Annotated in this window: 58 protein-coding genes (2 of these 58 cut by a window edge); 34 read left to right on the top strand and 24 right to left on the bottom strand. The window is 49.3% G+C overall.

Annotated elements, in window-relative coordinates:
- Positions 1-1,207: the 3' portion of a cryptochrome/photolyase family protein gene (locus tag ACJ2PR_RS05740; protein WP_446876308.1), read on the top strand. The gene continues 338 nt to the left of window position 1, outside the view; the window shows 1,207 of its 1,545 coding nt (coding positions 339-1,545); its start codon lies beyond the left edge, outside the window; the stop codon is at positions 1,205-1,207.
- Between the two features lie 3 nt (positions 1,208-1,210).
- On the top strand, positions 1,211-1,552 hold the full coding sequence (locus tag ACJ2PR_RS05735; RefSeq protein WP_446876307.1) for a hypothetical protein: 342 nt from the start codon (positions 1,211-1,213) through the stop codon (positions 1,550-1,552).
- 163 nt (positions 1,553-1,715) lie between these two features.
- Here the strand turns inward: ACJ2PR_RS05735 and ACJ2PR_RS05730 are convergent, their stop codons facing one another.
- Both ACJ2PR_RS05730 and ACJ2PR_RS05725 read right to left on the bottom strand, forming a co-directional pair.
- Positions 1,716-2,093: an S-layer homology domain-containing protein gene (locus tag ACJ2PR_RS05730; protein ID WP_446876306.1), complete on the bottom strand. Its 378-nt coding sequence runs from the start codon at positions 2,091-2,093 to the stop codon at positions 1,716-1,718.
- 28 nt (positions 2,094-2,121) lie between these two features.
- Positions 2,122-2,346, bottom strand: a complete 225-nt coding sequence (locus ACJ2PR_RS05725) for a hypothetical protein (RefSeq protein WP_446876305.1) — start codon at positions 2,344-2,346, stop codon at positions 2,122-2,124.
- A 111-nt stretch (positions 2,347-2,457) separates the two neighbouring features.
- Between ACJ2PR_RS05725 and ACJ2PR_RS05720 the strand changes: the two genes are divergently transcribed.
- Positions 2,458-2,697, top strand: a complete 240-nt coding sequence (locus ACJ2PR_RS05720; RefSeq protein WP_446876304.1) for a helix-turn-helix domain-containing protein — start codon at positions 2,458-2,460, stop codon at positions 2,695-2,697.
- 246 nt (positions 2,698-2,943) lie between these two features.
- On the opposite strand, the gene ACJ2PR_RS05715 is transcribed toward ACJ2PR_RS05720, so the two are convergent.
- Positions 2,944-3,300: a hypothetical protein gene (locus ACJ2PR_RS05715; RefSeq protein ID WP_446876303.1), complete on the bottom strand. Its 357-nt coding sequence runs from the start codon at positions 3,298-3,300 to the stop codon at positions 2,944-2,946.
- A 236-nt stretch (positions 3,301-3,536) separates the two neighbouring features.
- Here ACJ2PR_RS05715 and ACJ2PR_RS05710 point away from each other — a divergent pair, with 236 nt between their 5' ends.
- Positions 3,537-5,456: a protein kinase domain-containing protein gene (locus ACJ2PR_RS05710; RefSeq protein ID WP_446876302.1), complete on the top strand. Its 1,920-nt coding sequence runs from the start codon at positions 3,537-3,539 to the stop codon at positions 5,454-5,456.
- Between the two features lie 285 nt (positions 5,457-5,741).
- On the opposite strand, the gene ACJ2PR_RS05705 is transcribed toward ACJ2PR_RS05710, so the two are convergent.
- Entirely contained in the window at positions 5,742-9,143 is a 3,402-nt protein-coding gene (locus tag ACJ2PR_RS05705; RefSeq protein WP_446876301.1) for a phycobilisome rod-core linker polypeptide, read from the bottom strand.
- Positions 9,144-9,520: 377 nt separating this feature from the next.
- Between ACJ2PR_RS05705 and ACJ2PR_RS05700 the strand changes: the two genes are divergently transcribed.
- From ACJ2PR_RS05700 to ACJ2PR_RS05690, 3 genes are all read left to right on the top strand, one after another.
- A complete protein-coding gene (locus ACJ2PR_RS05700; RefSeq protein ID WP_446876300.1) occupies positions 9,521-9,697 on the top strand; it encodes a hypothetical protein in 177 nt (58 codons plus the stop codon).
- A gap of 4 nt (positions 9,698-9,701) precedes the next feature.
- Positions 9,702-10,592, top strand: coding sequence for a M4 family metallopeptidase (locus tag ACJ2PR_RS05695; protein WP_446876299.1), 891 nt, complete (start codon positions 9,702-9,704; stop codon positions 10,590-10,592).
- Between the two features lie 70 nt (positions 10,593-10,662).
- Positions 10,663-10,953, top strand: coding sequence for a protealysin inhibitor emfourin (locus ACJ2PR_RS05690; protein WP_446876298.1), 291 nt, complete (start codon positions 10,663-10,665; stop codon positions 10,951-10,953).
- Between the two features lie 185 nt (positions 10,954-11,138).
- Here ACJ2PR_RS05690 and ACJ2PR_RS05685 read toward each other — a convergent pair whose 3' ends face one another.
- The 4 genes from ACJ2PR_RS05685 to ACJ2PR_RS05670 form a co-directional block, all read right to left on the bottom strand.
- Positions 11,139-11,576 carry a type II toxin-antitoxin system VapC family toxin gene (locus ACJ2PR_RS05685; RefSeq protein ID WP_446876297.1) on the bottom strand — a complete coding sequence of 146 codons (438 nt, stop codon included), beginning with the start codon at positions 11,574-11,576 and terminating at the stop codon, positions 11,139-11,141.
- A 6-nt stretch (positions 11,577-11,582) separates the two neighbouring features.
- A complete protein-coding gene (locus tag ACJ2PR_RS05680; RefSeq protein WP_446876296.1) occupies positions 11,583-11,852 on the bottom strand; it encodes a DUF2281 domain-containing protein in 270 nt (89 codons plus the stop codon).
- Positions 11,853-11,941: 89 nt separating this feature from the next.
- On the bottom strand, positions 11,942-13,117 hold the full coding sequence (locus tag ACJ2PR_RS05675) for a DNA double-strand break repair nuclease NurA (protein WP_446876294.1): 1,176 nt from the start codon (positions 13,115-13,117) through the stop codon (positions 11,942-11,944).
- A 167-nt stretch (positions 13,118-13,284) separates the two neighbouring features.
- A complete protein-coding gene (locus ACJ2PR_RS05670; protein WP_446876293.1) occupies positions 13,285-13,935 on the bottom strand; it encodes an HAD-IA family hydrolase in 651 nt (216 codons plus the stop codon).
- A gap of 198 nt (positions 13,936-14,133) precedes the next feature.
- On the opposite strand from ACJ2PR_RS05670, the gene ACJ2PR_RS05665 reads away from it, so the two are divergent.
- The 6 genes from ACJ2PR_RS05665 to ACJ2PR_RS05640 all read left to right on the top strand — a co-directional run bounded on the left by ACJ2PR_RS05665 (position 14,134) and on the right by ACJ2PR_RS05640 (position 20,972).
- Complete coding sequence (locus tag ACJ2PR_RS05665) at positions 14,134-14,343, top strand: hypothetical protein (RefSeq protein ID WP_446876292.1); 210 nt, start codon at positions 14,134-14,136, stop codon at positions 14,341-14,343.
- A complete protein-coding gene (locus ACJ2PR_RS05660) occupies positions 14,330-15,490 on the top strand; it encodes a sensor histidine kinase (RefSeq protein ID WP_446876290.1) in 1,161 nt (386 codons plus the stop codon). The genes ACJ2PR_RS05665 and ACJ2PR_RS05660 overlap by 14 nt, the downstream gene beginning before the upstream one ends.
- Positions 15,491-15,776: 286 nt before the next feature.
- Positions 15,777-17,102 (top strand): response regulator, encoded by a 1,326-nt coding sequence (locus ACJ2PR_RS05655; protein WP_446876289.1) that lies wholly within the window; start codon positions 15,777-15,779, stop codon positions 17,100-17,102.
- 159 nt (positions 17,103-17,261) lie between these two features.
- Positions 17,262-19,610, top strand: a complete 2,349-nt coding sequence (locus ACJ2PR_RS05650) for a CHAT domain-containing protein (RefSeq protein ID WP_446876287.1) — start codon at positions 17,262-17,264, stop codon at positions 19,608-19,610.
- Positions 19,607-20,263 carry a hypothetical protein gene (locus tag ACJ2PR_RS05645; protein WP_446876285.1) on the top strand — a complete coding sequence of 219 codons (657 nt, stop codon included), beginning with the start codon at positions 19,607-19,609 and terminating at the stop codon, positions 20,261-20,263. The genes ACJ2PR_RS05650 and ACJ2PR_RS05645 overlap by 4 nt, the downstream gene beginning before the upstream one ends.
- A complete protein-coding gene (locus tag ACJ2PR_RS05640) occupies positions 20,256-20,972 on the top strand; it encodes a hypothetical protein (protein WP_446876284.1) in 717 nt (238 codons plus the stop codon). The genes ACJ2PR_RS05645 and ACJ2PR_RS05640 overlap by 8 nt, the downstream gene beginning before the upstream one ends.
- A 214-nt stretch (positions 20,973-21,186) precedes the next feature.
- Here ACJ2PR_RS05640 and ACJ2PR_RS05635 read toward each other — a convergent pair whose 3' ends face one another.
- On the bottom strand, positions 21,187-21,441 hold the full coding sequence (locus tag ACJ2PR_RS05635) for a DUF5615 family PIN-like protein (protein WP_446876282.1): 255 nt from the start codon (positions 21,439-21,441) through the stop codon (positions 21,187-21,189).
- 1 nt (position 21,442) lies between these two features.
- Entirely contained in the window at positions 21,443-21,661 is a 219-nt protein-coding gene (locus tag ACJ2PR_RS05630) for a DUF433 domain-containing protein (protein ID WP_446876281.1), read from the bottom strand.
- Positions 21,662-21,797: 136 nt separating this feature from the next.
- Here ACJ2PR_RS05630 and ACJ2PR_RS05625 point away from each other — a divergent pair, with 136 nt between their 5' ends.
- Both ACJ2PR_RS05625 and ACJ2PR_RS05620 read left to right on the top strand, forming a co-directional pair.
- A complete protein-coding gene (locus ACJ2PR_RS05625; protein WP_446876280.1) occupies positions 21,798-23,159 on the top strand; it encodes an 8-oxoguanine deaminase in 1,362 nt (453 codons plus the stop codon).
- 342 nt (positions 23,160-23,501) lie between these two features.
- A complete protein-coding gene (locus ACJ2PR_RS05620) occupies positions 23,502-23,918 on the top strand; it encodes a hypothetical protein (RefSeq protein WP_446876279.1) in 417 nt (138 codons plus the stop codon).
- A 208-nt stretch (positions 23,919-24,126) separates the two neighbouring features.
- Here the strand turns inward: ACJ2PR_RS05620 and ACJ2PR_RS05615 are convergent, their stop codons facing one another.
- Positions 24,127-24,990: a retropepsin-like aspartic protease family protein gene (locus tag ACJ2PR_RS05615; protein WP_446876278.1), complete on the bottom strand. Its 864-nt coding sequence runs from the start codon at positions 24,988-24,990 to the stop codon at positions 24,127-24,129.
- A 217-nt stretch (positions 24,991-25,207) separates the two neighbouring features.
- Here ACJ2PR_RS05615 and carA point away from each other — a divergent pair, with 217 nt between their 5' ends.
- From carA to ACJ2PR_RS05590, 5 genes are all read left to right on the top strand, one after another.
- The gene (gene carA, locus ACJ2PR_RS05610) at positions 25,208-26,353 is read left to right on the top strand and encodes a glutamine-hydrolyzing carbamoyl-phosphate synthase small subunit (RefSeq protein WP_446861388.1); all 1,146 of its coding nucleotides are present in this window, start codon (positions 25,208-25,210) and stop codon (positions 26,351-26,353) included.
- A 308-nt stretch (positions 26,354-26,661) separates the two neighbouring features.
- Positions 26,662-27,000 carry an STAS domain-containing protein gene (locus tag ACJ2PR_RS05605; protein ID WP_446861389.1) on the top strand — a complete coding sequence of 113 codons (339 nt, stop codon included), beginning with the start codon at positions 26,662-26,664 and terminating at the stop codon, positions 26,998-27,000.
- A gap of 132 nt (positions 27,001-27,132) precedes the next feature.
- Complete coding sequence (locus tag ACJ2PR_RS05600) at positions 27,133-27,597, top strand: Mini-ribonuclease 3 (protein WP_446861390.1); 465 nt, start codon at positions 27,133-27,135, stop codon at positions 27,595-27,597.
- 104 nt (positions 27,598-27,701) lie between these two features.
- The gene (gene rlmB / locus ACJ2PR_RS05595) at positions 27,702-29,300 is read left to right on the top strand and encodes a 23S rRNA (guanosine(2251)-2'-O)-methyltransferase RlmB (RefSeq protein WP_446876277.1); all 1,599 of its coding nucleotides are present in this window, start codon (positions 27,702-27,704) and stop codon (positions 29,298-29,300) included.
- 89 nt (positions 29,301-29,389) lie between these two features.
- Positions 29,390-29,671 (top strand): DUF1816 domain-containing protein, encoded by a 282-nt coding sequence (locus ACJ2PR_RS05590; RefSeq protein WP_446876276.1) that lies wholly within the window; start codon positions 29,390-29,392, stop codon positions 29,669-29,671.
- A gap of 23 nt (positions 29,672-29,694) precedes the next feature.
- Here ACJ2PR_RS05590 and ACJ2PR_RS05585 read toward each other — a convergent pair whose 3' ends face one another.
- Positions 29,695-30,519, bottom strand: a complete 825-nt coding sequence (locus tag ACJ2PR_RS05585; RefSeq protein WP_446876274.1) for an alpha/beta fold hydrolase — start codon at positions 30,517-30,519, stop codon at positions 29,695-29,697.
- A 207-nt stretch (positions 30,520-30,726) separates the two neighbouring features.
- On the opposite strand from ACJ2PR_RS05585, the gene ACJ2PR_RS05580 reads away from it, so the two are divergent.
- Positions 30,727-31,398: a DUF2996 domain-containing protein gene (locus ACJ2PR_RS05580; protein WP_446876273.1), complete on the top strand. Its 672-nt coding sequence runs from the start codon at positions 30,727-30,729 to the stop codon at positions 31,396-31,398.
- A 72-nt stretch (positions 31,399-31,470) separates the two neighbouring features.
- On the opposite strand, the gene ACJ2PR_RS05575 is transcribed toward ACJ2PR_RS05580, so the two are convergent.
- Positions 31,471-31,950: an NINE protein gene (locus ACJ2PR_RS05575; RefSeq protein WP_446861395.1), complete on the bottom strand. Its 480-nt coding sequence runs from the start codon at positions 31,948-31,950 to the stop codon at positions 31,471-31,473.
- Positions 31,951-32,314: 364 nt separating this feature from the next.
- Here ACJ2PR_RS05575 and acsF point away from each other — a divergent pair, with 364 nt between their 5' ends.
- Together acsF and ACJ2PR_RS05565 are read left to right on the top strand one after the other, a co-directional pair.
- The gene (gene acsF / locus ACJ2PR_RS05570; RefSeq protein WP_446876272.1) at positions 32,315-33,391 is read left to right on the top strand and encodes a magnesium-protoporphyrin IX monomethyl ester (oxidative) cyclase; all 1,077 of its coding nucleotides are present in this window, start codon (positions 32,315-32,317) and stop codon (positions 33,389-33,391) included.
- Between the two features lie 90 nt (positions 33,392-33,481).
- Positions 33,482-34,252 carry a hypothetical protein gene (locus tag ACJ2PR_RS05565; protein ID WP_446876271.1) on the top strand — a complete coding sequence of 257 codons (771 nt, stop codon included), beginning with the start codon at positions 33,482-33,484 and terminating at the stop codon, positions 34,250-34,252.
- A gap of 40 nt (positions 34,253-34,292) precedes the next feature.
- On the opposite strand, the gene ACJ2PR_RS05560 is transcribed toward ACJ2PR_RS05565, so the two are convergent.
- A complete protein-coding gene (locus ACJ2PR_RS05560; protein WP_446876270.1) occupies positions 34,293-34,697 on the bottom strand; it encodes a single-stranded DNA-binding protein in 405 nt (134 codons plus the stop codon).
- A 133-nt stretch (positions 34,698-34,830) separates the two neighbouring features.
- Positions 34,831-35,388 (bottom strand): Uma2 family endonuclease, encoded by a 558-nt coding sequence (locus tag ACJ2PR_RS05555; RefSeq protein WP_446876269.1) that lies wholly within the window; start codon positions 35,386-35,388, stop codon positions 34,831-34,833.
- A gap of 53 nt (positions 35,389-35,441) precedes the next feature.
- On the opposite strand from ACJ2PR_RS05555, the gene ACJ2PR_RS05550 reads away from it, so the two are divergent.
- On the top strand, positions 35,442-35,747 hold the full coding sequence (locus ACJ2PR_RS05550) for a YlxR family protein (protein ID WP_446876268.1): 306 nt from the start codon (positions 35,442-35,444) through the stop codon (positions 35,745-35,747).
- Positions 35,748-36,389: 642 nt separating this feature from the next.
- Entirely contained in the window at positions 36,390-39,599 is a 3,210-nt protein-coding gene (infB, locus tag ACJ2PR_RS05545) for a translation initiation factor IF-2 (protein WP_446876267.1), read from the top strand.
- 114 nt (positions 39,600-39,713) lie between these two features.
- Here infB and ACJ2PR_RS05540 read toward each other — a convergent pair whose 3' ends face one another.
- From ACJ2PR_RS05540 to ACJ2PR_RS05525, 4 genes are read right to left on the bottom strand one after another with little or no spacing between them, the layout of a single operon-like run.
- Entirely contained in the window at positions 39,714-40,793 is a 1,080-nt protein-coding gene (locus ACJ2PR_RS05540) for an acyl-CoA dehydrogenase family protein (RefSeq protein WP_446876265.1), read from the bottom strand.
- A gap of 43 nt (positions 40,794-40,836) precedes the next feature.
- Positions 40,837-41,073 (bottom strand): hypothetical protein, encoded by a 237-nt coding sequence (locus ACJ2PR_RS05535; RefSeq protein WP_446876264.1) that lies wholly within the window; start codon positions 41,071-41,073, stop codon positions 40,837-40,839.
- Between the two features lie 11 nt (positions 41,074-41,084).
- A complete protein-coding gene (gene gatC, locus ACJ2PR_RS05530; protein WP_446876263.1) occupies positions 41,085-41,378 on the bottom strand; it encodes an Asp-tRNA(Asn)/Glu-tRNA(Gln) amidotransferase subunit GatC in 294 nt (97 codons plus the stop codon).
- Positions 41,379-41,428: 50 nt separating this feature from the next.
- Complete coding sequence (locus ACJ2PR_RS05525) at positions 41,429-41,950, bottom strand: photosystem I assembly protein Ycf3 (RefSeq protein ID WP_446861406.1); 522 nt, start codon at positions 41,948-41,950, stop codon at positions 41,429-41,431.
- Between the two features lie 192 nt (positions 41,951-42,142).
- On the opposite strand from ACJ2PR_RS05525, the gene ACJ2PR_RS05520 reads away from it, so the two are divergent.
- Complete coding sequence (locus ACJ2PR_RS05520; RefSeq protein WP_446876262.1) at positions 42,143-43,450, top strand: hypothetical protein; 1,308 nt, start codon at positions 42,143-42,145, stop codon at positions 43,448-43,450.
- A 121-nt stretch (positions 43,451-43,571) separates the two neighbouring features.
- Here ACJ2PR_RS05520 and ACJ2PR_RS05515 read toward each other — a convergent pair whose 3' ends face one another.
- A complete protein-coding gene (locus ACJ2PR_RS05515) occupies positions 43,572-44,720 on the bottom strand; it encodes a SpoIID/LytB domain-containing protein (RefSeq protein WP_446876261.1) in 1,149 nt (382 codons plus the stop codon).
- A 483-nt stretch (positions 44,721-45,203) separates the two neighbouring features.
- On the opposite strand from ACJ2PR_RS05515, the gene ACJ2PR_RS05510 reads away from it, so the two are divergent.
- A complete protein-coding gene (locus ACJ2PR_RS05510) occupies positions 45,204-46,160 on the top strand; it encodes a ribonuclease Z (RefSeq protein ID WP_446861409.1) in 957 nt (318 codons plus the stop codon).
- Positions 46,161-46,234: 74 nt separating this feature from the next.
- On the opposite strand, the gene trpD is transcribed toward ACJ2PR_RS05510, so the two are convergent.
- Positions 46,235-47,320 carry an anthranilate phosphoribosyltransferase gene (trpD, locus tag ACJ2PR_RS05505; protein ID WP_446876260.1) on the bottom strand — a complete coding sequence of 362 codons (1,086 nt, stop codon included), beginning with the start codon at positions 47,318-47,320 and terminating at the stop codon, positions 46,235-46,237.
- 31 nt (positions 47,321-47,351) lie between these two features.
- On the opposite strand from trpD, the gene ACJ2PR_RS05500 reads away from it, so the two are divergent.
- The 3 genes from ACJ2PR_RS05500 to ACJ2PR_RS05490 all read left to right on the top strand — a co-directional run bounded on the left by ACJ2PR_RS05500 (position 47,352) and on the right by ACJ2PR_RS05490 (position 49,324).
- Positions 47,352-47,495: a hypothetical protein gene (locus ACJ2PR_RS05500; RefSeq protein WP_446876259.1), complete on the top strand. Its 144-nt coding sequence runs from the start codon at positions 47,352-47,354 to the stop codon at positions 47,493-47,495.
- A 203-nt stretch (positions 47,496-47,698) separates the two neighbouring features.
- Positions 47,699-48,817 (top strand): EAL domain-containing protein, encoded by a 1,119-nt coding sequence (locus tag ACJ2PR_RS05495; protein ID WP_446876258.1) that lies wholly within the window; start codon positions 47,699-47,701, stop codon positions 48,815-48,817.
- A 105-nt stretch (positions 48,818-48,922) separates the two neighbouring features.
- Positions 48,923-49,324: a hypothetical protein gene (locus ACJ2PR_RS05490; RefSeq protein WP_446876257.1), complete on the top strand. Its 402-nt coding sequence runs from the start codon at positions 48,923-48,925 to the stop codon at positions 49,322-49,324.
- Positions 49,325-49,332: 8 nt separating this feature from the next.
- Here ACJ2PR_RS05490 and ACJ2PR_RS05485 read toward each other — a convergent pair whose 3' ends face one another.
- Positions 49,333-49,650 (bottom strand): DUF3067 family protein, encoded by a 318-nt coding sequence (locus tag ACJ2PR_RS05485; RefSeq protein WP_446861414.1) that lies wholly within the window; start codon positions 49,648-49,650, stop codon positions 49,333-49,335.
- Between the two features lie 266 nt (positions 49,651-49,916).
- On the opposite strand from ACJ2PR_RS05485, the gene petC reads away from it, so the two are divergent.
- Together petC and petA are read left to right on the top strand one after the other, a co-directional pair.
- Entirely contained in the window at positions 49,917-50,459 is a 543-nt protein-coding gene (gene petC / locus ACJ2PR_RS05480; protein ID WP_446861415.1) for a cytochrome b6-f complex iron-sulfur subunit, read from the top strand.
- A gap of 153 nt (positions 50,460-50,612) precedes the next feature.
- Positions 50,613-51,596, top strand: a complete 984-nt coding sequence (gene petA, locus ACJ2PR_RS05475) for a cytochrome f (protein ID WP_446876256.1) — start codon at positions 50,613-50,615, stop codon at positions 51,594-51,596.
- Positions 51,597-51,628: 32 nt separating this feature from the next.
- On the opposite strand, the gene ACJ2PR_RS05470 is transcribed toward petA, so the two are convergent.
- Complete coding sequence (locus ACJ2PR_RS05470; protein WP_446861417.1) at positions 51,629-52,096, bottom strand: SRPBCC domain-containing protein; 468 nt, start codon at positions 52,094-52,096, stop codon at positions 51,629-51,631.
- Positions 52,097-52,240: 144 nt separating this feature from the next.
- Positions 52,241-52,984, bottom strand: a complete 744-nt coding sequence (locus tag ACJ2PR_RS05465; protein WP_446861418.1) for a response regulator transcription factor — start codon at positions 52,982-52,984, stop codon at positions 52,241-52,243.
- Between the two features lie 255 nt (positions 52,985-53,239).
- On the opposite strand from ACJ2PR_RS05465, the gene ACJ2PR_RS05460 reads away from it, so the two are divergent.
- Both ACJ2PR_RS05460 and ACJ2PR_RS05455 read left to right on the top strand, forming a co-directional pair.
- Entirely contained in the window at positions 53,240-54,421 is a 1,182-nt protein-coding gene (locus ACJ2PR_RS05460) for a glycosyltransferase (RefSeq protein ID WP_446876254.1), read from the top strand.
- 446 nt (positions 54,422-54,867) lie between these two features.
- Positions 54,868-55,922 carry the beginning of a cation:proton antiporter gene (locus ACJ2PR_RS05455; protein WP_446876253.1) on the top strand. The gene runs 1,114 nt beyond the window's last position, so 1,055 of the gene's 2,169 nt are visible here — the first part of the coding sequence; it begins with the start codon at positions 54,868-54,870; its stop codon lies off the right edge, out of view.

Below are 55,922 nucleotides of genomic sequence, written 5' to 3'. Positions count from 1 at the left end.
TGAAGTGACGCTGACCCCCAGCAATCGATTTATCTGGCAAGATCAGGACTTTCTCGATTGGGCAAAATCGCGCAAACGGCTAATTATGGAGGATTTTTATCGCGAGGGACGGCGCAGATTCAACGTATTGATGGAGGGGGATCAGCCGATCGGCGGTCGATGGAACTTTGACAAAGAAAACCGCAAGCCACCCAAAGGAAAACTCAATTTACCCGAAGCGATTTGGTTTGAGCCAGATGCCATCACGCAAGAAGTGATCGATTGGGTTAAGCAGTCTCCCCAGCTAAAAGAAAGTCAAAAATACTGGTCGATCGAGCCGTTTCGCTGGGGCGTGACTCGCAAACAGGCATTACAAGTGTTGGAGTTTTTTATTCAAACTCGCTTGTCGGCTTTTGGCCCTTATCAAGATGCAATGGTCACAGGAGAACAGACCATGTGGCACGCGATGCTGTCTCCTTATTTAAACATTGGATTGCTGCATCCTCTAGAAGTTTTGGAAGCCGCAGAAAAAGCATTTTATCAAAATCAAGATGTCTGGGAATTGAACAGCATCGAAGGATTTGTGAGACAAATTCTAGGCTGGCGAGAATACATGCATGGCATCTATCTGCACATGGGAGAAGATTACCCAAGCCGCAATTTCTTTAATCACAATCAGCCGTTACCTGCCTTTTATTGGACGGGTGAAACGAAGATGAATTGTCTCCATCAAGTCATCAATCAAGTCAAAGAAATTGGCTACGCTCATCATATTCAGCGATTAATGATATTAAGCAACTTTGCCATGATTGCCGGGATTTCACCTCAAGAAGTGCAGGATTGGTTTCACACTGCTTTTATCGATGGCTACGATTGGGTCATGCAGACCAATGTAATCGGAATGGGCCAGTTTGCCGATGGGGGAATGATGGCCTCTAAGCCTTACGCTGCTTCTGCAAACTACATTAATAATATGAGCGACTACTGTAAAAAATGCAGCTACGATCGCCGCGATCGCATCGGAGAAAATGCTTGCCCCTTCAACTTCTTTTACTGGGATTTTCTCGATCGTCACCACGACAAACTCAAACACAATAACCGTATGGGTCAAATTCTTTTTAATCTGACCAAGCTGTCTGATGAAGAACGAGAATTAATTCGTCAAAAAGCCGACCAATGGCGTAGAGAGCATCAACAAACTGAATATCGTCTGCCTTCCACACCTTAAGAGATGAATCTTGATCACCTGCGACATCGCTATCTACAATTAACCAATCAAACGCTTCCAGAACTCGCCAAAACTCGACAATTTCCCGTAAAGTTTAACCATTGTTTTCAGCGCATTGTGTTAGATAATCTGCTGGGTTGCTGTTGGTATGACGTTCTTAAGCAAGGTAAAGAGCCAGCCTACAAACAACTCACTCAAAAACAGTTGGAAGGAGCGATCGCTCTCGCTGAATCAATCATTTCTCAACCCGACGAATACCTTCAACAACTCAATCAAAACAGCTTAAAATGGCGAGGCAAAATTAAAAACCCCAAGTCATCACCACAAGACTCAGGGTTTAGCTAGACGCATTTTAGAAAGAGGAGATATCAAGAACGCCACCCGGACGCGCTTTGTATATTTATAAGTTAGCAATTACAAATCTTAGAGTCCTGTTCTGAGGAGTGAATTCCTGATAAGTCTGTCGATAGAGAACAATATTAGTTAAGTCTCTCTCAATGTAGACAGCTTATTGTTTTGCTGGCAGTTGTGGCTCTGAAACACGATCGCTCAACACTTTCAATTCATCATTGAGCTGTCGCTGACGTTGGATCAATGCCTCAAAATCTGCTCTCGTCGCCAAGCCTTCTCGATTGATTTGAATCAAACGATCGACGTGATCGAGACAAGCATTCATTCCAGCAGCAAACTCATTCCGAGTCAGGGGACGATCGCCCCGATAAGTGCTATCCGGGTAGCCGCTCAGACAGCCTGATTCGGGTTTGGGCAAGTTTTGTGCAGAGGCTCCCAACGGATTGAAAAGGGTGACGATCGCCACCAAAATCGAGCCATGCAGTAGATTCTTCATCTCAAATTCCTCCACCTGTTTTGCCATCTTGTTTGCCATTGTATCGAGGGATTTGAGCGATCGTCGTCTACTCCAGATGCAAATATCGAGTCATCACGCTCATCAGCTTGCCACTATTGATTTCAGGCTCCGGGTTGCTCCACTCATGAATCTGAGCAAACTCGTGAGCATACAGCGCGTGAATCACATTGGTAATGCCCCGACGAGACCCCACAATGATAATTCTCACCGTCTCCCGATCGCGCTGACGAATGGGGGCAGGAATGCGATCGTCAATAAATTCTTCAGCCATATGATTCACCTAATTTGAATGTCGCCAAAACTGTGACACCCATCATCATAGCTTAGTGTCGTCAAAAGTGTGACATTTACGAAGTGATTATTCTCTGACACGATCAGGCGCATGGGGAGGGCAAGTCAAGCGCTAAAACAAGTCTTAGAACGGTACGAAATTACCCAAAACAAGTTAGCCGTAGCGATGGGAATTAGTCGGGCTAATGTGGGTCGTTGGTTTCATGGACTCGATCCAAGTGCTGAAAATATCGTCGCTATCACACAAGCGCTTAAAGCGATCGACCTCAATGCTGCAAAAGAATTCGTCAGACTTTACTTAGGCGAAATTGTGGAAGATGAAGAAGCGTGATTGTTGTGAAGCGAGGGCGATTGCTTCTCACCTCCAAAGCATTTGACTTAACGGGACGATCGCTCAAGTTCACATGGTTGTACTGACCATTCAGAAAGCACAAACTCTCCCTTAAGTAACGAGGCTGTTTTGCTGGTGAGCGGGGTAATAATAATGTCTTGAGAAATATGTGGCGCACTCACCACAACCGCGGGTCTAACCTTTGAACTCGATAAGTCGGAAAAGGGATATTGAACCAAGATGACATCATTTTTGGAGTAACTGGGCATAGACCTCATCCTCAGCATTATCCCAAACTGCATCTAGTGAAGCTTGGCTTGATCGCATCCAAAAATCCGCTTCATCATCTGGGAGCAGAGTAACTAGTAACCTGGTGCCTTCTGGTAGCTCCGTCAAATCCAACAGTTCAATCTTTCCTTCGCGAACGGTAGCCCAAGGTGTTTTTAGCATGTCGCCTCTATCGATGAATTGTGTTTTGATCTTACGCCGTGACACCGAATTTTGCAGAATCATCCGATCTACCACACCCGATGATGGCTTAAGCGATCGCTTCCCAGCTTTGTTGTCACACTGCTTAAAGCGATCACTCCTCTGTAATCTCATTGCTGAATGTTTCGATGTGGTGATCTCTGATCTTATTCGGAAAACAGTTTTGAGATCGGGTTTGTGGAAGAGGAGCGATCAGAGGGTGTTGAGCGGTTCCGTCTAATCAAATTTCGTAGGTCATGATAGACCAGCTTAATGGCTGGGAATTGTAAACACGTTGACTAGCCTAACTTTTCTAGAGAAAGTTTAGTCGATTGTCTCAAGTAAATGCAGAAGTCTCGGAACCAGAAACAATGGCATGGTCAGCAGGGAAAAAGTTGCAGAGTGGTAGATACACTATTGAGCGAAAGCTTGGTGAGGGTGGCTTTGGAGTGACCTACCTTGCTAAAAGCCAAAGTGGAAAGCGGGTTGTTGTGAAAACCGTGAATGAGCAGGTACAGAATCAGCCTGACTTCGCAAAGTTTCAGCAAGATTTCTTGAATGAAGCACTACGGCTCGCCGGATGTAGCCATCAACATATTGTGCGGGTGGATGAAATTATACAAGAGGAAAGGCTGTGGTGCATGGTAATGGAATACATTGAGGGGGAAGATTTGGCAACGCGACTGAAGAAGAGAGGTGCTTTGTCTGAGCCTGAAGCACTTAATTACATTCAGCAAATTGGTGAGGCGCTAACAGTAGTTCACAATCAAGGTTTGCTACACCGAGATGTAAAGCCACAAAACATCATGGTGCGCTCTGGAAAATTTGAAGCAGTTTTGATTGACTTTGGCATCGCTCGTGAATTTACTCCAGACGTAACTCAGATTCACACAACATTTTTGACAGATTATTTTGCACCGCTCGAGCAGTACGAGGAGGAAGCAAAACGAGGAGCATACACAGATATCTATGCTTTAGCTGCAACACTCTATACCCTACTAACCAATCAAATACCTGCTTCTGCTATTGCTAGGGAGCGCAGTGTGCTGAAGCAAAATACCGATCTCCTAGAATCTCCTAAGCGGATTAGGGCAACTATCAGTGTTGAGACCGATCAAGCAATTCTTAATGGAATGCTGTTAAAGGCGGAGGATCGTCCACAGACTTTGCAAGAGTGGTTGAAGCTGCTTCCAAATGAATTTAAGAACGCTAGAGATTATTATAGATGTGGGCTAGAAGAAGGTAAGAGAGGGCGATATACAGAGGCGATTGAACACTTTAATAATGCGATTTGTATAAACCCAGAGTATGCTGAAGCATATAAATATAGAGGTATCGCCAGATCCAAGACTGGAAGTTATTCTGAAGCACTTGAAGACTTTATCAAGGCATCCGAGCTATATGGAAAACAAGGTGAAGTAGATGACAAAAACGCAGTATTAGAATTTATTCAAAGTCTGAACTTTAAAGGTTTTACAGATGAAGATTATTATAGATGCGGACTAGAAGAAGGTAAGAGAGGGCGATACACAGAGGCGATCGAACACTTTAATAATGCGATTTGTATAAATCCTAATTATGCCAAGGCATATAGGCACAGAGGCATTGCTAAGTCGAGGACTGGAAATTATTCTGAAGCGCTTGAAGACTTTCTTAGGGCAGCTAAACTATACGGTGATCAAGGCGAGGTTAATGACCAAAATGAAGTGTTAGAGCGTATTCAAAATTTGAATTTCATTCAGAGTTTTGCAGGTTCTACGAATACTTCTGAAGCCTCATCAATGAGCGAAATAAATTACCTGGAGCTAGAAAATTTACTAGCAGTTGGAAATTGGGGAGAAGCAGACAAGAAGACTTTATCTATTATGCTGAAGATTGCTGGTAGAGACTATTGGCTCAGGCGTAAGGACATAGAGATGTTTCCCTCCCAAGATTTACTTGTTATTGATCACCTTTGGATTAAATATAGTGATGGGCGATTTGGTTTCAGTGTACAGAAGCGGATTTGGCAGAAGGTTGGAGGTCATCTAGATGCTGACTATTGTATCAGAGAAAAATTTGATACTCGTGTTGGGTGGTCTACGGATGATCTTGTAGAGTACACTTTTCCTCCTCGATTTGAGACCTTAACTCTAGAAAAAGCACTTCCTGGGCAACTTCCTTTCCTAGTGACTAGAGGAGGCGATATCGCTAGAGATTGGTTTTTAAAGTACCTTCTGTTACATCCTGCGTTGAAGTCCTCAAACAAAAAACCTTTAATTCAGATACCGAAGTTTAATTTCTTCAAATAATTAGCTGACTACTGTTAACGTGAATTCGATGAGAGGTTTTTCGCTTCGTTGTTCACGGCTTCTGCCCCCAATTTTGGGTGACTTTAAGAGAGGAATTCTGGTTTAAAGCCCCTCACTCGTGGGGGATCTAGGGGGCGTTCCTAGATCTAAAAGCGAAGCGAAGCATTCATCTAACTGACGTTACTGTTAGCTAACTCGTCATTTAACTAGTAGCATGAACTTCAACAAAAAGCCCCCCGATCGCTCAATACGATCGAGGGGCCTTTTAATCAATCAACAAACGTTCTAGCTGCGACCCGTCAGATATGAGGGCGACAGATCAGACCACGACTGTTTCACCAGATCAGCCTCAGCCTGGACGCTCCCCAAATAGTTACCCGCAGGCAGCGAAGGGAAACGCTTGTAAGGCACCACATCTTCACCAAAGTAACGAGCATACTCCGCACTATCGACCATCGCCTCAACCGCAGCCTTGAGACCCTTATCAGCCAACAGCTTGTTGTATTGACGAATCTCAGCCTGAGTCGCCGGGGCACGACCTAACAGATGACGGAACAAGAACTCGATCGCCTTCGTATTCGGATACGGCGTGTAGAAGCGACGACGGTAAATCTCAGAACTCGCCAGCGTCTTGACAAACTCGCGCACCGAGATCTCGCTATTCCGCAGCTTACTTTCTAAGTCCGATCGCCGGAATTCGCGCGGCACCTGACCGCTAAACACATCCAGCACCTGACAGTAGATGGCGTTCATCACTAGTTCGATTTCGCCTTGACCCATGCCCAAATTCATTCGGAAGATGCGGGCAGGTTTGCGGCGAGACGTACCGACTCCCACTTCGACCGATTGACCGCTGCCGTTGGAGAACGATCGACCCAGTTCCATAAAGCGGGGCTTGCTCATATCCATCTGACGTGCTTGAGCGGCCATATCGGCGATCGCTTTGCCTGTCATTGGCATCTTGGCAGCATCCATGCGCGGCTTGAGGGTGGCAAAACTGGGAATTTCCACCTTCTTGTCTTGCTTGGTTAACTTGTTGTAAAGCGTTTGGCTGTTGGGGAAGTTAGCCGCCGGGAGCGTCAGGAAGCGATTGTAAGGAACGACATCCTCTCCAAAGGCTTCTCCATACTCAGCACTGCTCACCATCGCGTTGATAAAGCCTTTCAATCCTTGAGTCGCCAAGATCTGGTTGTACTTGCGGATTTCGGGCTGATCTAACGGCGCACGACCCAGGAAGTGCTTAGTTCCTAGCTCAATCACTTTGGTGTTGGGATAAGGCGTGTAGAACTCCTTGATGTAAAGGCTGGAAGTACCCAAGGCTTCAATGAATTCCTTGAGACTGATTTCACCGTTGCCGAGCTTGCTCTCCAAGACAGAAAACTCGTTTTTGACGATGTAGGGTGCAATATCCCGCTCAAAAATCTGGCGATAAGCAGCCCCTGTAATCACGTTCAAGTTTGACTTGTCGTTGAGGTTGGTGAGCTTAAAGACCTTGGTTTGCTCCCGCTTTTTGCTGACCCCTTGATTGATGCGGAACTGCACATCGGGTTCGGTACGCATATCTGTGACAGCGCCCAGTTCCACAAAGCGAGGCGTTTCTTCTTTGATGGGTTTTGCACCTGTATCGCCGATCGAGCCAACACGAGTCGATCGCAGTGACAACCCAGCCGGGGTCAAATAGCGCTCATAAGGAACGGTATCTTCGCCAAAGGTTTCGTTGTACTCAGGGCTATCTAGAATTGCATCAATCAGCGCATAGAAGCCTTTTTTGGAGCAAATGTCAAAGTACTTGTTGATCTCTTGACGACCATAAGTAGGACGACCCAACAGGCGACGGTGGATGTACTCAACCGACTTAGTAACGTAGAGACTCGTCCAGTACAAGCTGCGGAAGAGGTTCGATTTGGCCAGCCGACGAATAAACTCGCGCACTGGAATCTCGCCGTTTTCTAGCTTGATTTCGTCAACTTTGAGCCGCTGACCATCGTAAACCGCCCGTCCAAACACTTGCAGATAAGCCGCCCGAATCACTGCCTGAGTCGAGCTTTCTGAAAACTTAACGCTGATGCCTTTCGTCGGACTGCCCTTCTTGGCAAAGGTGCCTGTGTAGCTGGGCAATTGATCCAGCTTGAACACTTTGGGCCCCAAGGTACCGGGAGCCTCACCTCTGGCAGCAGGATTGCTGAGTTGATTATTGATACCCGCGCCACGATTGATCAAAATCCGCCGAGTGTCTTTGCCAAAAGGAGCCGGACGAGCGCTGGGATTGCGAGTTTCTTTGGGGAAGATAGCGCCAAACTGGATTTCTAGCGGATCGTTGCCAGAACCATAAACGTGCTGATCAGGCAGCGGTCTGTCGTAGGAGGCAAACGTCACCAAGAACTGAGGCACCTTGCGGAAGGGCGCACTGTAGTTAAACAGATCTTGTTGAGGGCCCCAGTTGCGGCATTCTTGCGCTTCTTGACCCAGACCCCGCAGATAAGGAACGGTTTCTTCGCCAAAGTAGTCGCTGTATTCTTTGGAGTCAACCAGCGCGTCTACCAACGCAGGCAAGCCACCTGTCGAGACGATCGAGAAGTATTTCTGCACTTCTTCCCGACTGCTCGGCCCCCGGCCCAGAATGTGACGGAATGCTAACTCCAGCGCCCGACTGTTGATAAAAGGATCGTAGAAGTTTTTGCGGTAGAGGGGAGACTTCGCCAAACGGCGCACAAACTCCTTCATGGAGATGTCGCCATTTTTGACCTTGGACTCTAGATCTGAGATAGAGAGTGAATAAGCGCGGGTGATGTCTCGCTCAAAAATCTGACGATAGGCCGCTTTAATTACATCGTTTTTCTCAGACGACCCCAACCCCGGCTTCATCGCATATTTGGGGCGACGCTCGGCAGCATTGGCGTAGATTTGAGGAAGCTGTAGACCTTGCTGATCGTTAGAAGAGCGCTGACGGAGCTTGGTCGAAGGGGTGGGCGCTTTGAATTCGCCAATCAGCACATCGAAGTATTGAGCGACGATTTCGGAAGCTTCGGCATCGTTGCGGAAGTAGTTGACCGAGGCGGCTTTCATCTCTTGCAGGGCGACGATCGTCGCTTCTCCAGAGCAAGCATTCTCGATGATTTCGCGCAAGCCTCGCACGTTGACCGAAATGATGTTGGGGTCGCCTGCGACGATCGCATAGGTGGTGTAGCGCAAAAACCAACTCAAGTCACGCAGCGATTTGGCCATATTGCTCGGGCCATATCGTGCAACGTTGATTGGTCGGAAGTTTGCCGGAATCGGGCCGCTACTCGGTGTCAAAAACAGGGCCCGTAGCCCGTCCAAAATACCGTTGCTGTTTCCACCCGCATAGGTTGCGGTTCCCAGCTTCATGTTTTCTGCGGTGTCCATGACGGTGCCAGCCAGGCTCATCACAGGCTCTTCGGCAGGCTTTTCTAAAAAGGCCATCGGAGAGCCACCTGTAAAGATGCGATTGGCGGCCCGAGACACTATCAGCTCTGAGCTACGGGTCAACAACTCGGCGATCTCCAAGCGTTTTGCTCCAGAGACAAAGTAGCGAGCCAATTCGTCTAGCTCACCTCGGCCCAAGAAGCGGTCTTGCTGCTCGGCTTGAGAAATTGTTGCGACTGGGACTGTTTGGTAAAGTTGCGGGCGTGCAACTGAGCTTCCACCACTTGCCTTAACACTCATCGGATACTAAAGCTCCCGTTTTACGGATCGTTACTGTATTAAATCTGACCAGAGTGTCACCTGGCACGGACTATTACCCGTTTATCGTAGAACTTTTGTTCTAGTTTGGGCAATAGAATCTATCGAATCAAACGACTACCCAGGGTCAACCACGCTCATTTTTAGATTAAAACGTTTCGGGTTCAAAGACTGATTTATTAAAAAGTGTGAAGAACCATTCTCTACGTTTATCAGAGCATCATAAAGCTATCTGGAAACTGTCTGAGAAGAGGTATAAGTTTTGTAACAAAGGAGGGAGGAGGGAGGAGGGAGGATAGAATACTTCCGGGTTCCTGAAGTTTTGGTGTTCTAAACATTAGGAGTGCATCTACATTATTATGCAGAGAAAGGATACGCAGAAGGAAACTAAGAACCTGCGGCACCCTTGCCGCTGCCCGATTTGCTGTATCTTGCCGCCCTATGTTACCGATCGTGTGATTCTCAATGGCACTCCAACTCAGCGCGAATGGGCTTTAGAAACTAAGAGCGTCAGAGCAGTTTCGGGGCAGGCGTGAAGCGGTGGGTGGCATTCAATTGATGGCTCCGGTAGGGGTAAAACGGCGGACGATTTTTGATGCCAAAAATTTAACAGATTTGCCCGGAACGTTGGTACGCAGTGAGGGCGATCCGGCGACGGGCGATTTGGCAGTGGATGAGGCTTACGATGGGTCAGGCGCGACTTATGACTTCTATGCCGAAGTGTTTCAGCGCAATTCGATCGACGGGCTGGGAATGCGTCTCGATTCGACGGTTCACTATGGTCAGAAGTACGACAACGCTTTTTGGAATGGGAGCCAGATGGTCTATGGCGATGGGGATGGGGAGTTATTCGATCGCTTCACCAAATCGATTGATGTGATTGGTCATGAGCTGACGCATGGTGTCACCCAAAATGAAGCAAATCTGACTTATCGAGGACAATCCGGAGCCTTAAACGAATCATTTTCAGATGTGTTTGGCATCTTGATCAAACAGCGAGTTCTCAACCAAACGGCCGATCAATCAAATTGGATCATTGGAGAAGGGTTGTTTACCTCCAAAGTTAATGGTGCAGGCATTCGATCGATGAAGGCTCCTGGTACGGCCTATGACGATCGGGTGATTGGTAAAGATCCTCAGCCTGCTGACTTCAGAAATATATATACCGGAACGGCTGACAATGGCGGTGTTCATATCAATTCGGGTATTCCTAATCGGGCGTTTTATCTGACGGCAACGGCGATCGGGGGCTATGCCTGGGAGAAAGCTGGAAGAATCTGGTACATTGCTCTGACCGAAAGACTAAGACCCAGAGCCACTTTTAGAACGGCAGCAGCCACGATGAGCGCGATCGCTGGCGAACTCTATGGCGCAAACAGCACCGAACAACAAGCCGTCCGAACTGCCTGGAGAACAGTTGGAGTCGTTTGACGTTTAGTCCAAATATAAGAAGTGAGGAGTTGCATTATGTTGACTCTTCACTTCAAATCCCACAACTCTTATGAAAATCTCTTTTGAGCGATCGGGCGGATTTGCAGGTCTAATCATGACCACTTCAATCGATACTGAAACTCTGTCACCGACTGAAGCCAATCAAGTCTGTCAAATGGTAGAAGCGGCAGATTTTTTTAATTTACCGACAACGATCGCAGCCCCGCAGCCCGATCGCTTTCACTACCAAATTACAATTGAGGAGAGAGATCGGCTTCACACCATACAAATTGACGAATCAGTGATGCCCGATCGGTTGTCTCCATTAATTGAATGGATGATAGAGACAGCACGAGGGTAGCAAAGGCCTCAAAATTTCGGGGATACCTTTTAACTGCCAACAATCTACGCAACGGCTAGAATAACAACGCCAGAATTAAGATCTAACGTCGTCGAGCTTTGCTGACCATCTTGTGAGACAAACGTAACTTTAGATCTTCTTGCTCGGCCCAATCTTGTAATAGACGATAAAAGACTTGTCGATCGTCATTCTGACTCAGTAGGCTCGATCGCTAGCAAATGAACTGAGTAACCTTGACCTATTGCATTTCGATAAAGCGGGCCATCCAATGTCCATAGTGCTGCATTCAGTCTTTGTGCTAACACTAAATAAACAGCATCATAAGCACTTTTTCGTCCTAGCGCTAATGCCATGTTGATCACTTCTGGATCAAATCCTAGCGAATGATATTGGATCGGCAACTCCGCCAATTGCTCACAAACAGCTTGTGCTTGCTCTCTCGCAAACAGCCCCGCTGTAACCATTCGTGTCAAAGCATTCGTGACCTCAGAATATGCCAAATCAGGCGCATGTAGCGCTGTATTCTGATCGACCCAGCGTTCAAACTGCTGATAGACAATCTGTCGTTGAGGATGCTGAGTTACTAAAGCAACTAACAAATTTGCGTCAATGATGATATCCATATCTGATTAGAAGCCACCTCGATCGCTCAATTCTTCTCGTCCTTCTTGAATCAAAGCTACAGGATCAGTAGAAGGTAAATTCTCAGTTAAGGCATGGAGTCGATCGAGACCAGCCTTGAAAGAAGCAGACTGAGAATTGTTTAGAAAAGTCGGGCTAGTGGTCTGATTGGCATTTAGGTGCTTGGCGCTGACAAACTCGGCAAACATGAGAATTGTGCTGGCCTGGTCTTGAGGAAGCGTTCTTACAAGTGTATAGATTTGTTCTGCGATCGTCATATCAAGTTATGAGGCTAAAGTACAGTTTGTATTTATTCTAAGCCACACACAATCTACTCAAAGGCTAAAATACCAACGCCAGAAAAAACCTAACGCCGCCGAGCTTTGCTGACCATCTTGCGAGACAGACGTAACTTTAGATCTTCTTGCTCTGCCCAATCTTGTAGTAGACGATAAAAGACTTGTCGATCGTCATTCTTAAGCACTGCTACCTGGTCGGCTGTCTCAATCACATAAGGGTAGCCGCCGCCAATTACCACTTCGCCTCGCACCCAATCGAGAATACGATCGTGCCATCCCGCTTCATATACCCAAACCGGAAGTTCTAATCGCACTGGGTAGCTATCTTTATTGGTTTTCATATAGGTGAATGCAATTCGGTCAGCCTGATCTTGATATTGATCTAATACACCCGATCGCTGACAGAGAAACAAGGGAGTACGATCGCCCCACTGCATTGCGCTATTTCTAGAACGGCTAATAAGTTGTGCATCGTGGATAGATTTACTTTCGGGCAAATTGCCTAATAGCCGCAGCATTTCAGTCAGGTCGCAAGCAGTCGAAGTGTCAATATAGCCAACCAGCGGCACTCTAAAATACTCACTCGCCTGCAACAGTTGACGCATACATTTCACATAAAAGTTGCGCGTCTCTTCATCAAAAACTTCGGCAAACGTGACCACGAGTGAACCGTCAAAAAACGCCAGACAGGTTTCACAATCGGCATGAGATTCCATATATTTGATGATGCGTTGAGTCTCCATTTCAAAGCGGCGTAGATTGACTTTACGATCGGCGAGATCGCCCTTTCCCACACGCAGATCATTTGGAGTCATCACATCCAATTCGATGTCTTTTTCATAGGTGCCAGACGGCAAATGACAATTTTCATACCAGCCGATTTGCACCAGCGCTACGGGAATCGAAACATCTTTACTGGGATAAATTTGAGAGCCATCGACGGCAAAGGTAGAAATCCCAGTGAGGCGATCGCGTACCCATTCCAGACTTTGTTCTCGACTTTGCCAGGTCAATTTTGAAGGAATAATCCAATCGGAAAATTTGCCCAATGGCTCTAATGGCAGCGCTCCACAATATTGAATTCCGGCAAGGTTTTCCTGCAAAATATTGTCTGGTTGGCGTGACATCTGAGCCAGTGCCGCCAGGTATTGTTGAAGTTCTTGCAAAGCGGTTTTGTCATAACTTGTGAAGTCATCACGCTTTGCTTCTAACAGGCTCAAGATTTGGGACGGCTTAATTGGCATACATTAAGAGATGGGGAATTGATTCGTGAATAATCTTCTCAAGCTGTGTAGATTGATTATCGACAAACTTTGGAAGACGCGCAATTCTTCCGATGATCAGGGGATGAAAATATTGTATTTCCAAACTCATGCTGTCTCTAATCTCTTTTGATACAAATTCAAACGCTCTATAGGGTTTTACGATCGAGCCAAATCCCCCTCAGTCCTGCGGCTTTTGCAGCTTTATAATCTTCTTCTAAACTGTCTCCTATATGCCACGCAAATTGGGCTGAACAATTGTGTTTATCAAGGGCTACATCAAAAATTTGAGGACTAGGTTTTGCGGCTCCGACTTCAGTAGAAATGGTAACAGAACTGAAAAAATCAGTCAGATTTAGCGCTTTGAGAACCGCATGTAGACGAGAATCAAAATTAGAGAGAACGCCTAATGTAATGTCACGATCGCGCAATTTCTCTAAAGTTGGCACCACATCTGTATAGAGAATCCAGGGTTCTGTTGTCTCAAAGTGATGATAGAGTTCGGTGAAAAACTTTGAGAAATCTGAAAACTGATCGCGAACGTTGGCTCGTTTAAAGGTTTGATGCGCGATCGTGCCCCACCATTCAAATTCTAATTGGGGAATTTCTGCACTCGATCGCCCCGGAAAAGCAGGAGACCCGGCCGCTTTAAAACTTTGATAAAACGCTTGATTTAAGACTTCAGTCGGCACATCCACACCATAACGCCAGGCGATTTTGCCGTAGACTTCACCGACGCTACCCCGCACCCCAAACAAAGTGCCAACCGCATCAAAAAAAATCACCTGGGGACGCATCATTATCTCTCACTTTAGAAACTTAAAAAGCAGTCTTGCACCAGCAGAATCAACAAGGGTAGAGGCATTCCTAAACCACTTTCCATCAAGTTATGGTCGCATGTTACTGATTTAAGGACGGTGGAGAGGGCCACCCTACGAGTTTTTAGCGCTCTTATCGAGTGATCGACGCTTATTTCAGTGCCATTTAGCCATTATCCCTTGTCTACTCAAAAGTTAAACCTCAGACTCGAAACCTGTCCAGTCGTTGAGGCGCACGATCGCCGATTGGTTTTCCTGCGATCGGGGGAAGGCAAGCGTTCGGTCAAGCGCCAAACTTGTGGAACAGCGTACACTCAAACCGCGACGGTGGGTGAAACTGAGAGTTTAGCAGGTCGATCGTTGAGGAGAACACGACATGAATCAAGCTGAGTTAGCGCAACAGGTCAAAACGATTCATGATCAACTCAAGCTACTTCAAAAACAAGCCGCATCACCCTCAACAGATCCTATTTTTGAGACACTCTTTTCTCAACTCCAAAGCTTAGAAATTCAGACAGCCGAGTCACCCCACACCCAAACCAGCGAAGAAAAGTGGCGCGCCCTCAGCGTTTGTTCCCCGGTGGGGATTTTTACCTGTGACGTTTTGGGGCATGTCACCTACACCAATCCCAAGTGTCAGGAGATGGGCGGCTTTACGCTTGAGGAGAGTTTGGGCAAGGGGTTTGCAGACTCCATTCACCCAGACGATCGCCATCGAGTGCTGACAGACTGGTTTACGATCGCTCACTCAGGACAACAACACGCCGATGAGTTTCGAGTGCTGCACCGCGATGGCTCTTTGCGTTGGGTGCAAGTCAGGACGGCTCCGATTATCTCCGATCGGGGCGAATTAGTAGGGCACACCGGAACGGTCGAAGACATCACCAAACAAAAACAGTCCGAATCCCAGATCAAAGCCTCTCTCAGGGAAAAAGAAGCCCTGCTTAAAGAAATTCACCATCGGGTTAAAAACAATCTACAAATTATCTCCAGTTTGATCTACCTTCAGTCACAAAGAATCGACGATCCCCAGGTGCGACAAATTTTTGAAGACAGCCAAAGTCGGATTAATTCGATGGCTTTGGTGCATGATAGTCTGTATCGATCGAATGACCTGACTCGCATCAATTTATCAGAATACATTCAAAGTTTGGCGACTCGTCTCTTCTATACTTATCGACTTCAATCAGATTTGGTGACGCTAAGAATGCAGGTTGGCGAGGAAATCTTCATCAGTTTAGAAAAGGCGATTCCCTGTGGGCTGATCTTAAATGAACTCATGACCAACGCCCTCAAACATGGATTTTCTGACGAGAGAAGCGGCGAGATTGCGGTGCTGTTAGAAGCCGAACTTCCCCAAAAAATTTGTCTCATCGTCGAAAACAACGGCAACGATTTACCCGATAGGTTTGAACTGCAAACGATCCGATCGATGGGGCTGCGACTGGTTAATGCCCTTGTCAACCAAATTCGAGGTAGCTTTGAGCTAGAAAAAACAAATACGACGCGATTTAAAGTGACCTTTGATCATCTATAAATGCTCGATCGCCCTACAATGCTGGAGGGGTGTGAGAAGATTGCTTCCCTTCTAGAATCGGGTAATTCGACACGGTTTAGTGCAGAAAAATAGGCAAGTTAGCCCTTACTTCAAAGCCAATTTTTCTACTGTGTCGATCAATACACGTTCCTGCAAAAAACTGGCTTCACGTCAACGCTTTGAGTCGATTTGACGAAGTTAAAACCTGGCTGCCATTTTTTAGAAGCACTTCTAACTAGAATGCAGAGGTACAAGTATAAAAAATTGCTACGATGACGGATCAAACATGGCGAAAATATTGGTAGTCGAAGATGAAAGTGTCGTAGCATGGCACATTCAAGAAGCATTAGAAACGCTGGGTCATGAAGTGATTGCCGTCGCCCAAACCGCTAAAGAAGCGATCAAACTCTCTGCGGACACTCAGCCCGATCTGATATTAATGGACATTCAACTCCAGGGCGAGGTCGATGGAGTGGCGGCCTCCGAATTTATCTACTTTCAGCTAAATTTGCCCGTCGTTTATCTGACCGCCCACGCCGACGAACAAACGCTCCAGCGAGCCACCGAAACCTCTCCCTTTGGCTATCTAGTTAAACCGTTTCAGGAAGCCGAACTGCACTCCACCATCAAGATTGCTCTGCACCGTCACCAACTCGAAAGAGCACACAAAGATGCTCAACAATGGTACGCCACGACGCTGATTAGTATCGGAGACGCAACGATCGCCACAGATGTAGACGGCTTTATCGCTTTTATGAATCCGACCGCAGAAATCCTCACGGGTTGGGAGCAAGAGCAGGCATTGGGCGAGTTTGCGACACGAGTTTTGGATCTGGTGCATGAAGAGACAGGGGAGGCGATCGCAAATCCCTTGTTGTCTGCGATGTGTAGCGGCGATACGGTGACCTTGCCCACTCGCACCCTGCTAAGAGCCAGAGATGGAACGCTCAGACCTGTGGGCGATAGTGCCGCTCCGATTCGCAATCGAGATGGTCAGATCATTGGCAGCATTATGGTCTTTCAAGACTTGAGCGATCGCCGCCAACAAGAAGCGCTGCTTCAACGAGAAAATCAGATTTTAGAACGCAGTCAAGATCGATTGACTCTACAACTACGCGAACGTAATGAACAACTTCAACAAGCCCTCGACTGTACTCAACTGGTGCAACGGGTTTTAGAACAATCGCGATCGGTCTCTGATCACAGCCAGATTTTGCAACTGACGATTGAGGAATTGGGGCGGACGCTAAAAGCCAGCTATTGTTGGGCCGCCCTACACGATGAAGAGAGTCTGACTTCGACGATCGTCTGCGAATCGGTCGGGGCATTTGAGTTTCCAGACTCGACGATCGGCACCTGCATTGATTTAGAAAAGCACTTTCGATTTTATTTTCGGCTGTTTCAACGAGAATCCTGGCTTGATCCGAGTCCAGATTTGCTGCCGCCACTCTATCGTCAGTTGCAGGAAACGACGAGCCAGATGCTAATCTGTCCGATTCAAGACGAGCAGCGGATAATTGGTGAGGTGGGCATTCTTGTGCAGGGCAAACCTATCAGATCAAAGCTGCAAGCTGATTTAATTGCACAGGTGGTCAGTCTGCGATCGCGCTAGAGCAAGCTCAATCAGAAAAGCCGGACTCACTTTAGTCGTTCTGTTTCCTTTTGTGATCAGCAAAATAGAGAGGACAGGCGATCGATGGGGTGCGATCGTCGAATTTTGAAGCTCATTCCGCAAAATTCCTGGAGTGCAAGAAAAATCTTGTATACGTAGGTGAAGCGGGACAAAACTGAGACAGCGGATCAAGGCGACATGGAGACACCAACCTGGCTGACAGAAGCGCGGCAGTTACTTGAGCAAGGGAACCCTTTGGCAGCATTGACTGCACTAGAAGCAGGGCTGTCAGACATGCCTGACTGCGCCGATGGCTGGAGAATGCGAGGAATGATTCTTCGCAATGATTTAGACCGCTACGAAGAAGCAATCGCTAGCTATGACCAAGCACTGAAATATAAACCGGACTTCGGTGATGCTTGGTGCGGTCGCGGCGCTACATTGGTCGAGTTACACCGCTACGAAAAGGCGATCGCTAGTTATGACCAAGCGCTGAAATACAATCCGGACGACCATAAAGCCTGGAACAATCGCGGCGTTGCACTGAGTGATTTACACCGCCACGAAGAGGCGATCGCCAGCCATGACCAAGCGCTGAAATACAAACCGGACTTACCCAAAGCTTGGGTCAATCGTGGCATTGCGCTGAGGCATTTACACCGTTGTGAAGAGGCGATCGCCAACCATGACCAAGCGCTGAAATACAAACCGGACTTCCCTGAAGCTTGGAACAATCGCGGCGTTGCTGCCTACAACTCGAACGGAGTCAACAAACAATCCGTCACCCTGCCGCCCTCAATGCAAAACCCTGCCCTTGATCAACGGAACTACCCAGGGCAACTTGCCAGCTTGCGCGAAGGCCTGAAGTACTGTAAACAAGACACTCACCCAGAAGGCTGGGGCACTCTGCATCGTAGGATAGGCAATGCCCACTGCGATGAAGGCAACTACAAAGAAAACCCTCGACCTTGCTGGCGCGATGCCCTCCGTAGTTACCACACTGCCCTCCAAACCCTCACTGCCGACTCATTCCCCGAACCCCACCTTCAAGTGCTGCAAGGCATGATCCGCGCCCACCTTGCTCTAGATGAAATTCCCGCCGCTCGACGCTATCAGCAACAAGGCATCACCCTGTTTGAGCAACTCCGCGCCGCCCAACCCGACTCACTCAAACCCACCTTCGAGACCAGATTTGCCAGCTTTAGTCAGCGAGAAATCGACCTGCTAATCGGCGAAAACAATCCCATTGCCGCCCTCAAGCAAGCCGAATTTTACAAAAACCGTTGCCTCACCTGGATCTTGGATGCGTGGCAGGAAACTGTTCTCAGTCCCGACGCTGCCGAAATGCAGTCGCTCTGCAATCCCCATACCGCAATTTTCTACTGGCACCTCAGCCCCGATCGCCTCACCACCTTCATTCTCACCAACGGTCAGCCGCCCCAAGTTTTAGCCTGCAACCGCCGCCAACAGTCCCAGCAATTTGAAACATGGATGCAAAACTACGATCGTCAATATCGCGACTATGCCAGCCAGAAAAAAGAATCCAGCAAGCGATCGTCCCATCCCTGGCGCACCACCCTCGAATCGCAACTCGCCAAACTGCGTAATATTCTGCACATCGACGATCTTTGTGAGCAACTGCCCCCCACCGTTCACACCTTAATTTTGCTGCCCCACCGTGATTTACATCGATTCCCACTCCATGCCCTGTTCCCCGATCGCTTCACCGTTTCCTATCTGCCCAGTTGCCAGATTGGATTAAACCTGCGCGATCGCAAACAAACAAACACCTACCTGTCCCTGCTAAACGTAGACGATCCTCAAACAGACCAGCCAGAAATGCCCTTCGCTCAGTTGGAATCAGCGATCGTTCGGCATCTAATTGAAGACGCAACCCACATTTCCCCCGCCGATGCCTCCTGCGATTGCGTAATCCATCACCTACAAAAACCATACAAAACCTTTCACTTTACCGGACACGCCGCCTACAACTCTCGCAAGCCAGAAGACTCCGCGATCGCCCTCACTGATGCACGATTGACCGCCAAACAAATCAGTCGCCTCAATCTGTCTAGCTACAATCTGATTTGTCTTGCAAGTTGCGAAACCGCCGTCACAGGCAAAGACAGCATCGCTACAGAATACGTCGGGCTGTCCACCGCTTTTCTCAAAGCCGGAGCCGCAAACGTTCTCAGCACCCTCTGGCAGGTCGATGAAATCTCAAGCGCCTGGTTGATGATTCGATTTTATCAAGCCTTGTTAGCTGGAGATGCGCCAGCCGTTGCCCTCAAACAGGCCCAACACTGGCTGAAAACTGTCACATACCTTGAACTCATTGGCTGGCTGAATGCGCTCACCGTGGAAGGACTGAGTTACCGTTGGCGCAAAGAGCTAGAAGTTCAAGTAGACCTTCTGAAAGAGCAACAGGGTACAATAAAGCCAAGCGATCGTCCTTACAATCAGCCCTTTTATTGGGCAGCGTTCACTCTCACTGGAAGCGTGCCATGAGCGTCTATAGCAACGAAATTGACCTGGAAGTTCTCAAGTATGCTTTAGAACACTACGGCACCAACCTGCCAGACGACGAGAGCCGATCGCTGCTGAATGCGTTGAAAGCATGGAAAAATCAGGAGCCAGATTCGGATCGACACCTGTGCGAGTTGGTAAGCCAGTCAGCCGCGATCGACCAAATCTACACCCAGGCACTTAAAGCGCAGCGACAACACTACACCGCTCAAGAACGCGCTAAAAGCTTCATTTTGACTGCCGACAGCTTCAGCGATCGTACTGGATTGAGCCACCTTGCCGATCAGCTAACCCACCTCCTGACTCAACACCAGCTACAAAAATCCATAATTCAAGCATCCAAAGCCGAACGAGAGATCCTGAGCGCATTGGAACCTCATTCTCTCACCTTAAAAGACTTGACCTATCGGACTGGGCGATCGCTGCCAACGATTCAAACGGCTGTACAAACGCTGCGAAAAAAAGGATACGTTGATTTGCTCTCTGCTCCCCTGATCCACTGGATGTTTCCAGGACTGAAACCGCGCCGCGATCGTCAGCAACCCATTGCCGAGGAAGAGTTTCTGTCATTAACCGCAACAGGCTATCTCCACCTTCACCCCCTCATTCGCGTCTCAAGCAGAGGCTATGAGTAATGCCAGCTCTGGGTGGTGGCTGCTGGTCGCAATCGCTGGCGTGTCAGGCGTTTTTAATTTAATCGTTGCTGCTGAAAAATTCAATCGGAGATTTCGATCGCCCTTTTTTACTCCCTGGTTATCCCTGGGATTGTGGTGGTGGGTGCTACTTCAGTTAGTTTTACCAAGTATTGTCTTCTGGCTATTGTTTGGAGCCTCGATTCAACCGCCCATTGCCTCAGATAAATTCCCAGATCTTGTCACCAAAGCAATCACCGTCGGACTTGGCTTTAATGCCTTTGTGAACGCTAACATCGACCTGGGATTTACTGGCGTTCCCTTTAGCGAGTTTTATTTTCTCCTGACTCGACTTGCCTTTCGTCAAATAGAAGCAAGTCAAAGGGGCAGGTTGACAGATTTCAAATCCGAGTTGCGGCAAGAACTCAGCCAAACCTCAAATCAGTTTGAATCTGGACTTGCCTGGCTCAGAGACTATTTCGAGGGTGATTCCTCCCTCAGAACCGAAGAAGAGCGCAACTTTTTAACGCGAATTGAAGCTGCCCGCACGATGACTCCGCAAATAGAGCAAATCGGTGCAATTGTGAGGCTACTGCTAGACGTGCGCTCAAAAGACTGTCTCAGCGCGTTGAAACAGTTTGGCTGTTCTGACTCGTTTCTGCAAAAATACTTTCCCAAGAAGTTTGCTAAATCCAAAGCTCCAAAGCCCTGATTGGAAGTAAAGAAGAGACAGCGATCGCCCTTGATCTGCTATTCCTCAATCTTGTGAGAGTATTGCGTCTCCGCCTCGAAGCCCATGCAGTGAATACCTTAAACGAAGACAGTACATTGACATCCTCTACAACCTAGCTTTGCTCAGGTTGCAGATTCCTTCCTGTTTCATCGGCTCTTAACTGCCGTGGATAGAAGCACTAAAACGTCTGGTACTAAAGCTTCAAATCTGTTAGACGATTAGATGATGCTTGCAAAACAATTACTGCAATATCAAATTGTCGTAGATTCTGTTGAAACGATAGGTTGCGATCGACTGTAATGAGAGTATCAAACTCCGCTTCTGCAAGCGCAAAAAGTTGACCATCCTTGATTCCTGCCCATCCCATCTGAGGAACTGTTTTCACCTCATAGCCAACAAAATCTCTCGCTAACCTGCGATCGATGCACTCATCTAGCAGAAGCTTCATGCTATGCTACCAGTCCAATAAGCTGCTTTCCTGCCTCTTCTAGCAAAGCGATCACCTGTTCTCTGCTTACAGTTGGAAATCCATCCAAAAAGTCGTCGATTGATTCTCCCGCTTTGAGATAGTCTAAAAGTGTTTGCACAGGAACCCTAGTACCCGCGAAGACTGGAGTTTCACCCATAACTTCAGGGGATGCGCTAATCACTGGAGAGTTCTTAAGCATCAGTCTTTAAACCTCTAAGTCCCATATTTGTATTTTAATCAATTCTGGTAGGACTCCTGAAAATTGTGAGTTTCAATACATTCATTCTTTTATCGTTGCTGTAGACCAAACACATTACTTCTATTTCTAAAATTCTATGTCTACGTTGCTGGTCAAAAACATTCATACCTTGCTGACAATGGATGCAGATCGGCGGGAAATTCGCAATGCGGCACTACTCGTTCGAGACAACGTGATTGAGCAGGTTGGAACCGGATCAGAATTACCTCAAACCGCAGATGAAGTTCTGGATTTACACGATCGCTCTGTGGTTCTTCCGGGTCTTGTAAATACGCATCACCACTTTTACCAAACTCTGACTCGTGCCATACCTGCCGCTCAAAACTGTGATTTGTTCATCTGGCTGCAAACGCTTTATCCGATTTGGGCAAACCTCACCCCCAAGGCTGTGTATGTCAGCGCTCAAATGGCAGCCGTTGAATTAATGTTATCGGGCTGTACAACGGCAAGTGATCATCTCTACATCTATCCCAATGGCAGTACGCTAGACGATGAGATTCAAGCGGTGCAAGCGGTTGGGTTACGGTTTCATGCCAGTCGAGGCAGCATGAGCGTCGGAGAAAGTCAGGGAGGATTGCCGCCAGATTCGCTGGTTGAGAAAGAAGCTGATATTTTGAAAGACAGCCAACGTCTGATCGAGCAATATCACGACAATACTCGTCATGCGATGCTGAGAATTACGCTGGCTCCCTGTTCTCCCTTTTCGGTCTCTCAAGATTTGATGCGAGAATCAGCGGCACTGGCCCGATCGTATCCCGGCATTAGACTGCATACCCACTTAGCAGAAAACAAGTCCGATATTGAGTACAGTTTGGCGACCTTTGGCATGACACCAGGCGACTATGCCGCGTCCGTCGGTTGGGTTGGAACGGATGTTTGGCACGCTCATTGTGTCCAGTTAGACGATCGCACCATTCAACAGTTTGGCAAAACCGGAACCGGGGTTGCTCATTGCCCCTGTAGTAATATGCGGTTGGCCAGCGGCATGGCACCCATTCGTAAAATGCTCAATTATCAGGTTCCTGTGGGTTTGGGAGTCGATGGTTCGGCCTCCAATGACACCTCAAATCTGTTGAATGAAGCTCGAACGGCTTTTCTAATGGCGCGAGTTCGTGAATTGGATGCGTCTGCGATGACCGCCCGCGATGTGCTGGAGCTTGCGACGTTGGGAGGGGCAAAGGTGCTAGGGCGAGACGATATTGGCTCTCTAGCCCCTGGAATGTCAGCAGATTTCATTGCCATCAACCTGGATCGTCCCGAATTTGCGGGTGCGCTACATGACCCGATCGCCGCCATGATTTTCTGCCAGGTCAATACCGTAGATTACAGTTTTATCAATGGCCGAAAAGTAGTTGATCAAGGACGAGTCACCACCCTTGAACTGCCAACATTAGTTGAAGAACACAATCGATTGGCCCATCAACTAATCCATCATTAAGCAGGTTCCTTTGGTTTGCGATCGTGATGTCCATTTGTAGAAAAACAATGCTAACTAACCGCACTGCGCCGAAGCACTTTAACCAGATTGATTGAGTGATTGATTCGGATTAGAGTGAGCGCGATCGTTAGGCTCTAACTGCTAAGTTGAAGTCGTCCACCCATCGGGAAGCTCATTTATTTCTTGTGGTAATATGGATGTTGAGAAAGGCTTTTTGTTAAACAAAATTATGTCAAAAGTAGAAATTCTGTTGTTAGAAACATGCCGTAAAAGTTAAGCATTAATCTTAAGATTTTCTTAATTTCTTGAAAGATTCACCACTCATTGGATAGCTGAGAAGTTATGGCATCTGAAGCGCAAGTTAAACAATATTTCGCCTACTGGTTTCAGCTAGGAAAGCCAGTTATTCACAATGGGGAAGCACTTCACCCCAGCCCAGTGATTGCAGGCGATCGCTACAGTTCAGAGTTTGAAACCTGTTGGCAACGCATTCAAGCCCCAGACGCACGAGACAGCCACCTTGAGGGAACTGACCAAACGATCGCCGATCTCCTATCTCCGGCCTGGGAAATCACGGACTGTTCTCGGTGTGCAATGCCCGTGCCGCTCCGAACGATAGGAATGCCTTCTGAGATCTGTCCCTGTGCTGATTTGCCTACCTGGCCTGATAGTGAACTGCCCCAACCGCGATCGCCCGTCAGCAGTCAAGCCTTACTCTCTCAGATCCGCGATCGGCTCAAGGACTCTAGACCACAGTGACCTAATGCGATGGGCACTTTCTTTAGGGTGAATTTGATATAAATTCTTCGGTGCAATTTTCCCTTCGAGAACGCTCCCTAAATCTCCCCTCAATAGAGAACTTTGAGCCAAAATCTCGCCTTGAAGTCCTCAGAATTAGACGGCTGGGAGACAGAAGCCATCTACAGCGAAGTCAAAAACCTTCATTAAGATTAATAACTCATTGGTTCTAGCCACATTGCTGAAACTCCACCACGTTTTGCTTGATGGAGATGTCACAGCCGTCATAAAAGTCGTGACCTAGCAATCGCACTGGACCGATCGCCACGCGCACATTTCGCACGACACGTCCCCCGACTTGGATTGATTTGATCTGTCCAATAGCCACTTCTGTCGGGCCCGCTGGAGTCATCGCCCTCGCGGTTCCCAGAATAGTCGCTCTCAGTTCTTCTGCCATGTCAGGTGTGATCATCGTGCCCGAAGCGCCCGTATCCACCATCATTTCAAACTGACGAGTGCCATTGAACATCACATCAATTACCGGAATGCGGCTCTGACGATACTTAATTCTGGCGCGATGGGTGCCGCCGGGGGCAGCCGGGGCAATATTTTCAGCGATCGCCGTATCCACACTGATTCCAGACTCCATTGTTGGGGTGCGGTCTTGACTAATCTGGGTCGATCGACTTTGAGCAATATCCAGATTTCGCTGGTATTCACCTAATTTTTGGTTGACAGACTTTTTGTTGGGATCAGACTTGGGGACTTGTTTGAGAAGCGCGATCGCCTGCTTCCAGCGGCTTGCAACCAGATTCCAGTCTTCCGCAGTCTGCACCGATTGACTCATACTTTTGGCACTCTGAGCTTTGTCTAACGCGAGAGAATAAGCGTTACTTTGAACATTATTCTGGGCATCAGGTCGGGCAGCCTGCGGTTTGGCTGGCTTTTGAGTTTGCGAGGCTGGAGACGATTTGGCTTCGGGGGCCGCAGAAACCGCCTCATTTTTGCGTTGAGACTGACTGCACGCCAAATTACTGAACGCCAAAACACCAGACAAACTAAGCAGCACAGCGCTACGGGAAAGATTCAACATGGGTTAGAAACTGTAGAAGGGGAATCAGAAGGCAACGATCAAAGGCAATGATCAGCAGATTAATGTCAGTATTCCCTGACTAAAAGGCGTGTGTTCCTTCATTCACCAAAATAACTTGAGATTCTGTGGTTCTGTGATCTTTGTTAAACCCTGACAGAGCCGCGCAAGCCCAAAAAGTCGTGTGATAATGGCGAAGATCAATTTTTGCACTGACGCTATGTCTTCTTCCGTTGCTCAACCCGCTCTCTTAGTGCTGGCAGACGGTACGGTTTATCAAGGGTTTTCGTTTGGCGCGATCGGCACCACGATCGGCGAGGTGGTCTTTAACACAGGCATGACTGGATATCAAGAAGTCCTGACAGATCCCAGCTACCGGGGTCAGATCGTTACATTTACTTACCCCGAACTGGGAAATACAGGGGTCAATGCTGAAGATGAAGAATCCAGTGCCCCCCACGTCCGAGGCGCGATCGCTCGCAATGTCTGCGATCGTCCCAGCAATTGGCGATCAACTCAATCTTTGTCTGACTACTTAAAACAGCACAACGTCATTGGCATCTACGGCATCGACACCCGCGCTCTGACCCGTAAGATTCGCTCTACGGGGGCGATGAATGGAGCTATCTCAACCGACGTGCTCGACCCAGCCGAACTCCTCGAACAGGTACAAGACGCGCCCAGTATGGAAGGGTTAAATCTCGTACGAGAAGTAACGACCGCTGAAGTCTACGAATGGTCTGAGATTACGCCTGCGGACTGGGAATTTAGCCCAACGGCCCAGCCGATCGCAGAAGCGTTGACCGTGGTGGCGATCGACTTTGGCATCAAGCGCAATATTCTCAAACGACTAGCCAGCTACGGATGCCGTGTGATTGTTGTCCCGGCTGACACCTCTGCCGCAGACATTCTCAAGCACAAGCCCGACGGCATCTTTCTCTCCAACGGCCCAGGTGATCCCGCCGCTAACTTAGAAGGAATCGAAACCACAAAAGCCTTACTCGCTGCCGACAAGCCCGTGTTTGGTATCTGCATGGGGCACCAGATTCTCGGACTATCGCTAGGAGCTGAAACCTTTAAGCTCAAGTTTGGTCATCGTGGCTTAAACCAACCTGCCGGACTACGCGATCGCATCGAGATCACCAGCCAAAATCATGGGTTTGCGCTCTCCGCTGACTCGCTGCCTGATGCCAGTGTCGAAGTGACGCACTTGAATTTGAACGATCGCACCGTCGCCGGACTGCGCCACAAGACGCTTCCGATGTTCTCCGTCCAGTACCATCCCGAAGCCAGCCCCGGCCCTCACGATGCCGATTATCTATTTGAAAAGTTTGTCACAACGATGAAAGAGCATAAGCAGGGATGAGAGATGAGGGAGGAAGGATGAATTTGCGGGGAGCTATTACTGATGTTGTTCAGGAATGAGGGCGGATATATCCAAATTTGTGAGTAGAAAAAACGTCGAAGTCCGTGCGACGTACAAATTTCCCCTTTCATCCCTCCTCCTTCCTCGCGGAGCGGATTGCCCCCAAAGGGGAACAGATCATCGAAGTTCTCCCTCATTCCTAAAAGTGTGGCAAACTCCCTACGATAGGTGTATACTGAAGCCTCGAATTCATGGAGTAAAGGAGCTAGGAGGGTTCTATTCCTGAGCAACTGAACCTAACTGTTAGCTTGAGAGGCACTCGCGAAGTTAGGGATAATTATCAATTATTTCGCCTCACAGGTCTGCTAGATGCCTTTTCTGAGCCGACCTTCCGTAAGGTTCTCTCAAAATGCATTGAGGAAGGGCCAAAGCACGTTGTTTTGGATTTGTCTAAGATCGATTTTGTAGACAGTTCTGGGTTAGGCTCATTGGTGCAAATCGCCAAAAAAGCTCAATCTGCCGAGGGGACGTTACAAATCGTTACTAACCCTCGTGTCACTCAAACAGTGAAGCTCGTTCGGTTAGAGAAGTTTTTGGCGCTGCAAACCTCCGTGGAAGTGGCGCTCGAAAATATCAAATCAGCGTGAGTAGAGACTATCCGGTGTGTTCGCTATCCAGAAATCGACCTCTGGGTAGCTCTTTTCTTGTTTCAAGAGATGGCTCTGAGAACTCGCTATAATGAATTGTCAGACTGGAGTTGCTAAAGTGAGAATTGACGTGTGACCTTAGATGAGCAAGGGCATTCAGGTGTTCTAGATGCAGGTTTGGCGAGTCCATTACTTGAGACTCTCGCGTCGGATTCTGTAACACTTGCTCAAGTCCAGCGGCTTTCTCCTTCAGCGCTGGCTTACTTGGGAGATGCGGTCTACGAGCTACAGATTCGCTGCCGCTATTTGTTGCCACCTAAGCGATTAGACGCTTATCATCAGCAGGTGGTTGCACAGGTCAGAGCAGAGAGTCAGGCCAACAGCTTACGATCGCTCCAGCCTCATCTTACTGACTTAGAGCTAGACATTCTCAAGCGAGGTCGCAATGCCGCTTACAATCGCCCCAAACGAGTCGATCCCGAAATTTATCAGCAAGCGACTAGCTTAGAAACTCTAATTGGCTACCTTTACCTCACTGATCCAACCCGTTTACTAGAGTTATTCAGTTATCTAGAACTGAGTCCTCCGCAGAACTAACAGTCCAGCGCTCATAGGTCGCAAGATGTGCCAGGTTCTGGAGCGTCTCAGCTTGTCGGCAATGGCTAGACCGACCAACCAAATTTTTTCAGGAAACAAACCCAATGGTTATCAAGAAGCGTAATTACGATGCTCCCGATCGGTCGAGCCAAAATTCTAGCGACAGGCCTAAAGTCAAAGGCAAGCGGATCATTGCTGGAAAGCGCCGTGTCCTTGATACTCCCAGCGATTCTCAAGAGCGCCCAGCCAAGAAGTTTCAGCGCAAAGGCAGCTTTCAGCCTAGACGAGATGGAGATTCTGAAAGCGGGTCTGGATATCGGGACAAAATGGCTCCCCGACGCGATTCAGATGGCTCTGGATATCGGGGGGACAGACCTGCGCCTCGACGGGATTCTGAGGGCGGCAGTTCACATTATCGCGACAGAACCGCCCCACGGCGTGATGCAGAGAACGGGTCTGGATACCGCACGCCCAAAAGAGAGTCTGAAGCAGGCCCTAAATTTCGAGACAGGTTTGCGTCCAGACAAGATTCAGAAAACAGCTCTGGGTATGGCGATCGTGCTCCCAAGCGAAATTCTGAAAGTGGGTCTGGATATCGAGACAAACCTGCGCCTCGACGCGATTCAGAAAATGGGTCTGGATACCGCGATCGCGCTCCCCGCAAAGAGTCTGAAGCAGGCCCCAAATTCCGTGACAAATTCGCACCTCGACGCGATTCAGAAAATGGGTCTGGATACCGCGATCGCGCTCCCCGTAGAGAGTCTGAAGGTGGATATCAGGGGTCTGGATACGGCGATCGTGCCCCCCGCAAAGATTCCAACGGCAACGGCGCACCCTATCGCGACAAAGAAAAGAGAGTTTTAGAACCCGTCAGCCATCCGTCATTTAACAGCCAGCCCAGTGAGTCAGACGCGCCTCGCAGCGAAGAAGAAAGCGATTTGATCTATGGAAAGCATTCAGTTTTGGCAGCGTTGGAGGGAGATCGATCGCTCAACCGCATCTGGATTTTGTCTCACCTGAGATATGACCATCGGTTTCATGGGCTGCTGGCTCAGGCTAAAGCCAACGGCGCAATTATTGACGAAGTTGAGGTTGCCCGTCTCAATCAAATTACCCAATTTGGCAATCATCAAGGCGTTGCTGCTCAAGTGGCTCCCTACGAATACGTGGATTTGGGCGAATTGATTGAGCAGGCAAAAGCTAAAACTGATCATCCTGTCATTGTCGTTGCTGACAGCATCACCGATCCCCACAATCTCGGCGCAATTATTCGTACCGCAGAAGCTCTAGGGGCGCAAGGGGTTGTGATTCCGCAGCGTCGAGCCGTAGGGGTTACCTCCACAGTGATGAAAGTTGCTGCTGGTGCACTAGAAAAACTACCCGTTGCTAGAGTGGTTAATCTGACTCGCGCTCTGGAAGAACTCAAAGAAGCAGGCTTCTGGATCTATGGGACGGCTGCTGAAATGAGTCAGTCGATCCATACGGTTGAGTTTGCGAAGGCAACTGTGCTGGTGATTGGCTCAGAAGGAGATGGGTTGAGTTTGACGACGCAAAAAAGCTGTGATGTTCTGGTTTCGATTCCGCTCCAGGGAAGTACGCCCAGCCTCAATGCCTCCGTCGCCGCTGGAATGGCACTCTATGAAATCTATCGTCAACGCTGGTCACATACCATACATTTAGGCTCTGCGAAGAAGTCTATGTGATTGAAAAACAATCTGTGACCCAGTATAAAGAAGTGTGAAACACTGTTTCTGCCGATAGGACACCCCGTATCACTTTGGTAAGCAACTTTATGAACGAGTTATTGACAAATCTTCTAGACTCTTTAGGACTCGCCTGGTGGGTTGAGATAACGACTGACAGCCCTCGCTGCGTCTACTATTTTGGCCCTTTTCCAAACTCAAAGATTGCCAAAGAGAGTCAAGCGGGTTACGTCGAAGACTTAGACCAAGAAGGCGCACAAAACATCATTGTCAAAGTCAAGCGCTGTAAGCCCAAAAACCTGACAATCTACGACGAGGTTGCTGACCAGTCGAGTAAACGACTTTCGGGGGTTTTGAGCAGCCAGTTTTAGGAGGGATGAAGATTTCTTGCCCTTCAGCTTATAGATTGGGTGATATCGGGATGGTTGGTTAGCCAGCGATCGAGATCGCCCAAAATCTGTTGAGGAATCTCCCAGGGCAGCAAGTGAGCCGTGTTGGGGTAACAGTACCACTCACAGTTAGAGAGCGATCGCACCATTTCCAGGCTCGAAGCTGCGGTGATGTGGCGATCTTTTTCTCCTGCCATCACCAAGCAAGGACATTGGATCTTCTCAAGCTCTGGCAAACGGTTGTAGCCCTGTCTTAATGCCACGCTCAAGGCTCTGGTAGCCGCTCCCGAAGTTCGGAGGTAGGCATACATGGCTTCGTTGGCTAAATATTCGTATGTCGCAGGCGTTTGTTGCTGAACGAGATGGCGAAAGAGCGATCGCTTGCCAAAGGTTTCGATATTCCATTTCCATCCGGGCTGTAACCGATTCAAAATTGCAGCAATTCCAGTAAACACGTTGTCCTGTAAGCTGATTGGCGGATGATCTCCCCAGGGACGGGCTGATGTTGCGACCAAAATCAATCCACTCACGCGATCGGGAAATTTCAGAGCAAGCTCGATCGCCAAAATTCCCCCCAGTGACCAGCCCAAGACGAGGCAGCGAGAAATGTTGTAGCGATCCAAAACTTCTTCTAAATCCGTTAAGTGATCGATCATCAAAAAGTCTTGCTGCGTTTGACTGTCGCCATAGCCGCGCAGATCGGGCGCGATCGTCTGAAACCGCTTTGACAAATGTTGCGTAAACACCGACAGGCTGCGTCCCGTTCCCGGATGTCCATGCAGACAAAGAATTGGAAAGCCCTCACCTTCGACTAAAACATTTAGTTTCATGCAGCCTCACCCTGAAGAATCAATAGTTCTGGGTCGATCACTTTTCAGTCAGATTTTGATGGATTGCTGCTCTAAATCCCCTCGTCTGCGGCAAGTCCATCGTTTATTATGAATAGCACAAGCTCTCAAAGTTGGGCTTGAATCAAGCGACCCCTTGTGGGTAGCTCAAAGCGATCGACCCTCTAGGAAGAAGGATGAACCTGAGCAATGGCAGAAGCAACTAACCATAACGAAGCCGGGGAAACGGCACCCAGCACCGTTGAGAAGCAAGCCCCCGATGTTGCAGAAGACAACGCGCCTAGCACAGACTCCCCCGAAACGACCGCAATTCCCACGGCAAACGCGCCTGACCCGACTGCGGTGAGCAGCACAGACAACCCCAATGCGGCCGCTCCCAAAACAGGTGAAGGGGCAGACGAAAAGCCTGCTAGAGCCAAAAAGCCTGCGGACGGTGAAGCGGGTGAGAAACCTGCGGCCAAGGCCAAAAAAGAGAAAGCTCCCGCTCTGGAAGACAAGCCGTTTAATGACTTCATCCAGCAGGATTATCTGCCTGCCCTTAAGAAAGGCTTGGCGAGTCAAGGCCTTCAAGAAGTCGATCTGGCGTTTGAGAAGAAAGGGATTCCGATCGCAGGCTACACCCAGGATCAGTGCTGGCAAATCGTGGGCAAATGGCAATCCGCTAAACAACCTCGCCAATTTAATATCTACTTCTTCGACGAAACTATCAACGGTCTGAAGGGCTTTTCCTGCGCCGAGAGTAATGGCAAACCCAGCACTCTAGAATCCTTTTTGATCGACGAACGCAGAGTCAGCCTTGACTTACTCGTATTTGGTGCCGTCCAACGCCTAAATGGTCAGAAATGGTTGGTTAGAAATTAGCCTTCAAACTGGTTTCAATCGGGAGTTCGTTATTTAGATGCGGACTCCTTTTTTTGTCTTTGAAGTTAACCGCTACATTTCCTTAAAGTCATAGATGACAACACCCGTTTCTGGATCATTGCCAATTTCTACATAGCCCGTTCTCAGCATTTCTTGCAGCATCTCTTCAACCTGGAAGAAACTCAAACCTGTCGCAATCACACCCTGCGTCACCGAGAGCTTTCCGCCTTTGGCTTCTGCGGCTTTTAAGAGGTCAACGATCGCCTGATTGCGATACGCCAAATCCGACGGCTCAACCACTCGCTGAATGGCAGGCTGATAAAGCGACGCGCTGAAACTTGAAACATTTTGCGGGTCAAGCAACCTTGCATTATGGTTATCGACCATCTTGGGGATCAGCACCAGATCGAGCAACTGCCCCACGCCAAACAATCCACCGCTAAACAGCCACAACAATCCCGTCCAGGTTTTGCCGTTGTACAAACGATGCAGCCCCGCCAGTCCGACCAGTCCGCCCAACCAAAGAACATAAGCGGTGCCAACTTTGTTCATAGGTCTCCCATTGCGCTCCAGATGCTCACGTTCTCATCATAGAAACTTTGCTCTCAAAGTGGCAGACTACAGCGAGATTAAAGTGATGAATGATTTGGAACAACAGCTTTTAACATTGCAGATTCTTAAGGAATTGGGGCGATCGCCCCATCAAATTTGACCAACTGTTGCAACTCTTAACGAAAAGCCGCTTTGCCCTCACCGTCTACCTTGGTAAACTAAGGACTACACAACCAAATCGCGCTTCAGCAATCATGCTAGTGCAATTGGTTCTTAAAATTAGCACTGAGAGATGCGGCCTTCGCGCTCAAGCTGTAGACAGAGAAATAGACAGAGAAGTTAGACAAAAGAGCGGTCATCACACATGGTAGATTCCCTTAAAAAACCTGGTTTTGAAGAACTCCGTCCTGGAATCAAAACTCCTGCAAAAGAAACCATTCTCTCGCCTAAGTTCTACACCACGGACTTTGAGGCGATGGCAGCAATGGACATCTCGCCCAACGAAGACGAACTGAAAGCAATTCTCGAAGAATTTCGGGCTGACTACAACCGCCACCACTTCGTCCGCGATGCCGAATTTGAACAATCCTGGGATCACATGGATTGGGAAGTTCGCAAGCAGTTTATCGAATTTTTGGAGCGGTCTTGCACCTCTGAGTTTTCTGGCTTCTTGCTCTACAAAGAACTCAGCCGCAAGCTCAAGAACAAAAGTCCCCTTTTGGCAGAATGTTTTGCGCTGATGGCCCGCGATGAAGCGCGTCACGCTGGCTTTCTCAATAAAGCAATGGCAGACTTCAATCTGTCACTCGATTTGGGGTTCCTCACTCAGAGCCGCAAATACACCTTCTTTAAGCCAGAATTTATTTTCTACGCAACCTATCTGTCTGAAAAGATTGGTTACTGGCGCTACATCACCATCTATCGCCACCTGGAAGCAAACCCCGACAAGCGCATCTATCCGATTTTCCGCTTCTTTGAAAACTGGTGTCAGGATGAGAACCGTCACGGCGACTTTTTTGACGCTTTGATGAAAGCTCAACCTCAGTCGCTCAACACCTGGAAGGCAAAACTTTGGTGCCGTTTCTTCTTGCTGGCGGTCTTTGGGACGATGTACATCCGAGACACTCAGGAGCCAGGATTCTATGAGGTACTGGGGCTAGACGCTCGTGAGTACGAGACTTACGTGATCCAAAAAACCAATGAAACTGCGGGGCGGGTCTTCCCAGTCATGCTGGATGTCGATCGCCCCGAATTTTACGAGCGGCTCGATATTTGTGTCGGAAACAACCGCAAGTTGGCAAAGATCAATGCTTCCAACACATTCAAGCCACTGCAATTTCTGCAAAAGCTTCCGCTTTACGCCTCGAATGCATGGCAACTGGCGCGGCTCTATTTGATGAAGCCGATCGCTGCCGCTCCCGCGCAGGGTGTCGTCCGCTAATTGTTTTGATTGCCCCTTGGTATAATCTGGCTCTGTCTCTAGACGGAGCCTTTTTTGTGAAATTAGAGTTTGTGAGATTAGAAGGCGTTCATGAATCCAAAAACAATCTGCCTTCTTCAAGGGCTAACCCTTCTCCTGATGTATCAGCCTTCTCTAGCTTGGGCTGACGAGTCCATCTCATATTCGGCTAAAGACTTGGTGAAAAGTGAGGAGAGGGGAGAGAGCAGAGAGGAGTCCTTCACCCAAAACTCAGACGCTAAGCCTGAAAACCCACTTGACTTAGATCCAACCTTAATCCACAAAAGCCCAGTTCTGCGACGATGGGTAAATGAAATTCCTGACGTTGCTTCTGAGATTAAAAACGATCCCAGCTTCCGCACTCGAATTCGACTAGGGTACTCAAACTTTTCTTCAGATCACAGATCTGGATTCAACGCTGGCATTGAGGAATTTCGAGTCGATCGCACTCGCCTTACTCTCAGCGCAGATTATCAAAGGACTTTTGAGGGCGATCGTCAATCCTGGGGCGCTGACCTGCGTTACTACGTGCGTCCTCTAGGAAGCGGTGTCAATGTCGCGCCTGTCGTAGGCTATCGCCACTTAAAAAATAATAGCTCTTCAACAAATGGTCTCAATCTTGGCTTGCGCCTACTCTTTGTGCTCTCACGCGGCGGCGGTTCTGATATCTCACTGACTCAGACGTGGGTTGCTCCAGGAAGTGATAAAGAGACTGGAATCTCAACCCTCTCGTTTGGTTACGCGCTAACTCGTCAGCTTCGGCTCTCAACCGACCTGCAAAGGCAAAATACAAATCGGGGGAGGGACGATCGTGTCGGGATTGGACTCGAATGGATGCTCTAGGGCGGGGTGGAAAGGGGCACTCGTCGCCACCCCAGATTTACTAAACGGTGGACATGACTCCCTCAACAAACTCACCGTCTGTCGAAGCTTCTTCACTCTCTTCATCGCGAGCAATAATATCGAGATCAATGTCCAGCACCGTCATCTGCAAACCCGCCTTGGGAACATTGCCATTGCTCGAAATAAAAGGATTGGGGTCAATGCTACCCGTGCAAATGATTAGAGAGCCTTTTTTGAGAAACGGCAGCTTGCGCCACCCATAAGACTTTTCCCAAATGCTTAGAGAAACGGTAAACGAACCCTCACGATCGCGTGGTTTTTGCACATACAACGTTGCGGTTGCGACCTGAGCTTCTTCACCACTCTTGAGTTGAACGGTCTTGATTTGAGCATCGGCTGCCAAATTCCCACTCACAACCCACTTATTCAAACCTCTACTAGACATAAACGCAACCTGCGAATTTTACTAGCCTAGAGTTCCCACCCTCGTTAGGCGACCAACAGAGAATTTTTGACTGCCAGCAGGAGAGATTCGTCTTACTGTTTTAACCGCCAGCCAAAATTACCTTTCGCTCCATTCACACATACATCAATCGCCCAATCTCAATTTGAATCTCTGAAAAAGCTAGAGGCGCGATCGTTCCCGATGTGAGCGTAAGCTGCGATCGATACTCCCCATCCATTGGATCGCGAAATACAACTAGCTCCATTTTTTGCAGATTAACCACCCAATACTCAAGAATAGTCGCAGATGCATAAACCTTGCTCTTAACCTCTAAATCCTTTTTAAGAGAAGAATCTGAGTATTCAATCAACCAAAAAATATCTTCTGGGTAAGGGTGATGCTCCAGATACACTTCATTGAGAGGCCGCACGATCGCAATGTCAGGCTCAGGCTCCGAATGATTAGGTAGCGTTACCGGATGCCCCTCACGAACTTGCGCCCGATCGCCTAGCAGCCGTCTGAGTTGATTAGCAAATCGATCCAGAAAGAAAACATGCGGCTTACCCTCTGGTGCCATTTCAACAATTTCTCCGTTTAGTAATTCGACAGGCTGATCGTCAAAAATTCCGGCTTCTACGGCCAGGTGATAGCGATCAGTTGTCCATCTATAGATTGCGACGGCCTGGCTCATTTTTTTACAACGCCTCGTTGCCTCTTATGGTACAACGCTTACCATGACAGCTAGTGCCTTTCCCTGTAGACAAAATCAATGGACGATCGCTCATGGAAATTAACCATCGTCGCTGCATTAGCTGCCGCAAGACTGCCCCAAAATCAGAATTTTGGCGCATCGTGAGAACTCATCCAGACCACACGATCGCCCTCGACCAGGGAATGGGACGCTCTGCCTACCTCTGCCCCACCCCAGATTGCCTCAAAGCTGCCCAAAAAAAAGAACGCCTGAGCCGAGTTCTCAAAACCCCCGTCCCCGAACTCATCTTTCAGACATTAAAAGAACGTCTCCCTCATCACACCATTCAATCTCCTTGAGACCCACACAACCCCTGACAAAACTGCGATATGATGGACAGAGAAGCTTAAGGGATGTGCTGCCGACTCCAGCGTCTACTTGTGAGACAAACCCCTGGAAGGCAAAGAAAACTAGAAAATGTGCACACGATGCTAGTCAAGTGGATTTGCTAAAGTAAAGTGGACTTGACTATCCTCCCCAAACTTGATTGAATTATTGCACCCATCACCATCTACTGATTCCCTGTAGGAGATTGCCAAGCTTGATTGACTCTGAGGTAAAACGTCTTCTCCCTAACTAACATCCCTCCAGCTTAAGGCTGTCCGTTACAGTCCTCCAGCCCAGTTGCGGCAGTGACGTTTAGAGTCCGATCGGACAATCGTGCAAACAGTGTGAGACAGTGACAAGTGCTCAAAAATCCCCCACAAGCTTAAGAAAATCAGCCGTTTGCTCTGCTGAAACCCTTAGATTTGTGCAAAATGATGTTAAAGCTGTTTACAGTGTAGAGCAGTCTAGTTTACAAAGACTGTTTAATCAAGCAAACCGCCCCTGAAGACTTTTCGTTCTTAGAACAGCCTGTCCTCAGAATCGAGAACCTTCTCAGGAGCGCAATTAGTCAACCCAGAACGAATGTAGTTTTAGTCAAAACAGAAGGCAACTATGTGACAACTGGAATCGAATCGAGGGAAGAGTGGATGAACAACGGCAAAGTTAGAATTTACGAGCTATCGCGAGAATTAAATTTGGACAATAGAGACCTCCTGGCCATTTGCGAACAACTAAATATTTCTGTCAAAAGTCACAGCAGTACCATCTCAGAAGGTGAAGCGGGACAGATCCGCTCTGCTGCTGAAAAATATGTTGCCAGTCACCCCCCTTCTCCAAAATCGGCCCCCAGTCGTCCGACTGCGCCTTCACAACCTGCTGAGTCTAAAAAGAAAACGCCCTTGAATATCCAGAAAAAACAACAAATTTTAGAAATCCGTAGACCGATCACGCGATCGACCTCTGAGCAGACCGAGCTACGCACTCCTCCAGTGCCCCCTTCCAGTCAACCCCCCGCCAAGCCTGCCGAGCCAAGTCGCCCAGCCCGTTCTCCAGTTTCAGAGTCCGAAGATTCGGTTGAGTCGATTTCTTCGAGTTCCCCGCAGGGGCTTGCTCCTGTTATCGCGCCAGACACTTCCCCCGTTAGCCCTCCTCCTGTAGAAGCGCCTGCCCTCCCAGTAGAAGCCATGGCCCCTAACCTAGAAGCAGCGGCACCCGAAGCGCCAACCTCTCTTCAAGCGCCTAGTGCCCCTTCTATCCCCGTGATCGAAGTTCAGGCTCCTCCCCAACCTCCCGCAAAACCTGCCGTCACTTCTCAGTCTGCGCGACCTGGGTTGACCAACAAACCGCTGCTCAAGCGCGATAAACAAGCCGCTTCACAGCCTGCTCCAGACCGCCGAGAAGGTGGAGCGCCCCAAAGAGAAGGAGTCAGACCTCAAGGTGGCACTCCAGTCCCTGGAACTCGCCGTCCTGCTCCTGCCAAGCCCTCTGAAGAACGGACAACTCCGCGTCCTCAAATCATGGAGTTGCGCCGTCCCAAACCCGTTCAGTCGCCCCAAGAAGTGGCAGCTCTAGCGGATAGTGCGGTAGCAGGGGGGCAGCCCGTTTTACGAGTCAATCGCCCGGTCAGACCTGGTGATGCCCCCGCTGCCCCTGTGGCTCCTGGCGCGCTCGACATGCAGCTAAACCGACCAACTCCTCCCAAACCCAAGCGTACTAAAGGCTGGGATGACGAGGAAGAGGAAGTGCAAGAGCTTTCTGAAAAGGCCAAACAACTGGCTGCCAAAGGCAAGCGGCGGGCCCAACCCAAAATTGACGAAGAGGACGAAGAAGACCTCGACCAGCTATTGGATGCGTCCATCGTTGATCCCGCTCAGGTTAGCATTTCGCTCGCCCGCCCAGCACGGCCCAAGAGTCTACCGGGTCAGCAAACACGAGTGGCAGCGGCTCCGACTCCAGCAGCCCCTCAGCGCAAAAAGTCTGGCGGCGGTAGCAGTATGCGCGATCGCCGCGATCGTCGCGAGCAAGAAGCTAAGGTCGAACGTCCAGAAATCATTACTCTCACAGGCGGTTTGACCGTTCAAGAGTTGGCGACCAAGCTGGCTGTTCCAGCAACCGAGGTGATCACCAAGCTGTTTATGAAGGGCATTGCGGCCACAATTACGCAAACGCTTGATATCGGCACCGCGACAATGGTGGCTGAGGAATACGGCACGCTGGTCGAAGCAGGCGAGAAACAAGAAGCTGCCCGTAAGCTCACCGAAATGGTTGGTGTGGAAGACGTAGATCATCTGATTCGCCGTCCGCCTGTTGTGACGATTATGGGTCACGTTGACCACGGGAAAACGACGCTGCTCGACTCGATTCGCAAAACAAAAGTGGCTCAGGGAGAAGCGGGCGGCATCACGCAACACATTGGGGCTTACCACGTTGATGTTGAGCATAATGGTGCCGAACAACAAGTAGTCTTCCTGGATACTCCAGGTCACGAAGCCTTTACTGCGATGAGAGCAAGAGGCGCACGGGTGACTGACATTGCGATTTTGGTGGTAGCTGCCGATGACGGAGTACAGCCTCAAACCATTGAAGCGATTAGTCACGCTAAAGCGGCACAGGTGCCAATCATCGTTGCAATCAACAAGATTGACAAAGAAGGCTCACAGCCCGATCGCGTCAAACAAGAACTAACAGAATACCAGCTCGTTCCTGAGGAATGGGGCGGCGACACGATTATGGTTCCGGTGAGCGCTTTGAGCGGCGACAATTTGGATACGCTGCTGGAGATGATTCTTCTGGTTGCGGAAGTAGAGGATTTGACGGCAAACCCCGATCGCGCTGCTAGAGGAACCGTTATCGAAGCTCACCTGGACAAGGCGAAAGGCCCCGTTGCCACGTTGCTGATTCAGAATGGGACTTTGAAAGTGGGCGATGTGCTAGTCGCAGGGTCGTCGCTGGGTAAAGTTCGGGCAATGGTGGACGATCGTCTCCAACGTGTTCAAGCGGCTTCACCGTCGTTTGCCGTAGAAGTTCTGGGGTTGAGTGACGTTCCGGCGGCGGGGGACGAGTTTGAAGTCTTCCAGGACGAGAAGGATGCGCGTGCGGTCGCTTCTGACAGAGCCGATGAGCAGCGCCAATCTCGGTTGTTGGCAGCCATGTCTTCTCGCCGAGTCAGCTTGAACACGTTGTCTGCGAAGGCTCAAGAAGGCGACCTCAAGGAGTTGAATCTGGTGCTGAAGGCTGACGTACAAGGGTCAGTCGAAGCAATCCTCGGTTCTTTGCGCCAGTTGCCTCAAGGCGAAGTTCAGGTGCGGGTGCTGTTTGCGGCTCCGGGTGAGATTTCTGAAACAGACGTTGACCTGGCAGCAGCGAGTGATGCGGTCATTATTGGCTTCAATACGACGCTGGCACCGGGGGCCCGACAGGCTGCCGATCGAGCCGGGGTGGATGTGCGCGACTACAACATCATCTACAAACTGCTGGATGACGTTCAGGGCGCGATGGAGGGTCTACTTGAACCCGAAATGGTCGAGGAATCCCTGGGTCAGGTCGAAGTCCGGGCTGTCTTCCCAGTGGGTCGTGGCGCGGTGGCTGGCTGTTATGTGCTGTCGGGTAAGATCATTCGGAACTGTAAGGTGCGAGTGCGTCGCGGCGACAAGCTGGTTCACGAAGGCAACCTCGATTCGCTGAAGCGGATGAAAGAGGATGCGCGGGAAGTCAACGCTGGCTACGAGTGTGGTATCGGTCTTGATAGTTTTAGCGCCTGGGAATTGGGCGATATTATCGAGGCTTACCGGATGATCTCGAAGCGTCGGACGCTTGCCAAGTAAGCCACTACATTCAATCAAAACTTTGGGGTGTACGAAAATTGTATGCCCCTTTTTTTGGCTTCTCGAAACTGTGGACTACGCTAGAGAAACGGGATTCTACACTTTTCATCGAATTCACGATCGTTTACTTGACCTCACCAGGCGATCGAGCGTTCTTTCCATGACGGCGATCGTTTGTCCTGAAACTGTGAACACTAGGGCTTCTCGATAGATGCGTTGGGCAGGATGATATTTAGAGTTGGCGGCTCCACTGGAAACGGTTACCGCGGCTTGGGCGCATCGGTTCGCCAGGTCGATCGCCCAGACTCTTAGGCGTAATTTTTCCTCAAAGGATTCGCCTTGCTGTTGAGCGGCGTAAACCTGATGGCGACAGTCGTTTAATTCTTGAGATAGGGATTCTAAAGCGGGCGCGATCGGTAAAAAAGGTTTTGATCTCGAACTAGCTTCTAATAAATCTAATGCCGCCTGAGCGCAGCCTAATGCAAAAAAGCTGGAGTTGAGAACGTTGAGGCGATCGCTTTGATGAATCGCTCCCGCAGGTTGCACAAAGACCACTTCAGAATCGGGCAAGATCCACTCGGTCAAATGAGCAGCAACAGTTTGAGTCGAATTCATGGCCGCCAGAGGCATCGGTTCACTAAACAGAATTTCGCCCCCGAACTGCTGAGTTTTGACAAAGGGCACCATGCCATAGACCGCTTGACCATCGGGCAACACCGCCGCCGCAATAAAAGTCTCAAAGCAGCCAAAGCCCGTTACCCAGGGCACTTGTCCATAAAGTCGGTAGCCTCCTGGAATGGCGATCGCTTTAATCGGAGGATTGTCTTCGCGACGCAGATGAGAAAAGCCGATGCCGACGAGTTTTTGCCCGCTGCCCATCCACGGGAGGTAGGCTTGTTTGAGGGATTCGTTTTGGCTTTTGACGAGCAGAGAAGCCGCGCTTTGATGTTGAGTTTGCAGAAAGGCTAGCGCGCCTGAATATCTAGCAATCCGTTCTTGAAAGCTGTAGAAAGTCGCTTCATCCACATCTGATCCCTGCCAAAATTCTGGAACCCGCAGCGCCAGCAAATTTAAATCCGCTAGATCGTGTAGCGCTGATCGCAGCACTTCTGGATTTTCGTCTAGCTCGATCGCGTTAGGGGCGGCGGTTTGGAGGTAATCTTCAAGCCGATCGACGGGATTCAAAAAGGTCATGGAAAGAGTAGGATGATTGGGCACTCAGCAACTTCATCCCATCCTAGCCCTCTATGCAGAACGATATCAGTCGCGTGGTCATGACAAAGATCAGATCTGCCCAGCCTAACAGTCCCTCTGTGACTCGAATTCTCGCACCCTGTTCCGTTCCCGCAGACTTAACAGCGTAGCGACCCCTTGCGGGTAACTCAAAGAGATCGTCTCCTCGATACAGCGTTTCGGCCGTCAGACTTCGCCATTTATAGTGACTGCAAACAAACAGAAGTTTCGGTTTTTCCATCAACTATCGACTCAATCACCCGTGACAATCTTGGGCACCTTAAAAAATTCGCCTTCTCGATCGGGCGCACCATCCAAAATTGCCTCTCGCTCAGTCGAAGGGTTGTGTTGATCAAGGCGTACGACATTACTAACCTCGATCGCACGTGTCGTCGGCTCCACATCGGTCACATCTAACTCACTCAACTGCTCAAAATAATCCAAAATACTGCTGAGTTGAGTGGAGAATTTTTCTTCCTCTTCGGGCGTAAGTTGCAGACGGGCCAGATGAGCAACTTTGTGAACTTGTTGGCGATCGAGACTCATAAGCTTGTAATAGTGAGCGGTGAGCGGTCAATAATCAGGTGATGACGGGACTAGAAGTAGATATCCATGCCCGATCGCCCCGTAGTTTTGAGCCAGTTTTGAGCTTCGATATAATTGTTGGGAGCCAGGAGAATGGCGCGTTTCCAAAACTCGGCAGCTTCGTCAAACAGCTTGTCGGCTTCTGCATCTTTGCCGTCGTCTTTGGCTTTTTCGCCCTGATAGTGCAAAATCACCGCGATGTTGTTGAGCGCCTGTGGTAGTCGGGGGTTGAGATCGATCGCCTGATGGTAAAAGCCTAACGCCCTTTCGTGTTCGCCATTACTCGCATGGATCAGCCCCATGTTGTAGAGAATGTAGCTGCGATCGTTATCATCCTCTTCCAGAGTCAGCGCTTCTTCATAGTTTTCTAGCGCCTCAGCATACTCGCCCTCTGCTTGAGCAGACATGCCATCCCGGTAATAAGCAAAGGCTTCTTTTTCTTTTCGACTGGCAGGAAACACCTTCAGAATCAGATCTGCCATCACCGTAAAGCTCTTGTCGATAAAGTTATCGTTGCGTTGTGATCTAGGCATATCGCGTCGTGAAAAATTGGAGAAACAGTATCGCGTCGTCTATCAGTTTAGCGCCCTTGGGGACGGGGAAGACAGAAGACAGGAGACGTTCAAAGCTGCACAGTCCAGAATCCAAAGTCCATTGAATTTCTCCCCGACTCGCCAACCCACTTCTTATACTGGAGACGGAACCCTTTTCTTAGGGAAAGAAACATGAACAATCCGACACCCGATCCTGCTGTGATGAAAGCAGTCGAGCGACTAGACTATCGTGTCACGGTTGGTGATGTCGCGGCCCAGGCTGGCTTGGATGTCAATCTGGCACAACAAGGGCTTTTGGTTTTAGCCTCCGAAACCGGGGGACACCTGCAAGTGGCCGAGTCGGGAGACATGATCTATCAGTTTCCGCCAGACTTTCGGAATGTGTTGCGTGACAAATACTTTCGGCTGCGGCTCAAAGAGTGGTGGGACAAGGTTTGGCGGGTTTTGTTTTATCTGATTCGCATCTCCTTTGGGATCGTGTTGATTTTGCTGATTGTGTTGGCGATCGCTGCCATTGTGGTAGCCGTCATTGCCATTAATTCCAGTCGGGGAGACGACGATCGGGGCGACTCAGGTGGCGGATTCAATATGCCGGGTTTCTGGATTACGCCTGATTTCTTTTGGATTTTTTCTCCCAACTACGACACAGGCTACGAGCGGCGACGCGCTAAAGGACAGTCCAGCCAGCTTAACTTTTTAGAAGCCGTCTTTTCTTTCTTGTTTGGTGACGGCAACCCCAACGCAGACCTTGAAGAACGACGCTGGCAAACGATCGGGACGGTAATTCGCAACCACCAAGGAGCCGTAATCGCTGAACAAATCGCACCCTATTTAGACGAAGTGGGCGAAGGGTTCGATCGTGAATACGAACAATATATGCTGCCTGTGCTGGCTCGATTTAACGGTCGCCCCGAAGTCAGTCCCGAAGGTCAAATCGTCTACCACTTCCCAGATTTACAAACGACCGTAACCGAACAGCGTCGCAAGTCGGTGCCAGCCTATTTGAAAGAAGCGCTGTTTGCCTTTAGTCGGGCTAGCAAGGGGCAAATCGTATTGGCAGCAAGTTTGGGCGTGGTGCTGTTGGGGTTGGGAATCACCCTCGCGGGACTAACCTGGGGTGGAGCCGTTGTTTCTGGATCTGCGTTGGTTTTGGGAAGAACGATCGCCATTCTCTCTCTTGGTTACAGTGCTGCTTATCTGGCAATTCCTCTGATCCGCAGCGCCTGGATTCAAGGACGCAACCGCAAGATTCTCGCCAGAAATCAGCAACGTCAGCAGCGACTTCAACTTCTAGAACAAGCCGATCCTGTAGTCGAACAGAAGTTACTCTACGCCCAACAATTTGCCGCTGAAACGGTGATTCAAAATGAGGATTTGGTTTACAGCAGCGATCGCGATCTCATTGAGCAAGACCTCGATCGGGCTGATCAAATCGATGCCGAGTGGCAAAAACGCCTTGAAGAAGGAACAAAAAACTAAAGAAGTTAGGAGGCTAATCCTGGGACTCCTCCCTCCTCGCGCAGCGGATTACCCCCAAAGGGGGAACAGATCATCGAAGTTCTCCCTCCTCGCGAATGCGGGGCAAAGCCCTCCCTGACGCTTACTTCACCTCAATCTTTGCCAACGTCGCGTTGTCGTAGTAGTACCGCACAATCTGCTGATAATTCCAGCGTTGTTGAGTGGCCAGATTGTAAGCACCATATTGGCTCAGTCCTAACCCATGACCAAACCCTTTGCCGTTGACCACAAACGAGATCGGAGAGGGTTTGCTGTTACTTTTTGTCGCCTGCCCCCCTTGCGAACTCACACTAAAAAGCGTACTTCTTAAATCAAGCGCAGCGCGTAGAGCATCACCACTGATCGATCGCTCTCCCTTATCACCCTTAACCCGCATTGACACAATTCGTCCGCAGGTTGTGACTTTCTCAGGCACCATTGAGACAATTTCGCCGACCCCAGTGATGCGACGACTCAGTTGATCGCGGCTAAACGGCTTGCTCCATTGGTAAACGGGAGCACCCTGGTCAAAATCTCTCTTAGCGCGCAGATAGGGTAACGGCTGTGTCCAGACTTCTTCGACGTTATCAATACAGCCCCCTGACGAGGAATGAAACACGGCATTGATGATTCGACCGTTGTGGACAATAACCTGCCCTTTGGTGGCTTCGACGGCCATCTGCGTCCCCTGTGACTCGCGATCGACCCCCGTATACACCTGCCACGAATCTGTATCGCCCACATCAAACACAGTGTTCGCACTTTGACGCTGATACAGCGCGTAAGAACGGGCCGCAACCGCTTGCGCTTTCAACGCTTCTTGTGGCCAGTTGCCATTCATTTCGCTGCCGAGAACACTGTAGAGATAATGTTCTAAGTCAACGTAATTGACGGCTGTAAGTCCTGATCCCCTAGGTACGAGAAGGGCCCGACCCCGATACCAGCGATCGCCTATCCAGACAACACCGCCTTCGGTTGGCTCGACTGAGATTTCTCCGCCATTCCAGCGATCGAGGGCGACCGTTCCCCCGTTTGCTTGAGCTGTAAAGCCATTCATCCCTTGAATCTCGCCCAGGGCACGACCCGACTCATCTCGAACCACAGCCTTAGTCGAACTGCCCACATTAATTTGTTTGACGTTTTGTTGAATGGCAACGCGGAGTTCCAGCGCGGATGCGGGAGCGATCGCAGCGAACCAAATCAGGGCAGTCAGCCACCAGTTTTTTCCTGTCGTGATGCTGAGTTTTGACATGAGAAACGGGAGGAGTGAGCGAACTATCATCAGAAATTTCCTTGCAGGGTGCTTTGTAACAGATCACAAGCGATCGGTTGCCGGATCTGGATTGATCTGAATGCAGATTGCCAACGCTGCTTAATATAAGTCAATTTTCCTGCTCTGGATGTATCAGAATTTTTTAACCCAAAGGCAAGCTTAAGGGCAGCATTTCTTATGTAGAGTCACAACCAAACGATCTCGGCACTAAAACCATAGATGTAGGGTTATGAAGATTTGTGAAGAATACTGAGTGTTTTTGAACCAACGACTCACAGATAGTTTTGACTGTGAAATTTCTCATAGGTTCCAATCTGGTGAATCAGCAAATGTGGCAGCCACCTTTCTGCAAATCATGAACTACAAATTTCAGTTTCCTGCGTCCTAGAATTCCATCGTTTTGGGCTTCCTGTGTCACCATGAAGAAGTGAAATAACTTACATAAAACAAGTCGATCGAGTTTTGCAGATCACATTTTTAGGAACGAGTTCTGGGGTGCCGACGCGATCGAGAAATGTGTCTGGAGTCGCCCTACGGTTGCCTCAACGCGCCGAGGTGTGGCTGTTTGACTGTGGCGAAGGGACTCAACACCAATTTTTACGCAGCGATCTGCGGGTCAGTCAGATTCGACGAATTTTTGTCACCCACATGCATGGCGATCACATTTTTGGCTTGATGGGTCTGCTGGCAAGTTGTGGTTTGGCGGGCAATCCCGATCGCATTGACATCTACGGGCCGCCCGACCTAGATGAGTATCTCAAAGCCTGTAAGCGCTATTCACAAACGCATTTCTCTTACCCCGTCAAGGTTCACACGGTCAAACCGGGATTGGTGTTTGAAGACGAAGAATTTTCGGTCAGTTGCAGTCTGCTCAAGCATCGAGTGCCTGCCTTTGGGTATCGAGTCACCGAGAAAGATCGGGCAGGTCATTTTGATGTCGATCGCGCCAAAGCGCTAAAAATTCCTTCTGGGCCGATTTATGGACAGTTGAAACGCGGCGATCGCGTCACGCTTCCCGATGGGCGGCAAATCAATGGAGCGGATTTGTGCGGCCCGACAGAGATTGGCAGAAAGGTCGTCTATTGCACAGACACCGTTTATTGTGACAACGCGGTCGGACTCGCCAAAGATGCCGATGTCTTGATCCACGAAGCCACCTTTGCCCATCAAGATGCCGAGTTAGCCTATCAGCGTCTCCATTCCACAACCACGATGGCGGCTCAAGTCGCATTAGGGGCACAAGTCAACAAACTGATCATGACGCACTTCAGTCCTCGATATGCGCCAGGGAACCCGATCGAACTCAAAAATCTGTTAGAAGAAGCCCGCTCAATCTTCCCCAACACCGACCTGGCTTCTGACTTCTGGACTTACGACGTACCGCGCCGATTAACCAACCTTCCCGTAAACGTTACTTAGCCTGAAAAGGCAAGTTTTGTCTCGATCGCCGCGCCTTGATTCGTTGGGTTTGTCTAGTCTCTGCCCCTAATCCGTCACTGCAAAAATTCGACAAGCCGCTCCAGAGTTCTCCAGGCTTCACCACTCGCGAGAATCTCTTTGGCTAAGAGAAGACCTTTTGCATAATCGTCAGTTACGTCTCCAACCTGTAGGGCCAGACTAGCATTGAGAGCCACGACCTCCATTTGTGCGCGTGTCCCTTTTCCTTGTAGGACATTTTTAAGAATTTCTGCGTTGGTCTGCACATTGCCTCCTTTGAGTGAAGCGATCGCTGCGGTCTCGACTCCTAATTCTCGCGGGTCTAAAGTCGTCAGATGAACGGTTTGATTAGACAAAATCGCTAGATCTGTTAAATCTCCCAATCCCGCTTCGTCTAGCCGTTCTCGACCATGCAGCACGATCGCTTTTTGCGTACCAAGTTGATTGAGAGCTTGAGCGATCGCCTCCAACAAATCAGGGTCAAAAACGCCAATCACCTGCCCCGTCGGCCGCAACGGATTGACCAACGGCCCCAGCAGATTAAAAACCGTTCTCACTTTGAGCAGCCTGCGTAGGGGAGCGACAACCTTGAGTGCCGGGTGCCAGCCGGGAGCAAATAAAAACGTGATCCCCACCGCCTGCACAGCCGCTTGAATCTTTTCGGCGGGGGCAGCTAGATTGATCCCCAACGCTTCCAACACATCCGCAGATCCGACTTGACTCGAAGCCGATCGATTGCCATGTTTTGCAACCGAGACCCCAGCCGCCGCCGCTACAAAGGCCACAGCCGTCGAAATATTGAAGGTAGACGCACCATCTCCGCCCGTACCACAAGTGTCAATCAGCGGTGTGGAGTGTGGAGTGTGGAGTGTGGGAGAAGCGGATTGAGACTGGAGAACGTTTGCCATGCCTGCCAGTTCTGACGCAGAGACACCTTTGGATTGCAGCGCGACGAGAATGGCTCCAGAGAGCGCCGGATGAATCGCATCAGCTAGCCAGCCCTGCATCAGATTGGCGGCTTGATCGCTGGAAAGAGATTGGCGATCGAGTAACTGTTGCAGCAGACTTGACCATTGAGCCGAGCTTTCGGGCGTGACGTTGCTTAAATTTGGGGCAGCAGGAGTCGGTAAAGGTTGAGTCATGTTCTTGACACGCAAAAAGGAATAAAAAGGAATGTTTGCTTTGGTTGACAAATCTTTGGTTGACAAATCTAATGATTTTGCACAGGTTTATCCAAACACAGTTCTGTTTTGGGTTGAGGGTTTTGGCAAAATGACCCCTGTTCACCCGGCTGGCGGTAGCGATCAACCCGCCTGATCAGTATTTAATTAGTCATTAAAGTGCATCAAACTATTTTGTTAAATGTGGTAGGTTACTCTAATCCCAGACAGATGTAAAAGTATCGCAGTTTGTGATCCGTTTGTGATCACGATGACGCTGAGTCAGTAGCGGTAAGTGTCTTGCACATAAAGCACGATCGTATACTTTGCAACGAGAGGAACCGTTGACTAGTGCAGAATGTGAATCTATCAAATGACGATCTAAAACTTATTATCCAGCCTTGCGATCGCGAAACAGAGCGGTATCTCGATCAATTGGGATTTAGAGCGATCGCAGCCGTGCCCCAGCTACTCTACAGAACGGCAGAGGAGACCAATCTCGCTGACCTTTTTTTTAGAATTAGTCATTTGATTCCTGACTCTGCTCAGGTGGCTTCCCGCTTTTTGGTCACTCAGTTTTCTCTCGATTCTCGAAATCTCCTGGTCGAATTTCTCAACGCTCAACCGCTTAGTAGTATGACCCTGATGATCAAGAATGCCTGGTTTCTTCAGGTCTTAGCGAGGCAGCGTTTATTCTTCAAATACCAGCCGATTTTTAACCTGGCTACCGGGCATGTGGTAGCTCACGAGTGTCTAGCCAGAGCAAAAAGTGAGCAGGGACAGTGCTTTGGTGGTCAAGAGCTAATTGACGCTGCCCTCTCCATGAATTTAACATTTGAGTTTGACGAGTTAGCCCGATCGACGTGTCTAGACTCCTTAGCAAAGCTCTGCACCAGAGTCGGAAGGGTAGAAACTCCGCAGACTTTTTTTGTGAATGTGTTACCCAATGCGATCGCTCGCGACCCCAAAACTCTGGAGCAAAACTTTCAGCAGGTGATAGACCTGGGGCTGCGCCCTGAACAAATTGTGTTTGAACTTACCGAAGTCGAAGCCCTAAAAAGTTATCCCCAACTCTCCACTCTGATTGAGCAGATTCGCGACTGGGGGTTTGGTCTGGCGATCGATGACCTGGGGAGCAACGTCGCGATCGATCACTACTGCCTGGAGTTTCGCCCAGATGTGATCAAGCTCGATCGACGGCTGATTCAGGGTTGTAGTCGCTATGTCTTAAAGCAAGTCATGATCAAGAGTCTGCTGCAATTTGCCCATGAGTTAGGAATTGCTGTGTTGGCAGAAGGGCTAGAAGACGCTAACGATGTTGATTTTTGCCGAGAGCTAGGCGTGGATATGGGACAGGGGTTTGGGCTGGCAACGCCGGAGATTTTGCCGTGGCGTGTGAACAGCGATTTCTTTGAGCTACCCGCCAGCGATCTTTCCAAGTTACCCGCAAGGGGGCGCTGGATGTCGGCGGCGTGTTGAAGAGGGTGAGAAGTGAGGGGTGAGGAGTGAGGAGAAGACTAGCTCACAACTCAAAACCTTACCCATCCATACGATAATTCAGTGAGTTTCTAGGTTCGCTGACTTATGCAGTTTGAGTTTGTCCCAGTTGAAGAGTTTTATTTTGCACTGACGTTGGCCGTCCGAACGCTCGAAGATATTCAGCAGCCAGGCTTGTCGGAGCAGGTGAGGGCGACGTTAGAACAAAAGTTTGGGCAACCTTCGACCGTAGCGGCGGCTAGTCAAAATACGTTTAACTATGTATTTTTTGTCAAAGATTACGACAACTCTCCAGCACCTCAACTGATCGTGTCGATCGCCGACTGGCAAGGAAATTTGCGTCTGAGCAGCGACTATGGGTGGATGCTTGACCCAGAGCGTAAACCTGTGAGAACTGAGAAATTTGAGCAGCGATCGCACTTCAATCAAACCCTGCGATCGTACTTGCAGGATTGGCTGGGGGTGGAAGGGATGAGAGATGAGGGATGAGGGATGCGCTAAAAGTCTTCTAGAATCCACTCTGAGGTGCGATCGCCGAGATCTAGGGGAATGTTAACCGCTTTTCCTAATCGAGGGCGTTCGCGCGTTTTTTGAATGTAGGACTCTACTTGATTGGTGGCTCCCCAAGCGGCAAGATAGCTGCCTACTTGATCAAGATGCTCTAGATACTCAACCTGACTGAGCGGAAAGGAAGCCTGCTCCAGATACTTCCACATGACTTGTACAAAAATCTTGCCCCCCGTTCGGCGTAGCTGAATATCGTAGGAGCGACCCCATTTGTTAAGTAAAAGCTGGTGAAGGTCTTGTCCGGTCATGGCTGCGATCGTGTAGATATTTGTAACATTTCGTATAAATGTGAGACACTGCCTCTTCGCTATGATGCTAATGTTAAAGTTTGTATAATACACCCAACAAAGCCCACAAATCGCTGACTTAAAGGATTTCTAGCACTTTACATAGCTGAAAGAATTCTTAAATTCAGTCGTTTTGGCTCCCGTGTGTAAATAGATCTAAACACAGCCCCTTTAAGATTAAGTTCAGGGCATTTCATCATTTTCCCCGATATCTCTAGAGCGTAGACATGGCACAACTAACTGGATCTGCTGATGATGTACCCAGCATGGGTCGTCGCCAATTTATGAACCTCCTGATGTTTGGCTCCGAAGCACTTGTTGCAGTGGGCGCACTCTATCCGGTGGTGAAATACTTTATTCCTCCCTCGTCAGGGAGTGGCTCTGGTGGCGTAACCGCTAAAGATGCGCTGGGCAACGATATTCTCGTCAGCGAGTATGTCAAAACCCATCCCCCTGGCGATCGCTCCCTGGCTCAAGGTCTCAAGGGAGACCCTACCTATCTCGTCGTGCAAGAAGATCAATCGATCGGCAGCTACGGCATCAACGCGGTTTGTACTCATCTGGGCTGCGTCGTCCCCTGGAATGCTAACGAGAACAAATTTATGTGCCCTTGTCACGGGTCGCAATACGACAACACAGGTAAAGTCGTCCGTGGGCCGGCACCGCTCTCTTTGGCCCTCGTTCATGCTGCCGTCGAAGACAACAAAGTCAGCTTTACCCCCTGGACAGAAACCGACTTTCGCACTGACGAAGCTCCCTGGTGGGCTTAGGGTTTCATTTTTAGGTCTTCAGTTTTTAGCGGTTGGCTGAGAGTCTGGTAGAGAAGTTTGGCACCGTATCGACTTTTTCACCGACTTTCTAAATGAGCTAATCGCTACCCTCTTGTCTTTCCTCTCGTTGTCCCTACACTATTTTCGTTAGAGATGAGAACACGCTTTTTATCGTCGATGTGGCTTCGCAAACTCCAGGTGGCTCAAAAGGTACTGGTTGCGATCGTCGCCGTCACCGTTTTACTGTCAGGTAGTTTGGCGCTTCCTCAAGCGGCGGCTGCCTATCCCATTTTTGCTCAACAACAGTACGAAAATCCCCGCGAAGCTACGGGTCGGATCGTCTGTGCTAACTGTCACCTGGGCGCAAAGCCGACCGAAGTCGAAGTGCCTCAGTCCGTGTTGCCCGATACTGTGTTTGAAGCGGTGGTGAAAATCCCTTACGACATGAGTGTTCAGCAAGTCACGGGCGATGGCTCCAAAGGGCCGTTGAATGTAGGTGCAGTGTTGATGCTGCCCGAAGGCTTTAAGCTGGCTCCTGATGATCGCGTCCCCGAAGAGATGAAGGAAAAGCTGGCTGAGTTGTACATCCAACCCTATAGCGACACCAAAGAAAACATTCTCGTCGTCGGGCCGTTGCCCGGTGAGCAATACAGCGAAATCACCTTCCCGATTTTGTCGCCTGATCCCAATACCAACAAAGCCCTCCGCTTTGGCAAGTATTCGATTCACGTAGGCGGCAACCGGGGTCGCGGGCAGGTTTATCCCGCTGGCAACAAGAGCAACAACGCTGTCTACAGTGCGCCTGCAACGGGGCAGATCACCAAGATTGAGAAAGCGGAAGAAGGTGGATTTGTGGTCACGATCCAACCTGAAGGCAAAGACGCTGTGAGTGAAACCATTCCCGCTGGCCCAGAACTGCTGGTCGCAGAAGGTCAAGAAGTCAAGGCTGGAGACGCGCTCACCAACAATCCCAATGTGGGCGGCTTTGGTCAGGTTGACAAAGAAATCGTGCTGCAAAGCCCCAACCGGATTAAAGGACTGCTGGCGTTCTTTGCGATCGTCACCTTTACCCAAATCATGCTCGTCTTAAAGAAGAAGCAAGTCGAAAGAGTCCAGGCTGCGGAAATGAATTTCTAACACCAGACTCACGCTTATCTACTCACTTTTATCTATCGACGGGATGGGCCACGGTTCATTCCGTTTTTTTGTGTCTCGGCGTATTCCTTTAACTCCTGCGCCATGCGACGAATACCCTGCTGCTCATCTCGACGAATAAACGGCAAAAAGACGGGACTCAGCGCCCCCGAAAAGTTTTCTCGATGGACATACTTGGTACGATCGCCGCCAATGTCTTGAAGCTCAAACACATGCTCATTGCGAAATCCCGGAATCGTCGAAAGCCACTTGAGACAAACCCCCGGCTGGATCAGCGTCACCAATGGCTGAAACTCAATATCGTCTTCGCCTCGTGTCCGTTTGAGTGACAACAGCGTTTCCTGACCTTGCACAAACGGCAGATCAGGGTGGCAGTCATAAAGAAAGGTATTCCAATACTTCCAGCGTTCTTTGTGAAAGAGAATCTGCCAGACTAGCGATCGCGGCGAGTTGATTTCGATTTCAGTGTAGAGACTAGGCATGAAACACACCCCCTTACAGCAAACTACACTCTGGATACCCGCTTCTCTCGCAAATCTTAAACTAAGGGGTCAAAGCAGCAATCCTCGCGCCGATTTATCTTCATTCCTCCTCGCAAAGCGGAACGAACTCCCTCATCCCTTCTTCTACCCCACCATCGAAGACTCAACGCCTTCATCCGCATTGCCCCCCGTCGGAAGCTCCAGACAATAGCCTGCCCCATAAACGGTTTTAATAAAGCGGGGATGACGGGGTTCGGGTTCGAGTTTGGTTCTCAGATGACGAACGTGAACTCGAATCGTCTCAATATCATCATCGGGATCGTATCCCCAAACTTCCTTGAGAATTTCGCTAGGTGAAACCGTTTGCCCATGACGCTGAAGTAGACAATGCAACAGTTCAAACTCTAAGTGAGTCAGCTTGACCGTCTTGCCAAACCAGATAGCTTCAAAGCGCTCAGGCACGAGAACTAGAGGCCCATAGCTGAGGATTTCGCTGTGTTTGGCGGCTTGAGGAATGCGATCGGTGCGCCGCAACAATGCCCGGACGCGAGCCAGTAGTTCTTCGACCTCAAAAGGCTTGGTCAGGTAGTCATCGGCACCCGCGTTGAAGCCTTCGACTTTGTTTTGCGTTTGCCCCAGGGCTGTCAGCATCAGAACGGGAATATCTGACGTGCGCTCATCTCGACGCAGGCGCTGACAAATAGTAAACCCATCCACCTGAGGCAACATCAGATCAAGCATGATCAGGTCGGGCTGAATTTGCAGCGCCATAGCCTGACCGCGAATTCCGTCTGCTGCCTGACTGACATCATAGCCAGCCATTTCGAGGTTGACCGCGACGAGTTCTGAGATAGCTGGGTCATCATCAATGACGAGAATCCGAGGCATCATTAAGTCGGTTTACGAATGTTTATTCATGTAGGAACTCGACAAACTGTAAAGTTTCCTGTTCAGATTATACGCAAGGATGCAAAATCCTTCCTCATATAAAGTTCTTCCCCGAAAAAGTTTTTTTGTATTACGAGGTCTAAGTTTTGGATCTGGATGCGCTGCCCGCAGGATTAGTGGACGCTTCTGAGCATTGAAACTCGCTATACTGAGTCGCTGGTCAGGTGGATTGTTGATCGCTCAGGGTAGGTAGCTGTGATTGTTTTACTATTTGTCATCGTTGGGGCGCTAATTGGAATTCAAATTTTTTCTGACAAACTACGATCGGCAATTCCAAAAGCCAGACAACTAGCGATCATCTCCCCGTTAGAAAGTGACGATTTGCCCACGGTGTCGGTGATCATCCCTGCCTACAACGAAGCGGTAAACATTCGGGATTGCGTCGATTCGGTGCTCAAAAGTTCTGATCTGCCCGCCGAAAAGCTGGAGGTTTGGGTCGTCGATGATCAGTCTACCGATGAGACGCTGACGATCGCTCAGTCCATTCTTGATCCCCGTGTAAAGGTGCTTGCAGGGCAGCCCCGGCCTGTGAATGAGACGTGGATGGGAAAAAATTGGGCTTGCGCTCAGGTCACTTCTCACACAAAGGGCGATTTTCTACTATTCATTGATGCTGATGTGCGATTAAAACGGGGCGCGATCGAGACCGCCCTTCTCACCGCCGAGCAGGAACAGGTAGACTTGCTGACGTTTTGGATGGCGATCGTCTGTGGTTGTTTTGCCGAATGGTTGGCACAGCCGATTATCACGAGTTTGTTTGCGGTTGGCTTTGATTTTGAAGAAGTGAATGATCCCAAACGTGAAACGGCATTTGCGGTTGGGCCGTTTATGCTGTTTCGACGGCAGGCTTACGATCGGATTGGCGGTCACGCTGCGGTGGCGAGTCAAATTGTCGAAGATGTGGAACTGGGACGACGCATCAAACAAAATGGCTTGAAGATCTGGTACGGACTGGGACACGACCTGGCAGACGTGCGAATGTATCAATCAACAGCAGCACTCTGGGAAGGGTGGACAAAGAACTGGTATGTGGGAGTCGATCGCAACCTCAGAGCCATTCTCTACATCGCGTTTGTCACCTTTTTGGTGTTTGCGGTGCCCTGGATCGGAGCCGCGATCGCTCTTGCAAAAATCCTGCTCTTGCCCTTCAATTGGGTGGATCTCAGCACCCTTTTTTTGGCATTGATCGCGATCGCGCTGCAATACAATCTGTACTGCCTCAGTCAGAAATTCTCAAACATCTCGCCGCGCAACTGGTGGCTAGCCGGGATTGGGGGACTGTTTGTGAGTGCAATTGCGATCGTTTCTGTCATCAAAACGGAGACAGGTTGGGGCTGGACGTGGCGAGGCAGGCGCTTGACTGAGCGTGAGGAGTGAGGAGTGAGGAGTGAGGAGAAATTAACTCAACTTGAATCTACTGAAATTCGCTTTGGTCTTTGCGAGGGGCGGCAGTTTGAGGCTGTCTCTACTTCTTTAGTGAGGCACTTTGAATTAACGTGAATTCGATAAAATCTTTCGCTGCGGTTCTCAAAGCAGCTCCCCAAATTCTTCACCCGTGAGGGACTTTGACCGGGAAATCTCGTCTTAAAGTCCCAGAATTGAGGGAGAGAGGCGCTGAACAAGGCAGCGAAAAAACCTCATCGAATTGACGTTGAATTAGAGATTTTGTCTTAAAGTCTTTCAGAAGTGAGGGTTGGAGGAGTGCTAAACAACGAAGTGAAAAAACTCGACCCCTTGCGGGTAACTCGAAGAGATCCAGCAGACATTAACGCAAACTTCAAAGCTTCTAGCTCAAAACTCCCTCATTGTTTCAAGGTATGACCATGCACTTTGATGTCGTTGTCCAGGTTCTGATTCAAGTTCTGCTCGTGATTGGGCTGTCACGAATCGTGGGATTGGGGTTTCGACGAATCAAACAACCCCTGGTAATTGGTGAAATCGTAGCGGGAATTTTGCTCGGCCCGTCTTTGTTTGGCATGGTGGCTCCCGAAACAGCGGCGGCTGTCTTTCCTCCAGAGACGATCCCTTTTTTGGGGGTTTTGTCTCAAATTGGGCTGATCTTTTTTATGTTTCTCATCGGACTGGAACTCGACCCCAAATATCTCAAGAATGGGCTGAATACGGCAATTTTAGTTTCTCACGTCAGCATTTTGGTGCCCTTCTCACTCGGAACCATTCTCTCGCTGTTGCTTTATCCCCTGGTCTCCAGTGATGGAGTGTCGTTTACAGCTTTTGCGCTGTTTTTGGGGGCGGCGATGTCGATTACGGCGTTTCCGGTGCTGGCGCGGATTATTACAGAAAATAATTTGCAGAATAGTCGGCTAGGCGCGTTGGCGCTGGCTTGTGCGGCAGTAGATGATGTGACCGCGTGGTGTCTGCTGGCTCTAGCGATCGCCGTCACTCGCACCAACAGTATGATCGAAGCGCTACCCACAATTCTGGCATCGGTTGCCTATATTACCCTGATGGCGACAGTGGGGCGCAAACTGCTGAAACACCTGGCAACCTACTACGATCGCGTCGGTAAGCTCAGTCAATCCGTTTTGGCATTCATTTACATGGGTGTTGTGGTGTCTGCGGTGACGACTGAGTTGATTGGAATTCACCTGATTTTTGGGGCGTTCTTGCTGGGGGCGGTGATGCCCAAAAACCCTGGACTGACGAGAGAATTGGCCCAAAAAACTGAGGATTTTGTACTCACATTCCTGCTCCCTATTTTCTTTGCCTATAGCGGCTTGAGAACTCAGATTGGGTTATTAAATCGTCCGATTCTCTGGGGGTTGTGCTTGCTGGTGGTGCTGGTGGCGATCGTTGGTAAGTATTTTGGCACCTATGTCGCAGCGCGGGTGTCTGGCATCGATAAACGAGATGCGTCCGC

The sequence above is a fragment of the Phormidesmis sp. 146-33 genome (assembly GCF_052939515.1).
Note: the sequence above shows the minus strand (reverse complement) of the source record. Positions and strands in the feature narration are given on the sequence as shown.

What these genes read in the sequence shown, in the direction of transcription:
- ACJ2PR_RS05555 (WP_446876269.1), bottom strand. Translation starts at nt 35,388, where the DNA reads ATGAGCCAGGCCGTCGCAATCTATAGATGGACAACTGATCGCTATCAC.
- petC (WP_446861415.1), top strand. Translation starts at nt 49,917, where the DNA reads ATGGCACAACTAACTGGATCTGCTGATGATGTACCCAGCATGGGTCGT.
- ACJ2PR_RS05660 (WP_446876290.1), top strand. Translation starts at nt 14,330, where the DNA reads ATGAATCAAGCTGAGTTAGCGCAACAGGTCAAAACGATTCATGATCAA.
- ACJ2PR_RS05540 (WP_446876265.1), bottom strand. Translation starts at nt 40,793, where the DNA reads ATGACCTTTTTGAATCCCGTCGATCGGCTTGAAGATTACCTCCAAACC.
- ACJ2PR_RS05560 (WP_446876270.1), bottom strand. Translation starts at nt 34,697, where the DNA reads ATGTCTAGTAGAGGTTTGAATAAGTGGGTTGTGAGTGGGAATTTGGCA.
- acsF (WP_446876272.1), top strand. Translation starts at nt 32,315, where the DNA reads ATGGTAGATTCCCTTAAAAAACCTGGTTTTGAAGAACTCCGTCCTGGA.
- ACJ2PR_RS05720 (WP_446876304.1), top strand. Translation starts at nt 2,458, where the DNA reads ATGGGGAGGGCAAGTCAAGCGCTAAAACAAGTCTTAGAACGGTACGAA.
- ACJ2PR_RS05490 (WP_446876257.1), top strand. Translation starts at nt 48,923, where the DNA reads ATGCAGTTTGAGTTTGTCCCAGTTGAAGAGTTTTATTTTGCACTGACG.
- rlmB (WP_446876277.1), top strand. Translation starts at nt 27,702, where the DNA reads ATGGTTATCAAGAAGCGTAATTACGATGCTCCCGATCGGTCGAGCCAA.
- ACJ2PR_RS05625 (WP_446876280.1), top strand. Translation starts at nt 21,798, where the DNA reads ATGTCTACGTTGCTGGTCAAAAACATTCATACCTTGCTGACAATGGAT.
- gatC (WP_446876263.1), bottom strand. Translation starts at nt 41,378, where the DNA reads ATGAGTCTCGATCGCCAACAAGTTCACAAAGTTGCTCATCTGGCCCGT.
- carA (WP_446861388.1), top strand. Translation starts at nt 25,208, where the DNA reads ATGTCTTCTTCCGTTGCTCAACCCGCTCTCTTAGTGCTGGCAGACGGT.
- ACJ2PR_RS05680 (WP_446876296.1), bottom strand. Translation starts at nt 11,852, where the DNA reads ATGACGATCGCAGAACAAATCTATACACTTGTAAGAACGCTTCCTCAA.
- ACJ2PR_RS05730 (WP_446876306.1), bottom strand. Translation starts at nt 2,093, where the DNA reads ATGGCAAACAAGATGGCAAAACAGGTGGAGGAATTTGAGATGAAGAAT.
- ACJ2PR_RS05705 (WP_446876301.1), bottom strand. Translation starts at nt 9,143, where the DNA reads ATGAGTGTTAAGGCAAGTGGTGGAAGCTCAGTTGCACGCCCGCAACTT.
- ACJ2PR_RS05535 (WP_446876264.1), bottom strand. Translation starts at nt 41,073, where the DNA reads ATGGAAAAACCGAAACTTCTGTTTGTTTGCAGTCACTATAAATGGCGA.
- ACJ2PR_RS05675 (WP_446876294.1), bottom strand. Translation starts at nt 13,117, where the DNA reads ATGCCAATTAAGCCGTCCCAAATCTTGAGCCTGTTAGAAGCAAAGCGT.
- ACJ2PR_RS05485 (WP_446861414.1), bottom strand. Translation starts at nt 49,650, where the DNA reads ATGACCGGACAAGACCTTCACCAGCTTTTACTTAACAAATGGGGTCGC.
- ACJ2PR_RS05645 (WP_446876285.1), top strand. Translation starts at nt 19,607, where the DNA reads ATGAGCGTCTATAGCAACGAAATTGACCTGGAAGTTCTCAAGTATGCT.
- ACJ2PR_RS05700 (WP_446876300.1), top strand. Translation starts at nt 9,521, where the DNA reads ATGCAGAGAAAGGATACGCAGAAGGAAACTAAGAACCTGCGGCACCCT.
- ACJ2PR_RS05515 (WP_446876261.1), bottom strand. Translation starts at nt 44,720, where the DNA reads ATGTCAAAACTCAGCATCACGACAGGAAAAAACTGGTGGCTGACTGCC.
- ACJ2PR_RS05640 (WP_446876284.1), top strand. Translation starts at nt 20,256, where the DNA reads ATGAGTAATGCCAGCTCTGGGTGGTGGCTGCTGGTCGCAATCGCTGGC.
- ACJ2PR_RS05525 (WP_446861406.1), bottom strand. Translation starts at nt 41,950, where the DNA reads ATGCCTAGATCACAACGCAACGATAACTTTATCGACAAGAGCTTTACG.
- ACJ2PR_RS05585 (WP_446876274.1), bottom strand. Translation starts at nt 30,519, where the DNA reads ATGAAACTAAATGTTTTAGTCGAAGGTGAGGGCTTTCCAATTCTTTGT.
- ACJ2PR_RS05635 (WP_446876282.1), bottom strand. Translation starts at nt 21,441, where the DNA reads ATGAAGCTTCTGCTAGATGAGTGCATCGATCGCAGGTTAGCGAGAGAT.
- ACJ2PR_RS05685 (WP_446876297.1), bottom strand. Translation starts at nt 11,576, where the DNA reads ATGGATATCATCATTGACGCAAATTTGTTAGTTGCTTTAGTAACTCAG.
- ACJ2PR_RS05690 (WP_446876298.1), top strand. Translation starts at nt 10,663, where the DNA reads ATGAAAATCTCTTTTGAGCGATCGGGCGGATTTGCAGGTCTAATCATG.
- ACJ2PR_RS05735 (WP_446876307.1), top strand. Translation starts at nt 1,211, where the DNA reads ATGAATCTTGATCACCTGCGACATCGCTATCTACAATTAACCAATCAA.
- ACJ2PR_RS05565 (WP_446876271.1), top strand. Translation starts at nt 33,482, where the DNA reads ATGAATCCAAAAACAATCTGCCTTCTTCAAGGGCTAACCCTTCTCCTG.
- ACJ2PR_RS05715 (WP_446876303.1), bottom strand. Translation starts at nt 3,300, where the DNA reads ATGAGATTACAGAGGAGTGATCGCTTTAAGCAGTGTGACAACAAAGCT.
- petA (WP_446876256.1), top strand. Translation starts at nt 50,613, where the DNA reads ATGAGAACACGCTTTTTATCGTCGATGTGGCTTCGCAAACTCCAGGTG.
- ACJ2PR_RS05725 (WP_446876305.1), bottom strand. Translation starts at nt 2,346, where the DNA reads ATGGCTGAAGAATTTATTGACGATCGCATTCCTGCCCCCATTCGTCAG.
- ACJ2PR_RS05620 (WP_446876279.1), top strand. Translation starts at nt 23,502, where the DNA reads ATGGCATCTGAAGCGCAAGTTAAACAATATTTCGCCTACTGGTTTCAG.
- ACJ2PR_RS05655 (WP_446876289.1), top strand. Translation starts at nt 15,777, where the DNA reads ATGGCGAAAATATTGGTAGTCGAAGATGAAAGTGTCGTAGCATGGCAC.
- ACJ2PR_RS05500 (WP_446876259.1), top strand. Translation starts at nt 47,352, where the DNA reads ATGTTTGCTTTGGTTGACAAATCTTTGGTTGACAAATCTAATGATTTT.
- trpD (WP_446876260.1), bottom strand. Translation starts at nt 47,320, where the DNA reads ATGACTCAACCTTTACCGACTCCTGCTGCCCCAAATTTAAGCAACGTC.
- ACJ2PR_RS05470 (WP_446861417.1), bottom strand. Translation starts at nt 52,096, where the DNA reads ATGCCTAGTCTCTACACTGAAATCGAAATCAACTCGCCGCGATCGCTA.
- ACJ2PR_RS05580 (WP_446876273.1), top strand. Translation starts at nt 30,727, where the DNA reads ATGGCAGAAGCAACTAACCATAACGAAGCCGGGGAAACGGCACCCAGC.
- ACJ2PR_RS05520 (WP_446876262.1), top strand. Translation starts at nt 42,143, where the DNA reads ATGAACAATCCGACACCCGATCCTGCTGTGATGAAAGCAGTCGAGCGA.
- ACJ2PR_RS05670 (WP_446876293.1), bottom strand. Translation starts at nt 13,935, where the DNA reads ATGATGCGTCCCCAGGTGATTTTTTTTGATGCGGTTGGCACTTTGTTT.
- ACJ2PR_RS05710 (WP_446876302.1), top strand. Translation starts at nt 3,537, where the DNA reads ATGGCATGGTCAGCAGGGAAAAAGTTGCAGAGTGGTAGATACACTATT.
- ACJ2PR_RS05575 (WP_446861395.1), bottom strand. Translation starts at nt 31,950, where the DNA reads ATGAACAAAGTTGGCACCGCTTATGTTCTTTGGTTGGGCGGACTGGTC.
- ACJ2PR_RS05630 (WP_446876281.1), bottom strand. Translation starts at nt 21,661, where the DNA reads ATGCTTAAGAACTCTCCAGTGATTAGCGCATCCCCTGAAGTTATGGGT.
- ACJ2PR_RS05590 (WP_446876276.1), top strand. Translation starts at nt 29,390, where the DNA reads ATGAACGAGTTATTGACAAATCTTCTAGACTCTTTAGGACTCGCCTGG.
- ACJ2PR_RS05615 (WP_446876278.1), bottom strand. Translation starts at nt 24,990, where the DNA reads ATGTTGAATCTTTCCCGTAGCGCTGTGCTGCTTAGTTTGTCTGGTGTT.
- ACJ2PR_RS05465 (WP_446861418.1), bottom strand. Translation starts at nt 52,984, where the DNA reads ATGCCTCGGATTCTCGTCATTGATGATGACCCAGCTATCTCAGAACTC.